Raw genomic sequence first — 57671 nt, 5'->3', positions numbered from 1 at the left:
AGTAGCCAATAGTTACACTGACAATTTTCCAGAATTGACTAAATGGTCCTGCTTCAGATAGTGCTTGACCGTGGTTGCTAAATTTGGCCAAGTCTGAAAACACATACCCGAGCCCTTCATGTTGTACAAGGTCTTGTAGCGCGAATATCCCAGCAATAGTACCTAAACCATCTCCTTCATTTGCCAAGGACATTTCTGCTGAAAAGATTGCATCAGAGTACTTAAAGACACTAAAGATAAAGAGAAATGGTATTACTAAGAGCCAGGTTTTATTCCAATTATTTTTGCTTGAGGACAATATAGTCGTCATGCCATCTCCATATTAGGCAGTGTTTATATTCGTGAGTCTTAATTTATAAGTTTCACCTAAATACGCTCTGCTTCTAATGTTTGCGGTATCCAGGAGTTTCCTTCAAAATTAGGCTGCTCAAAGTTAATAACATTAAATACTAATGCCCTATCAACCCAGTCATGACATTCTGAAACGTGATTCTCACCTTCGTGAACCGCTATAGATAGGCTGTATGAACCTGGGCCTAGATTTGCGTCAAACTCAAAAATATATCTTAATTTTTCACCATGTTTAACAGACTCGCCTTTGCATCCATTCAAGAAGTACGTGTTGGTACCAAATACAACCTGCCCTAGTCGGTCTTTGATTGAATAGCCAACAACAAAGTCATCTAAATCATAGTCAATTATAGTATCAACCTGGAGTTTAACTTTCTGTCCACAACCCACTACATCAAGTGAACTACCTTCGTTATCTATGATTTTGCATCCACTTAACTTTGCTTTACCCGTTCCAGTAATAAGACGTTCTTCATTGACATTACTGATTATTTTTGTGTTCTTTTTTTGTGAATCGGCAAGTAATGCATTATAGTAATTCATCACAAACTCAGGGCTTCCTTCGAGCTCAAGCTTTCCTCCATTTATCAGTATTGCTGTATCGCAAATGCTCTGGATTACTTGCTTTTCATGAGAAACTATTAGTAATGTTGTCCCCTGCTCTCTAAACTCTCTAATCTTTGAAAAACTTTTATGTTGAAAATAGGTATCTCCGACAGATAGTGCCTCATCAACGATAAGAACATCAGGGCGAACTGCAGTAGCCACACTGAAGGCCAGCCTCATTTGCATTCCTGAAGAATAGACTCGAAGTGGTTGGTCTATGTACTCTCCAATTTCCGCAAACTCGATGATAGAAGGCATTAACTTTTCAATATCCTTCTTCGTCATACCAAGAAGCTGGCTTGCCATTACAGCATTTTGCCGGCCTGTAAACTCCGGATGAAAACCCATACCAAGTTCAAGCAATGCAGAGACTGAACCTTCAATTTTTACCGAGCCAGCTGTTGGCTTGCTGATTCCCGTTATAAGTTTTAATAATGTGCTCTTTCCCGCTCCATTGATTCCAACTATTCCAACAGCTTTTCCAGCTTCAACACTAAAGCTAATATCATTTAATACGTTTTTGTCAGTATGATAGCTTTTAAATGGAACAAGCCACTCCTTTAGTCGTTGAAAACGCGATTGATAACACTTATATGTTTTTGTGAGACCTTCAACTGTTATCTTACCCATTATATTTCATCCGCAATTTCATTGGCATTCTTTTTATAAACGTAAAGTGAAAATATAAATAGGATTAGAGACAATATACTAACCCAGAGTAATTCTGAAAAGTTAACACTCTCGTTCATTACAAATATTTTCTGAAGTGAGCCTACAATGATAGTCATAGGGTTTAATTGGATAAGGCTTTGTATTGGCGCTGGTAATATATCTAATGGATAAATAATTGGTGTGGCCCAAAACCAGAATTGAAGAACTACACCAAGTAGTTGACCTACGTCTCGGAAAAACACATTGACCACCCCCAAAGTAAAGCCAAGACTCAACCCAAATATAGATAGCAAAACTATAATTGGTATAATCTGTATCACTGATGAAAATGGGAAATTACCAGTAATGAGGAGAAACATTGCGAATAGCGAAAATATTATTGAAAAGTTAACGAGCGCTGTAAGGAGTACAGTGACTGGCAAACACTCTCTAGGAAATTTCAATTTTTTTAGCAAACTGGCGTTATCCAAATAAACATTTGCCCCCTTTGAAACCAACTCAGAAAAGAAACCCCAAAATATAATCCCTGAACATATGTATATACTGTAACCAAAATGTCCTTCTATACCAGGCAGCTTCGCTTTCATAATATTTGTGAATATCAATGTGTAGACCAAAATCATTGATAGCGGATTAATAACACTCCAAGTCGCTCCTAGTAGAGAATTCTGATATTTCAATTGAAACTCTCGTACTACATTGCTTGTAATAAACTCACGATAGTTCCACAAATTTTTAACGGTTTTAGAAAACATCTATTTTCTCTTACAAACAAACTTAATGTGTTTCAGCATCCATTTCTGGCTGCCTACCAAAGGGGATTTTACCGTATAGTCTCCTACACAACCCCATGATCACACTAATTGTATAATTGACACGCTACCGCCCTTGGGTTTCGTTCCCAAAGTACGCTGTAACATTTGATTGGACATAGCTGGGTAGTCAGCTAGTTACTTCTTACGGAGAGCAGAATTCTCCGTAGACACTTCAACCTGGCGGCTTATTAGATTGATCAACAAAATAGAACGTAATTCACCATCTGGTTCCTTATAGATCGCCTCTGCACCTTCAAACTGACCCGTCATGATTTCAATTTCATCACCCGGTTTAAAAATCTCTGCGAGCACTACACGTTGCTCATCGCTATCCTCGAGCGACATTAAATGAGTAATCAGCTCAATTGGAACCGTCGCTGGCAACCGTCCCTGTCGAACAAAGTCAACCACCCCACGCGTTGAACGAACGGTAGTGTAGGAGATTTTTTCTGGATCAAAGGAAGCGAATACATAGTTAGGAAATAGCGGCTCCAATTCACTGGAACGCTTACCACGGCGGATTTTTTCAACAGTTACCTGGGGATAGTAACAATCGACGCCTTGTCTTTTAAGGTGCTGCTCAGCGCGTTGTTGCTCGCTGCGTTTACAATAGAGCAGATACCATGGATTCATTTTTTGTTCTCGTCGATTTCTTTGCTAGCCAGTTTTTGCATCGTCTTTGCGAAGCAACTCAAGAGTATATTAGGCTGGCCTTTGTGCAGCAAGCATACAGCCTTTAACTGCACAAATTGTCTGCACTGGTTCATAGTTTGGAATGCAGGGATTGAATTTTTTTCAAAGGGCAAAGAAAAACCGCCTGATTCGGCGGTTTTTTTGAGAGAGATTTTGATGATTTAAGCGCTAAGTCTTTGGATGTCCAAGCTAAAGCTAGTAAGTCCGATCTCACTGAGCGACACGCGTACACTGCCTCCTGAAAGGTCAATAGTTTGAAAGCGAGTATTCGATGCATCTATGCCTAGTAGATTTTCGTTCTTCACAATCAACGCCTTGCCTGAGCCATCCACTACAGCATTGAGCCCAGCAGATAAAACATCAAGTTGGTTGTCAGCTGCGTTTAGGATACCAAACATAGCGCGGATTGGACTCGCGTAGGTTGAGCGCTTGATGGCGTGTTCGATTTGATGGACAAGATGAACAAAGCCTCTTTCGTCCGCATCTTGTGACCGGAGATATTCGTTGAAGAACGCTCGGATCATCAAGGTTGTCGCTGTTCCGTTCTCTCCAGCGGATGCGCTATCAACCATGTAGAACGCCATCTGACCATCCATCATCCAGGTGTAATCGAGTACGACCGGGTTGGTATCAGCAGACTGCAATGAGTGATAAGACAATCGCCAGTCACCCTGTTGCGAGTCCTGTTCTGGCATCAATCCCATCAATAGGTCTCTAGCGCTACCTGGATTATCCAAGAGATCCTCCAAATGCCACTTCAGTTCTTCTGTCAGTGGCTGATCGCCGTTTTGAGAGACTTTAAACCATTGCTGAGAGAAATCTGCGTCACTGCTGACTCCACCATCGGCGTCTTCCAATACCGAGATAATGGCGGACTTCACCACCATGATGTCTTCGATAGGTTTGATCAGAAAATCTTTAACGCCAAAGCGCAGCGCCTGAGCAACATCAGACATGCCGCCCGTGCCTGAGATAACTATCACTGGCAACATTGGATATTCCATGCTGACTTCTTCGACGAACTCTAACCCGGTCATTACCGGCATAGAGAGGTCGCTGAGTAACAAGTCAGGAATGCCTTCTCTTAGCGCTTTTAAACCATCTAATCCGTTTTCAGCTTCTCTTACAACGCACCCTTCTTTGCGAAGAAAGCTACCGATGATCCGGCTAAACACGGGATCATCTTCAACAATGAGAACTTCTTTTCCTTCCAACACAATATGTTCTCCTGTTTCCTCTTGCCTTGCTGGTGTCTAATATGGGCAATTTGCTACTACTAGGATAGTTTGAAAATCAGTGCGAGGTTGTCACTAGCCTGTATTAGACGACTCGAAAGTGGTTAACTTTCTGTATCCTGAAAAGAAAATAATTTGGATATTTTCTATCTTTCCTTACCTTCAGACCACCTTTAGAGCCCTGCTTATTGATATGAGACAACGAAAAACACGCCATGTTAATTTGAAATAGCCAAAATAACGCTTTTTGTTGAAGACAATCGCAACACAGTGAAATCCTATGAAATTAGATGACCTCAATCTTTTCCGACTGATCGTCGAAAATGGAAGCTATACGCTAGCTTCAAAAAAGACGGGAATTCCTGTTGCTACACTCACCCGAAGAATCCAAGCACTAGAAGAAGATATCAGGATTAAGCTGCTGCACCGTGATGCCAGAAAACTGTCTTTGACAGAGGCCGGGCAAAGTTTTTACGACCGTTGCTCTCCTTTGTTGGAACAACTGGTAGAAGCTACAGAAAATCTGTCCGAATGTTGTCAGGGTACTTCCGGCACCCTCCGTCTGGCAGCGCCTTCGAACATTGCGATGAAGCTTTTGCAACCCATGTTGAGCGCTTTCCTAGTGGCTTACCCTGACATCAAAATTGACTTGTCACTCTACAGTGATGCATCCCCTACTCACTTGGATGACAAACATGCTTTCATCAAAATCGGACCACAGCGTGATTCATCGATGATCGCTCGAAAACTACACACTGTGAGAGACATTCTTGTTGCTAGCTCAACTTATCTGTCGACAAATGCGCCTTTGACAGACGCTGGCGATCTCGAAAAGCATCATCTGCTGAAAGGATGGCCGCTGATGAGATGGCGACTTTCCAATGATAGAGGTCAGCACATAAGTATTTCTCAACAGGGTCGCTTTGAAGCCTCTGAGCTGCGTGTGGTAAGGGCGGCTGCAAAAGATGGATTGGGTATCGCACTGATACCGGATGTTTTGGTGCAGAGAGATATAGATGAGGGTGAACTGACCCAGATTTTGCCGAATTGGACTACCGAACCTCGTGATATCTTTCTGATGTATCATGATAAAACACATCACCCAGCAAAACTTCGTGCATTTATCGACTTTTCACTCTCATATTTTCACTCAGAAAACACTGAAGAGTGAGGTTGATCACCAAGTGTCCCAGATTCGATAAGTGATTAAAAAACCACCACACTTTTGGTGGTTAAAACTTGCTAACGTCGCCCCTCAACACCTAATGTTATTAATATGTAACGAAGCGATCGATCAAGCATCGCTGTTGCGTATTACAAACTACTGGTTACCGCACAGGAAGGAGCGACCTATGATTCTGGGACATTTGCTCGGCCTTTATACTCACCCTAAAGAAGAATGGAAAAACATCGACGATCGCCATGAAGGCACTGTGAACAGTCTTGGGCATGCTGCGATCATGGCGCTTATTCCACCTATCTGCGCCTATTACTCCAGCGTTCATATCGGCTGGCAGATCGGCGTAGGTGATCCAATTTTCCTTACGCAACAAAGCGCAATTATTATCGCCTGCGCCATGTACTTTGCGCTAATTACCGGCGTAATGGCACTCGCGTATCTCACCCTTTGGATGAGCCGTACGTTTGGGTCAACACCAACTTACACACAAGCACTGGAATTGGCCGCTTACACAGCCACGCCCATTTTCATGGTCGGACTCGCAGCACTATATCCAGTGGTCTGGTTTGTGATGCTGGTTGGCTTAGCAGGTATCGCCTACTCTGTGTACCTTCTGTACACGGGCGTTCCCATCATCATGCACATTCCTGAAGAGCGGGGCTTTATTTACGCAAGCTCGGTCGTCACCTGCGGACTGGTTTTGCTGGTCGCCATTCTTGCCAGCTCAGTCATCATGTGGAATGTCGGTTTCGGCCCAATGTTTGTTCAGTAAATAGATTTGTCCAATCATTGAACGGAATAAGAATTGAAAAACGCGGCTTAATGCCGCGTTTTTATTAGACGCTTTTCTGTAAAAGACGCTTAATACCAATCACAGTAAGTAGGTGATCAGAGATAGCGCAGGAAAAATGCTCGAGAACAAGGCGGAAAATTTCGATAAGTAGTTATTCTACAATCAAATTTTTCAACGCAGTGTTCGAGCATTTTAACAAGCTAGGATGAGCAGATATTTACTACGATTGGTATAAGTTAACTCTCGTTGTAAATTTCAAGATTCGCCAATTCTTGCTGCTGTTCACGAAGCGCTTTGGATTCGTCATTACGCAAACTTTCCAGATAATCCAAATATTCCTGGTTGATGTCGCTGGTCACGTATTCACCACTGAACACCGAGCTTTCAAATCGTTTGATATCAGGGTTGCCTTCGCGCACTGCTTCTTCCAAATCGGTCAGGTCTTGGAAAACTAGCCCATCAGCACCGATGATTTGGCAAATTTCATCGACCTCGCGGCCATGTGCAATCAGCTCATTTGCACTCGGCATGTCGATACCATAAACGTTCGGGAATCGAATCTCTGGTGCAGCTGATGCCATGTAAACACGCTTCGCGCCTGCTTCACGTGCCATTTCAATGATTTGCTCAGACGTGGTACCACGAACAATCGAGTCATCTACCAGCAGGACTGATTTATCTTTAAACTCGGAGCGGATTGCGTTGAGCTTACGGCGCACAGATTTACGACGTTGCTGCTGACCCGGCATGATAAAGGTACGGCCGACATAACGGTTCTTCACAAAACCCTGGCGATAAGGCTTTTCCAGCACCTGTGCGATTTCCAGTGCGATGTCACAAGAGGTTTCCGGGATTGGGATGACGACGTCGATATCAAGATCATCCCACTCGCGGCGGATTTTTGCGCCGAGCTTTTGGCCCATGTTAACGCGCGCACCATACACAGAAATCTTGTCGATGAACGAGTCTGGACGTGCAAAGTAAACAAACTCGAAGATACATGGGGACAACGCAGGGTTGTCAGCACATTGGCGGGTAAACAGTCGGCCATCAAAGGTTGCGTAAACGGCTTCACCCGGAGCAATATCGCGTACGAAATCAAAGCCGACAGCATCCAGCGCCACAGACTCTGAAGCCACCATGTACTCTTCTCGGCCATTCACAGTGCGCTTGCCCAAGCAAAGTGGACGAATACCATGTGGGTCGCGGAAAGCAATCAGACCGTGGCCAATAATCATCGCTACCACAGCGTAGCCACCGGTCACTTGTGCGTGCAATTCACGAACCGCTTTGAACACATCTTCTTCGGTGAGTTTTTTAGACGCTACATTGTCAATTTGGTGAGCAAGAACATTGAGGAGAACTTCGGAATCTGAGGTGGTGTTGAGGTGACGGCGGTCTTGTTCAAACAGAGATTCGCGGAGTTGGTTGGCATTGGTCAGGTTACCGTTGTGCGCCAACGTGATGCCATAAGGCGAGTTCACGTAAAATGGCTGCGCTTCGGAAGCACTGGAGCTACCTGCCGTTGGGTAACGGGCATGGCCAATTCCCACAGTTCCCTGCAGTCTTTGCATGTGCTTCAGTTGGAAAACATCTTTGACCAGTCCGTTCGCTTTTCTCAGGCGGAAACGGTTATCGTCAATGGTGACAATCCCTGCCGCATCCTGACCACGGTGCTGAAGTACTGTCAACGCATCGTAAATTGACTGATTAACCGGGGTCTCGCCCACGATCCCAACAATCCCACACATGTATGCTGTTCCTTGTAACGCGAAATTGAGCCCAGGGAACTTGTGGATTTACCCGCGAACTTTGCCGCGGGAAAACCTTAGATCACCTTAGGCAGAAAGCTGGAGCTTTGCTCCAAATAAGTGAAAAACCACTCAATCACTACCCCAAATTTAGGGATTAACTGTGATTGTTTCCACTCTGGAGAGCTGGCAAGGCTGGTGAAAGCATCAAGGAAAAATAACAGCGCAGCGACTATCAATACGCCACGAATTCCCCCAAAAACAATCCCTAACACGCGATCTGTACCTGAAAGGCCAGTTTTTTGTACTAACTGTCCAATCACGTAGTTAACAACCGCACCAACAATCAGGGTGGCAATAAACAGCGCCGCTATCGCCGCACCATTTCGAATCATTTCGTCATGAATATTTGTAAAGTAAGCTGCCAATTGCGGGTAGAAATTGCTCGCAACAAAGAAGGCACCAAACCAAATCACCAGCGATAAGGCTTCTTTAACAAAACCGCGGACCAAGCTAATCAGAGCAGAAAAGCTGATCACGCCAATAATGATGTAATCTATCCAATTCATCTTTTAATCATCTGAGCGATTCGCGCGCATTTTAACAGAAAAAATGACGACGCAAACGTTTTCTTATGGGTTGAGTGGGTTAAATCTAAGCAGTTGACCTTTCAAACCAGTCAAAGACTCTAAATCTGCAGTCATCGATTCAAGCTTTTCCTTAGACACATCAGGGCCTACCTCGACGCGTGCTAAATCACCCTCTTTTATATCGCGCGGCATCAACTGAGCGGGATAGCCTTTACTGCGGAGCGTTGATACCAGGTTTTTGGCATTGTCGATATTGCGGAAGGTGCCGAGACGGATCACCCAAGCAGAATCGACATAGCCATCTTTTGGTTCGGTGGCCTCAACAGACGCCGTCGAAGTCTCTGGTTCGTCGATGGTCACCATGACTGGCGATTCCGGCGGCATAAAACTTTCGACCTCTTCCGGTGCTTGAACAGGCTCTGCCAGCATGGACTCGTCAACTTCTTCACGCAATGGAATAGCTTGATAACTTTCTTCGTAATGTGCTTTCTCGCCATCAAATACATCGGGGAGGAAAATCACGCCCAGAGAAACCAGAATGAGCGTCCCGACCAAGCGATTTTGAAACTGGGTTGCCACGTTTACTCCTGTTTTTGGAGGTGGTCGGCGATTTCACCGACAGTATGGAATGAACCGAACACGATGAGGATGTCACCATGAAAGTCCAACGCCGTTTTTGCTTTCTCAAAAGCCAGCGTTGGTGATGCAAAGCCTTCAACACCATCAGGTAGGTGAGAAGTAATTTCTTCCCAAGAAGCTGCGCGCGGACCAGTCAGCGAAGCGGGATACCAGTGATCCACAACAGGCTTCATTTCCTCGACAGTAGCGGCGATGTCTTTGTCATGCAGCATGGCGACCACTGCATGCACGCTACCATTAGCCGCGTCTTTCAGTTCTTGAATCTGTTTAGCTAGGTAAGCCGCAGAATGTGGGTTGTGCGCCACGTCCATCAAAATCAATGGAGATTCAGAAACGCGTTCCATTCGGCCTGCCAGTTTGACTGACTTCAAACCATCAACGATGTGTTCATCAGTCACTTCCAACTCAGACAAGCCCAACGCCATCAGCGCCGTTGCAGCATTTGGCAGCGGCAAGTTAGGTACGGGTAAATCGCGCAAATCAAATGCGCCACATTGCCAATGCCACACATCGCCTTCCTTTTCATAGGTGAACTGGTAACCCACCTGATGGAGATTCGCGCCGATATCATCGGCATGGGCAGCAACGCTTGCCGGTGGCTCTGGCTGACCACACACTGCAGGTTTACCCGCGCGGAAGATCCCGGCTTTCTCGAAACCAATGACTTCGATGTCATCACCCAACCAATCTACATGGTCCACTGCCAAACTGGTGATCACCGATACATCGTGGTCAACGACATTGGTAGCGTCCAAGCGGCCACCTAAGCCGACTTCCAGTACCACCACATCAACTTGGTTATCCTGGAACAGCCAAAGTGCTGCCAACGTCCCGAACTCAAAGAAGCTAAGACTCGTATCACCTCGCAGCGCTTCTATCGCTGCGAAAGCTTCTGAGTGTCTCTCATCATCCAGCTCTTTGCCGTTAATGCGCACACGCTCGTTATAACGCACCAAATGAGGAGAGCTGTAAACGCCAACCTTATAACCCGCCTTGAGAAGAATGGTTTCGATAATGGCACAAGTCGAACCTTTGCCATTGGTGCCGGCTACCGTAATGACCGTTGGCGCGGGTTTGGTCAACTTGCCTTTGTTCGCAACCAGAGAAACACGGTCTAGGCCTAAGTCAATCGCGCTGGTATGAAGAGATTCAAGGTACTGCAACCATGCAGACAGTGGTGAATTTGCACCCGGAGAAATGAGTTCTGACATTTGTAATCTATTCTATTGTCCAATGCTTCAATCATATCAGTTAAAAGACAAAGAGCGCCATAAGGCGCTCTTTTGATGTTTATTTGTGGGACACTTATTCGTTATCGTCCACTGGCTCAGCTTCAACCACTTCGCCTTCCAATGGTTTATCGACAGATACCACCAATGGAGACTCTTGATTGGTCATCTTCGCTAGAAGACCACCGATTCGCTGACGCATTTCACGACGGTCGACAATCATGTCAATGGCACCGTGTTCCAGCAGGAACTCACTGCGCTGGAAACCTTCTGGCAGTTTCTCACGCACGGTTTGCTCGATAACACGCTGGCCTGCGAAACCGATCAGTGCTTTTGGCTCACCGATGTTCACGTCGCCCAACATCGCGAAGCTTGCGGTGACGCCACCAAAGGTTGGGTCAGTCAGAACAGATACAAAAGGCAGGCCTTTTGCAGACAAACGCTCAAGCGCTGCACTGGTTTTCGCCATTTGCATCAGCGACATCAGCGCTTCTTGCATACGGGCACCGCCACTTGCAGAGAAACAAACCAAGCCACAGTTATTTTCAATGGCTGCGTCCACCGCTTTTACGAAACGCGCACCGACAACAGCGCCCATTGAACCACCCATAAAGGCAAATTCAAAAGAAGCAGCAACCACTGGCATGCCCAGCAGCTCACCTTTCATAACGATCAGAGCGTCTTTTTCGCCACTTGATTTCTGCGCCGCTGAGATGCGGTCTTTGTATTTCTTTGAGTCACGGAATTTGAGCAGGTCTTTCGGCTCCAGCTCATCACCAATTTCTACGCGGTTACCTTCATCAAGGAAGGTTTCCAGACGCTTGCGTGCGCTCATGCGCATGTGGTGGTCACACTTTGGACACACATGCAGGTTACGCTCAAGTTCTGCGTGGTACAGCACCTGTTCGCAAGACGAACACTTGGTCCAGACGCCTTCAGGAATCGAAGCCTTACGTGAAGAACCGATATTGCTTTTTGTCAGAATTTTTTCAAGCCAGCTCATGAACGACCTTTTGTATTGGAGCACTCGCCGCTTACATCATTACCATGCACTGTTTCGCTCACCATGAGCGCGGTCTGTGCAGAGATGGGCAAGTGGCCTTGATATCTACGAATTCAACGAAGAATTAAAACACAACTTGTTAAGACTTTGGACAAAAAACTGGTACTACCTATTGTTAGTCCCACTTCTGTCTACTTTGCTTTGTAACGAAGAGGCGATTTTCCTCGACGCTTTGCTGGTTACAGTTGTTCGTCCGGCAGAAACAGCGGACCTACCGGTGAAGATGGCAATTCATATTCCGCCGGATAGTCGACCTCTACCAGATACAATCCTTCTGCTTTTGCTGTCGCTGCCGCTAAGTTGCGATCTTTGATTTCCAGTAGCCATTTCAGCCACTCAGGTTTTTGCTCCTTGCGGCCAACGGCAATCAGGCTGCCTGTAATGTTTCGCACCATATGGTGAACGAATGCATTGGCCTTGATATCAATGATCACGTAACAACCCTGACGAGTCACATTTATATGGTGAACATTTCGCCATGGACTGTTTGATTGACAGTGAGCAGCACGGAAAGAAGTGAAATCATTCTCGCCCAATAAATACTGTGCCGCTTCATGCATCAGTTTTTCATCCAGCTCACCATGATAGTGGCTGACACCATGACGCAGGATGCCCGGACGCAACGCGTGGTTGTAGATAACGTAGCGATAACGACGGGCAGTTGCGGTAAAGCGAGCGTGGAACTCGTCTGGTACTTCTTTGGCCCAACGCACTGCAATGGCATCTGGCAAATGCGTATTGACGCCCATTGTCCACGCACGAAGCGGTCTTGAGCCTTCAACATCGAAGTGAACAACCTGACCTGTGCCGTGCACGCCAGCATCGGTGCGGCCAGCGCACTGCACTTCTATAGGCTGATTGGCGATTTTGGACAGGGCTTTTTCAAGGTGTTCCTGAACGCTCGGTACTTCACGCTGGCGTTGCCAACCATAAAATTTCGCACCGTCGTATTCCACACCCAGGGCAATTCTCATCGTGTTTTCTCTGTATTGCTGGTTATCTAAGGCGGCGCATTATATACCCAAACGACCCGAAAATGCAGGATTCAGCGAGATTGACTGGCGTTGTGATCGCAGCGTTCCTTTGTAGGTGTAGTCACCTCCATCAAAAAGGAACAACAAAGAGCACGGCGTCAGTCAACTCGCCCGAAGGGAGGCCCTCAATACGCCCACTTCTTCGTTAAATTCCACGGAAATAGAATGACTATTCCTCGTAAAATTTGCCTCGAATTGAACGCATTGATGACCTCTGAATGCGAGCATCTTCAGGTTGTTTGGGTATATACCCAAAGTGTCAGGCATAAAAATGGCGGGATAACCCGCCATTTTAGTTTTCATTTGTTTAGTTGAGCTTCTCTATCATCAATCTAGCTTCATCCTTGAGGTTGGCATCGCCACTTTGCATCACCTTTTCAAGGAGCTGAATGGCACCGTCAACGTCGTTCATCTCAAGGTAGGCTTTCGCTAAATCCATGTTGGTAGCAGCTTCGCCACTACTATCAACATCGGCAGGTTGAATATCACTAAGCACATCCGGGAAATCTGCCAGTCCAACATCCAAGTCCATCTTCAGCGAATCAGGATCTTCTTGAAGCGCGCCGTCGTCTTTCATCAGATCATCGATGCTGATGTAATCCTCACTCGGAGACGACTCTTCAACCAGTTCGCTTTCCACATCGTCCAGCAAACCGTCCAAGTCACCTTCCAGATCCATAGACTTGATATCATCACCCAAAACTTCCGGCTGCTGAGACCAATCTTCGCTTTCAAGCTCCGGCTCTGGTGCCTGCTCAGCACTCCAAACATCCGTTTCTTCTTCCGGAATATCGAGCTCTTCAGTACTGAAATCACCGAGCCCTGAGTGCTCATCATCCAACTCTTCTGAAAGCAACGCTTCCATATTGAGGCCAGCAACCTGATGATCGTCATCATCTAGCTGTGCCAGATCATCCAACTCTGCCGCGCGATATGGCGCTTGGGAAACCGGTGCTGAAGATTGTGTGAAGCCTTCATCTTGGGACTGCGGCAGGAACTCTTCAAGTTCCCGCTGTTCATCTAACGCTGCTGATAGAGCATCGTCTTCGTCAAACTCACCCAACTCGTCAAGCCCAATAGGGTCCACTTTCGGGAACGCAAGGGTATTTGGCTCAGTGGCCGTGAAGGCTTGTGCGTCTGAATCTGCCTCTGTTTCTTGCTGAACTTCTTCTTGCTCTTCCTGACTCAGTTCATCTTGAAGTGCTTGAATGTCCTCAAGGTCGCTTTCTGCGTCTTCTGGCAGAGTTTCCTGAGAAGCTGGCAGTTCAACATCATATTCCTGCGCAGCATCCTCTTCGGTGTATTCAGGCAGATTCTCTAAATCCAGCGGCGTATCGTCTTCTTCAGGGAGCGAATCGCTGCTTGTCTCTGGCTCACCTTCACTGTCCGCTAACGCCGCCTCTTCGTCATATTCCGGCAAAGAAGACAAATCCAACGGCGCTTCTGCTTCTGCTTCTGCTTCTGCTTCTGCTTCTGCTTCTGCTTCTGCTTCTGCTTCTGCTTCAAAAGCGTCTTGTGGCTCTTCCTCTATTGCAAGGTCTTCAGGCTCTTGATCCGGTGATTCAGGCGCTTCAAGTTCAATCTCTGGTTCAGTATTTTCCGTTTCTCGCTCAGCGCTCTCCAAATCCAGAGTTTCATCTGCCATGAGGTCTTCAGCATCTGTCGCCTCTTCAGAATCAGCAATGTCTTCTGACTCCGCTGACATTTGTTCTGGCTGTTCCAGATCGGCAGGTTCTGCGTCAGCTTGCTCAGATTCTTCAGAAGCCGTTTCTTCATCCAACAGGCTGTCGAGAAGCTCTAAATCATCAGCAGTGGCCTCTGGCTCTTCAATCGCCGTATCTTCTGCTAACGGCTCGTCATCTTGAGGGGCTTCTTCGTCTGTTTGCTCTTCCTGTTCAAGAACATCGTCAAGTAAATCCAACTCAGATTCAGACGCTTCCGGTTCTATCTCAACGTCATCAGGAGTTTCTTCAACGAGAGCGTTCAGCTCATCAAGCGCTTCTGTGTCGTCACCGACTAAAGACTCCTCTGATTCAGCATGCTCTTCGTCCGAAGCCGTTGGCATCTCTTCAGCCATGACTGGATCTGGAATATCCAGTTCGTCTGAGGCTTCAAGGACATCATCCAATGCATCCACTGGACTTTCATTGGTTGCTTCATCGAGAAGATCGCCATCAATATCGAGTTCATTGTCGATATCCAGCTCGTTATCGATATCAAGCTCACTGTCAACATCGAGGTCATTACCAAGCAAGTCATCGTCAGGGACTTCATCCAGCAACGCACTTTCGTCTTCAAGTGTGTCACCATCATCAATCAGTTCGTCGAGCAGTACATCGGTTTCGCCAAGATCAACGTCTTCCTGCTCTTCCGAGTCACCCAGTACATCACTCAATAGGTCATCTTCATCGATAGACTCGTCAAGTAGTGCGCTTTCATCCAGCGGATCGATGTCGTCATCTTCACTGACCAGTTCATCAAGCAAAGCATCCGTCTCAGACAGATCAGCTTCTGGCTCAGTGTCCAATGACAAATCATCGATGTCGTCTTTTACTTCTGCCTCAACCGTATTGCCATCTTCATCAATCAGATCATCGCCTAACATTTCATCTAGGAGCGCATCTGGGTCAGCGATATCTTCATCACCAGCAATATCATTGCTAATAAGGTCTAAGTCACCATCTTCGTCGAGAAGCTCATCCAGCATGGCGGAATTGTCATCTGCGCTTTGTTCTGGCTCTGCGGCATCGCCGATAAGGTCATCGATGTCGTCATCAGACAAATCGATATCCTGAGACAAATCCACTTCTGGCTCATCATCAAGTACCTTATCGAACAGGGCTTCATTGGTTTCAAGATCACCTTCTGAAGCCTCTTCTTCCTGTATTTCCGGAGCGGGCTCAACATCTTCAGAATCCTTTTCTTCCGCTGTGGCTTCTTCGCTGCCACCCGACTGCTCTGCATTCAACAGAGCGTCAATGTCATCGACTTCTTCATCGTCACCGCCACCCAGAGATTGCTCCCACATTGCAGCCAGTGCTTCATCAGGGCTCAGCTCGGACTCTTCTGGTTGGGAAGACATTTCATCAAGCGCGCGCTCCATGTCTTCAAGGCCGATTGCACCGTCAGTGTTGGCTTCGATATCTAAATCAGTGCTGGTATCGAAGTCATCATCCAAGCCAACATCCAGATTCGATGTCAGGTCAGTATCTGCATCAATGTCGAGGCCACCTTCTTCGGGCTCCTCTGAAAGCTCAAGGGTGTCTGACAGGTTAATGTCATCAAGATCATCTCCCATGTCGTCGCCAAAGAGCTGATCGGCATCGATATCATCGGTAACTTCGAGTTCGTCATCTTCCAGAACCAGTTCGTCGGTGTCATCGTCCGCCACCATCACAGCGTCAAGTTCCGGATCTTCGCCGTCTAAACCTTCCGGCTCTTCCACATCAACATCTTCGTCTTTACGACGACGCATGATGAAGAAGGCAGCAGCACCAATCACTAGCAGTGCGGGAATAATCGCCATGGTCGCCAGCATCAGCGGGCTAGCCATCAAGGATTCAAAGAACGAAGGTTCTTTCATTTCCATCTGCGCCTGACGTAGACGCTGGATTTCGAGGAACTCGCGAATTTCTTCTGTCAGTTCTTCATCCGCGGACATTTGGTCTTTGAGAACAGCCAGTTCGTTTTGAACCTCAGCCAGACGGATTTTGAGAATGTGGTTACTTTCTACCAGCTTGCCCATTTGCAGGTCAGATTCATTAATCTGATTCTGAACGGTAGACATGTTTGGCTTAGCCGGTGCACCGGATGTGTCGCCTTCTGGCTCCATCATCTCCTTCTCTTGCATTGGCTTGTTCTCAGCCATGGTTTCCGTTTCAACGGCTTCCATTTCAGGCTTCGCAGTTTCTGCCATTGCAGGTTCAGGTTTTGGCGCTGGCTTAGGCGCAGGTTTTGGTGTGGCAGCCGGTGCTGTAACTTGCTGACTCAACGGCTGGTTAGCAACGCGTTGGCCGTCTTTGCGCGCTTGGTCTATTTGCAGACGGCTTGCGACGTCATCCGTACTCTCTCGGCGAATCTCCGTGAGTGTTGGCATTTGCAATCGACTACCCGGGATGAGGCCATGAATGTTGGCATCTTCAAACGCACCAGGATTGAGGCGGAAAATGGCACCAATGGTCTGATAAACAGTAACGGAGTTATTTGGCTGATAACGCGATGCAATCGACCACAATGTGTCGGAATCACGGGTTGGACCAACCGTTTGGCGTCGGTTCACCGAAGATAGTGGCGCCTGATTTTGTTGAGCCAGAGGTGCAGTAGCACTCGGCGGAGGAGATTCTTCCACCGGGCCAAGAATACGAATAGCAGAGTGCGCAGAGAACGGAACACCGAGGCTCAGCAATAAAGACGAGACGACAAGCGTTTTGCCGAGACGACCACCTGATAAGTATGAAAAAAGAGTTCGCTTCATCGCGTTATAAAAATCTGGGTCAGACACTGCCCGCATTCCCCTATGGCAGAATAAAAGGCTTTTCACAATCGCGGCGCGTTTCCCTACTGAAGTCGTTGGGAGGTAAGGCGTTAAACACCTGCTGCGATTGATATTACTGGTTATTTCCCTAACTATATCGGAAGCCCAGCTGAAAACTGTAGTGTGAAGAGATAAAACTGTGTTTTGTGATCAAACAACCGGCACCAGATCACTGCTGCCGGCTGTTAGGTTGAATCAGTCAGGAATGATTACAGGTAATCGCGGATCAGAAGTTCAGCGATTTGCACTGAGTTTGTCGCGGCCCCTTTGCGGACGTTGTCAGCAACAACCCACATGTTCAGGCCGTTCGGGTGGCTGATATCATTACGTACACGGCCAACCATCACATGGTCTTTACCTGTCGCTTCTTTTACCTGCGTTGGGTAATCTTCGCCGTAGTACACTTCAACGCCTTCAGCGCGGGATAGCAGATCCATCGCTTCGGTGGCATCCAACGGCTGCTGACATTCAATGTGTACGGCTTCAGCGTGGCCATAGAACACAGGCACGCGCACACAAGTCGGGTTTACCGCCACGGAATCATCACCCAGAATCTTCTGGGTTTCCCACACCATTTTCATTTCTTCTTTGGTGTAGCCGTTGTCCATGAACTCATCAATATGTGGCAGACAGTTAAACGCGATCTGCTTTTTGTAAGTGCTTGGCTCGGCTTCCTGGCTGTTCAACAGCTTGACCGTCTGGCCTGCCAGTTCATCAACGCCTTTCTTACCTGAGCCTGATACTGACTGGTAGGTTGCGACGTTGATACGCTCAATACCTGCAGCATCGTAAATTGGCTTCAGTGCTACCAGCATTTGAATCGTCGAACAATTAGGGTTCGCGATGATGTTGCGGTTACGGAAATCTGCAATCGCTTCCGGGTTCACTTCAGGCACCACCAGCGGAACATCGTATTCGTAACGGAAACGTGAGGTGTTATCGATAACCACCACGCCCTCGTCTGCAGCAATAGGAGCCCAACGGTCAGAAGATTCAGCACCCGCTGAGAACAGGGCGATTTGAACCTGGCTCCAATCAAAGTCTTCCACGTTTTTCACGCGGACGCTTTTACCGTTAAAACGGATGGTTTCACCGGCACTGCGCTCACTTGCCAGCAAGTGAAGGTTGCGCACAGGGAATTTACGCTCTTCCAACACCTCGATAATGGTGCGCCCTACTGCGCCTGTAGCACCTAAAACAGCGACGTCATAAGCCACATCGAATTCTTGTGTCATGATTATTCCTCTACGGTAAAACCTAAATTAGCGAGCGACTCTAACCCAAACGCTGCCTCGCCCGCTACTGTAATTGCACTGTACTCGCGTCTGTCCCAGTAATTCTTGCGCAAGCGGTCAAAGCTTGTGCGTTGCTGCTCAACGTCGGCCATCGCTCGGCGAAACTCGGCATCATCACGGCGAATGTCATAAATGAGCTGGCACAGTGCCATCAGATCGCTTTCTTCCCAAGGTTTGCTCAGAGATACCTTTGGAATTGGCGCGACCGGCAGCAAAGACGCCGCTTCGACTTTTTCTTCCTGATTACCCAGAAACTCGCAGTAACTGTTGTAGATCATGGTGGTGCCGCGTGCTTTGCCTTCCAGTCCGTAACCCGCAACGTGCGGGGTGGCGAAAGCCAGCATAGGAAGAAGTTCCATGTCCACTTCCGGCTCAAACTCGAAAACATCCAGAACGGCAGTTAACTGTTGTGTTTTCAGCGCAGCTTTCAATGCGTCATTACTGACCACAGGACCGCGAGCCGCGTTGATAAGGATTGAACCAGGCTTCAGTGAAGCGATCTCCGCTTCACCCATCAAATGATGCGTTGGGTGTTCACCGTTTTTGGTTAGCGGCGTATGGAAGGTCAGAACATCACACTCTTCAATCAACGTCTGTAGAGGATGAAACTCGCGTGTGTCGCCTTCCGCTTGTTTGAGCGGGTCGCACAAAAGGTGTGGAATGCTTAGCGCTGACAGACACTTCGACAGGTAGCTTCCCACCTGACCTGCGCCCACAATGCCGACCTTACGGTCAGCAATAGAAAAGCCCTGTTGTTGACTCAGTACCAGCAGCGCGCTTATCACGTATTCAGCCACACCCACTTTGTTACAGCCTGGCGCAGCAGTAAAGAAGATGCCTTTGCTGGCAAGCAGCTCTGCATCAACATGGTCGGTGCCTGCGGTTGCCGTACCGACAAATTTCAGTTTGTTAGCTTTTTCCAGCAGCGCTTCGTCAACCTTGGTGACGGAGCGAATCATCAGCGCATCAACGTCAATCAAGTCTTCTGCCGTCAGGGTGCGCCCTGCTTTAGCGGTGACCGTACCAAGCTTGCTGAACAGCTCAGCGGCATACGGCATATTTTCATCAATCAGAATGTTCAAGTGCGTTTACTCTTACATTTATTCCATTGGCGCTATTGTGACGCTTTTCTGCGCCAGATAAAACGAAAAAACCCGGCCAATTGGCCGGGCAAAATCCAGGATCTGAAAGGTAGAGATCGGCTCTCAACGATCTAAACCTGCGTCTGTTGTAGGCATAAAGCCAACGTCCCGGAAAACTGAAGAGCCTTTTGACTTTGATAGTCGGTGACTCTAGGGGACAAGTAAGACGCTTATCCCTCGTATTTTTTGATAACCAGCGTGGCGTTGGTACCACCAAAGCCGAAGCTGTTAGACATGACTGTCTTCAGCTCTACTTCACGGGTTTCCGACACGATATCCAGACCTTCAGCAGCTGGATCCAAGTTTTCAATGTTTATGCTTGGCGCAACGAAGTTGTTTTCCAGCATGATGGTGGAGTAAATCGCTTCGTGAACACCTGCCGCACCCAGTGCGTGACCGGTCATGGCTTTGGTTGCAGAAATTGCAGGGCTGTTGTTGCCGAACACTTCCTGAATCGCGCCCAGCTCTTTCACATCGCCCACTGGCGTAGAGGTGCCGTGAGTGTTGATGTAGTCGATTTGATCAACGTCCTGCATCGCCATCTTCATACAGCGGATCGCGCCTTCGCCTGATGGCGCTACCATGTCGTAGCCATCTGACGTTGCACCGTAGCCCACTATTTCACCGTAGATTTTCGCACCACGCGCCAGCGCATGCTCAAGCTCTTCGATAACCATCATGCCGCCACCACCAGAGATAACGAAGCCATCGCGGTCTGCGTCGTAGGTACGTGATGCTTTTTCTGGGTTGTCGTTGTATTTGGTCGACAGCGCGCCCATAGCGTCAAACATCATGGTCAGTGACCAGTCAAGCTCTTCACCACCACCTGCAAAAACAACGTCTTGCTTGCCCAGTTGAATCAGTTCAACAGCGTGGCCAATACAGTGTGCTGATGTCGCACACGCAGAGCTCATGGTGTAGTTCACACCACGGATTTTGAATGGTGTTGCCAGACAAGCTGAAACCGTTGAAGACATGGTACGTGGCACCATGTAAGGACCAACACGCTTTACGCCTTTCTCACGTAATGTGTCTGTGGCTGCAACCTGGTTAATTGATGATGCGCCACCAGAACCGGCAACCAGACCGGTGCGGTCATTAGACACCATATCTTCTGTCAAACCGGCATCTTCGATAGCCTGTTCCATTGACAGATAAGCGAAGCCAGCAGCATCACCCATAAAACGAAACTTTTTGCGATCAATGTGATCAGCAGGATTGAGCTTTAAATCACCCCAGACATTACTGCGAAGCTTCATGTCTGCGAACTGTTGGGAAAAGCTAATCCCTGATTTACCCGTCTTTAATGACTCCAGCACTTCTTTAACGTTGTTACCGATGCTGGAAACAATTCCCATACCTGTAATTACGGCTCGTTTCATCTTTTGTTCCTACAATTCGAGTTCGCACCGATGATAGCGGTTTTGATACGCCTAAGTGGTCAGCTTTCCTAGAGTACAGGTGTAAGCTGAAATTTTTCACATACTGACACAGACCCGTTGTCGGTTCTGTATATTCCGTCGAATTGGCGATAGAATCCGCGCTCGACGTGCAAACCCCGTTTTTATTAAGGTAAGGCTTGTGACCCAAACCCGTATTGAACACGCCCAAATCCATTGGAATGACGCAGGAACACCGGTCTCTGACAACTTTGACGATGTTTACTTTTCCAATGCCAATGGCCTAGAAGAAACGCGCTACGTGTTCCTGCAGCAAAACCAGCTACCAAACCGCTGGGATACCTTTTCACATGACCGATTCGTGATTGCGGAAACCGGGTTTGGTACAGGCCTTAACTTCCTGGCTGTGTGGCAGTGGTTTGCCCAATTCCGAAAGGAAAACCCTGAGGCTCAAGTCAACCAGCTTCATTTCATCAGCTTTGAGAAGTTCCCGGTCTCCGTCACTGACTTAGAAAAAGCCCACGCAGCCTGGCCAGAGTTGGCGGATTTCGCCGAAGCACTACGCAAACACTACCCAGCAGCAGTTTCTGGCTGCCACCGTTTGGTACTGGCAGATGGCATGATCACGCTGGATTTGTGGTTCGGCGACATCAAAGACTGTATGCCGCAAGTATGGACGTCTGATGACGGTATTGTGGATTGCTGGTTTTTGGACGGCTTTGCTCCCAGCAAGAACCCTGAAATGTGGAGTCAGACGCTGTTCGACGGCATGGCAAGACTGGCTAAACAGGAATGTACCGTGGCCACTTTTACCGCGGCAGGCTTTGTGCGTCGCGGCTTAATTGAAGCGGGCTTTGAAATGAAGAAAGCCAAGGGCTATGGCACCAAGCGCGACATGATTGTCGGCTCCATGGTCGAACGCAACCAGCCTCGCCAACAGGCTCCTTGGTATAAACGTACCGCACCACAAAATAGCAATGACATTGCGATTATTGGTGGCGGTGTGGCGAGCGCCACCTTGGCACTGTCACTGGTACGTCGTGGAAAATCAGTTACCCTTTATTGCGAACATGACAAGCCTGGACTTGCCGCATCTGGCAACCGACAAGGCGCGGTGTATCCACTTTTAAATGGCAGTGACGATGCCCTTTCACGCTTCTTTGCGCCGGCATTTCTGTTCTCCCGTCAGTTTATTGAACAGGCAGGAGAAACGGTTTCGTTTGATCACGATTTGTGTGGCGTTACCCAATTAGGGTGGGATGAAAAAAGCGCAGACAAACTGGCGAAGATGCTGACAGGCGGTTTTCCTGAATCTCTCATTCATGGCATCACCAAAGAAGACGCCGAGTCACTGACTGGCATTGAAACCGGGCACGGCGGTGTCACCTATCCTCTCGGCGGTTGGTTGTGTCCTCAGCAATTGACCCAGGGCTTGATAGCCAATGCGGAAAAAACTGGCCTGTTGACCTGTCATTACAATACCGAAGTAACGAAAGCCAGTCATCAGAACGGGGCGTGGACACTGACTTCAAACCAGGGCGAACAGACTCACGATACCGTGGTGATCGCTAACGGTCACAAGTTTACCCAGTTTGAGCAAACCGCGCCCATCCCGGCTTATGCGGTTCGTGGTCAGGTCTCCCACATCAATACCACGCCAGCGTTGAAGCAGCTTAAAACCGTGTTGTGTTATGACGGCTACCTGACGCCGGCCAACCCAAAAAATGACACTCACTGCATCGGCGCCAGCTACAGCAGAAATGATACTTCCATGGACTTCCGCATGGACGATCAGGCTGACAACAAGCAGCGCCTGGTCGATTGCATTCCTGCTGAGTGGCCAAAAGAGATTGATACTGACCATGGTGGTGGTCGTGTGGGTATTCGCTGTGCCAGCCGCGATCATTTGCCGTATGTCGGTGATGTCTGCGACTTTGAAGCCCTGAAAACCGTATACAGTGATTTGCGTGACAAGAAAGACAGTGCCGAAGACGTACCGGTTTACCCGAACCTCTATAGCCTTTTGGCACTCGGTTCCCGCGGTTTAACCTCAGCGCCAATCCTCGGTGAACTTCTGGCTTCACAGCTTTGTGGCGATCCACTACCCATGCCGGTTGATGTGCTTAATGCCTTGCATCCAGGGCGTATGTGGGTAAGAAAACTGCTCAAGGGTAAAGCTCTTTAGAAGGGAAAAATAATTCAAACAAAGAAGGCGCCGATTGGCGCCTTTTTCTTATCTGTTTGTTGCAGTGTTTAACCCGCCTGTTCTTGTAACGATGCCCAGAGGTTGCCCACCAGCACTTGATCAGAAGGGTTCAGCTCGTTTGAATTTTCTTTCAGGCTTTCGTCAACACGTACTTTCAGTGCAGACACATCTTCGATACCGTCCTGCTCACAATCTGCGGCCGCCAGCGAGACGTGACCACGCAGATAACCGCTGGCAAACAACTCATCATCAGATGCGGTTTCTACCATGGCATCAATCAGGTCGAGGATTTTCTCTTCGTATTCTTGGATCATTTTTAGCTCTCAGGAAAAGTCTGCTGGCGTTAAAGGAGGACGATTATAAAACGTTCGAAGGGCATCTGAATAGGTTTTGGCGCGCGCTGGCATGCCGTCTTTCAGATATTTCATCACTTGCTCGCGCACTTTTGCGGTAAATACCGGGCGGTCAGGTTCAAAAGAACCGTTTAGATTGTCGCAGCTTACCTGGAAGCGAAAGCCACAACTGGCCGACAGAATCCACTCTACCGCCTGAGGTTTGATTTCTACCTTTTCAAACTCGGCTTGCGTCTGCTCATCGCGTCCATCCGGTAGATACCAGTAGCCAAAGTCTTCCAACAGACGGCGTTCAGGCCCGGCAATGCACCAGTGTGACACTTCATGAAGCGCAGAGGCATAAAAACCACGGGCGAAGATGATTCGGTGGTGTGGGTTGTCATCATCCGCAGGCAGATAAATCGGTTCATCGCCGCCCAGCAGCAATTCTGTGTTGAAAGAATCAATAAAAGTCTGATTAAAGACAGAAATAAGATCGTTGTAATCGTGTTGCATGGCGCGAATTGTAATAATGAAGTTACAGCAAATTCAGTTAAGCGGGCATTTTACCTGCCAAAGCCCCCATTGTCGCAGCAAAAAGCGCCGTTTTAGGCCAATTCCACCACCAAAAGCATGAATTCAATTCATGCGTGACCTCACAACCTTTCATTGGATTGAGAGGTTAATCACAACTATGATTGCGCGAAATTATCCCATTCAAATGCAAGTTACTGAATATCATGTTGTTGTCCACGTTATACATCGTTGGAATTACCGCTGAAGCCATGACAGGCGCACTGGCGGCTGGACGCAGGAATATGGACTGGTTTGGCGTCATGCTGGTCGCTGCCTGCACAGCCATTGGCGGCGGTACCGTGCGTGATATTTTGCTCGGTCATTACCCCCTTGGTTGGGTCGCTAACCCGCACTATCTGGTGATTGTATGCGTTGCCGGTATCGTGACGACTTGGATGGCATCTTGGGTTGCCCGCAATCACAAGCTTTTTGTCTGGCTGGACTCACTCGGTCTGATTGCTTTCAGCATTATCGGTTGTCGCGTGGGCATGGATATGGGGTTGTCGCCGCTGATTTGTGTGGTGTCTGCGCTGGTCACAGGCATCTTTGGTGGCCTTTTGCGCGACTTGCTGTGTCGCCGTCAGCCAATGGTGCTGCATAAAGAGCTTTATGCCTCTGTCGCTTTCTTAGCTGGTGCCATGTATTGGGCGTTAATGACTTACGGTAACCAATTAGGCATTGATGAAAACATCGCGACCATTTCTACGCTGGTGACTGGCTTTGTCTTCCGTATGTCTGCGGTGAAGTTTGGTTGGAGTCTGCCGGTGTTTAGTTTTGAAGCTGAAGAACAAACCATTCTGGGAAAAGAAGGACCTAGGTCCTAGGAAGAGCAAAGAACAAAAAGAAGGGCTGATGGTGCGAAACCGTCAGCCCTTTTCTCTTGTATTGGCTTTTGCTAATTCTAGGACCTTCTTTTCCTAGGCCCTAGGATCTTTCATTCAAATCTTCGGCGTATTGGTATGCACACCAGCATTCTGCGCGCGGTGACGCAGCAGGTGGTCCATCAATACAATCGCAACCATGGCCTCTGCAATTGGCACAGCGCGGATACCGACACATGGGTCATGACGACCTTTGGTAATCACATCGACGGTTTCACCATCTACGTTGATGGTTTCACCCGGTACCGTGATGCTTGAAGTTGGCTTCAATGCAAGGTGCGCAACGATATCCTGACCAGATGAAATACCGCCTAGGATGCCACCAGCGTGGTTGGATTTAAAACCTTCCGGTGTCAGTTCATCACGGTGCTCGCTGCCGCGCTGGTTGACGACGTCAAAGCCATCGCCCACTTCCACGCCTTTCACGGCATTGATTCCCATCAGCGCGTAAGCAATGTCTGCGTCTAAACGATCAAACACTGGCTCGCCAAGACCAACAGGTACGTTGTTCGCGACCACGGTCAATTTGGCACCAATAGAATCGCCTTCTTTTTTCAGCGCACGGATCAGTTCGTCCAGCGCTTCCAACTTTGTTTCATCCGGGCAGAAGAATGGGTTTTGCTCAACTTGATCCCAGTCGACCTTGTCGATGGTCACATCACCCATTTGAGAAAGGTAACAACGGACTTCAATACCAAACTCTTGCTTGAGGTATTTCTTAGCAATCGCACCCGCAGCAACACGCATCGCCGTTTCACGTGCTGAAGAGCGGCCACCACCACGGTAATCACGATGTCCGTATTTTTGGTGGTAGGTATAGTCGGCATGGCCAGGACGGAAGCGATCTGCAATTTTGGAGTAATCCTGCGAGCGCTGGTCGGTATTTTCAATAACCAGGCCAATCGAAGTACCTGTCGTTTTACCTTCGAAAACGCCAGAAAGGAACTTCACTTCATCCGGTTCGCGACGTTGAGTCGTGTATTTTGAGGTACCCGGACGACGACGGTCCAGATCGACCTGTAAATCTGCTTCTGAAATTTCAAGTCCCGGTGGGCAACCGTCAACAATGCAGCCCAACGCCAATCCATGACTTTCACCAAAAGTGGTGACCCGAAAAACCTGACCTATTGAATTGCCTGCCATTACTTCCTCTGTTTCTCTCCGGTCGACGTATCACAACCGCATTAGCATGCACCTAATGAAACATAACCGCGATTGAGAAGCAAAAGCTTTTTTTATGTACAGGTGGAAACTCCCTGTAATACTGGGCTGGTTTCAAGAAATGAGGCAAAACCGGAAAGAGAGATACAAAAAAGGCCGAAATCTATAATTTCGGCCTTTTTCTTAGGGGCAAAGACAACAATTAGTCTTTATAGATAGAAAATTCGTCGGCAACACTGACCAGATCCTGATAGGTCATCAGGAAGACACCGTGGCCGCCATTTTCAAATTCCAGCCAAGTCAGTGGCAGGTGCGGATACTGCTCCTGAACGTGAACCATAGAGTTACCCACTTCACAGATCAAAATGCCCTGCTCGGTGAGGTAATCCGGTGCATTGGCGATGATGCGGCGCATCAGTTTCAGGCCATCGGTCCCTGCAGCCAGACCCAACTCTGGCTCGTGACGGAACTCATCCGGCAGCGAGTTCATGTCTTCCTCATCCACGTATGGTGGGTTGGAGACAATCAGGTCGTATTTGTCTTTTGGCAGATCGCGGAATAAATCTGAGCGGATTGGGAAAACCTGCTGTTCCAGACCATGCTCCTGAATGTTCAGCTCTGCCACTTCCAGCGCATCGGTAGAAATGTCCACCAGATCTACTTCAGCGTCAGGGAACGCGTAGGCACACGCAATACCAATGCAGCCACTGCCAGTGCACAGATCCATGATACGGTTTGGCTCGACTTCCAGCATTGGGCTGAACTGATTCTGGATCAGTTCACCGATTGGCGAACGTGGCACAAGCACACGCTCATCAACATAGAACTCCAAATCACAGAAGTACGCTTTGTTTGTCAGGTAAGCCACTGGCGTGCGCTCGTTGATACGACGGATTACGCGTTCAACAATACGGTGACGTTCACTGGTGGTCAGACGCGCAGTTTGCGTTTCTGCAGGCACATCGATTGGCAGATAAAGTGTCGGCAGTACCAGTTGTACCGCTTCGTCCCATGCGTTGTCCGTTCCGTGACCGTAATAAATTCCTGCTGCATTAAAGCAACTTACCGTCCAACGTAGCATGTCTTGCAGCGTACGCAGCTCGTTGACGACTTCATCAACAATAATTCTATCCAAAATGGCCTCCAGTAGCCTCAACACATCACCGTCAGGGCGATTCCAACAGGAAAGCAGACATTGTTCTTATTTTAAGTAAAATGCAGCTAACAGAATTTGGAAATGACTTATGAGTAAGAAATCCCCGATCCCAGAAGATGACGACATGTCATTGTTCCGCGATGCGGTGAAAGGCGTTAAAAAACTGCAGCAGGATACCATAAACCCGCCAAGACGCCAGACAACTGAGCAAGCACGCAAGAAGCAGACAGAGTCCGCGGCACGCGACCACACCTTTTATTTCTCAGACGAGTTTGAACCGCTGCTGAAAGAAGATGGGCCAACTCAATATGCGCGCACAGGTGTCTCCAAATACGAAGTAAAAAGACTTCGCCGCGGTGTTTACGTGCCGGATATGTTCCTGGACCTACACGGCATGACGCAACTGGAAGCTAAGCGAGAGTTAGGCGCACTGATTGCAGCATGTATAAAAGAAGGGATCAGTTGTGCCTGCGTCATGCACGGTATTGGCAAACACATACTGAAACAGAAGACGCCACTTTGGTTGGCGCAGCACCCTGACGTATTGGCATTCCATCAGGCTCCACTGGAGTTTGGTGGTGATGGCGCTTTACTGGTGCTGATTGAAATCCCGGAAAAATAGCCGGAAGCCGAGGGGCTGTTGACCTTTGGTGGTGATTTTTGCAGCGGTTTGTGGGGATTTTATGCAAGGCAGAGGCTTCGATGTGTAGCTAGCCTACATGAGAAGCCGATAACGCCGCAGAAATTCCCCACAAACGCTGCCCGAAGGGTTCTGCTCTAAGCGTTTTATGCTTTGTTGTGGTGTATTTGCTTAGACCACTAGGCGGCACACACCTCGCCGCGCCTAAAACGCTTATAGCGAGAACAAAATTTAACCACCAAAGGTCAACAGCCCCTAGACACAAAAAACGCCCTGTGTTGGGCGTTTTTTTATGTCTGCTTAAAGCTGCTTTCGACCTGGCCGTCAGGATGCGTAACCCATCACTTGCGATGGACTTTTCATCCACAGCACTTCGCTCTGTTCTGTTTGCGGGTTGTATTCAATGCAGGAAATCGAAGATGTCGGGAACATCGGCGGCTGCAAATCAGCCTCAAACTCCGCCGTGAGATAACCCACCAGCGGTAGGTGCGACACCAAAAGAATCGACGCCGGATTATCAACGGAAACTAACGCGCGCAGATAAGAAGCGACGTGCTCGCTGTCGCCATACGGCGTGATACCGTCTTCAGTCAAAACACTTTTCGCTTCAGGCAAAACGGCAGCACATGCCGACCAAGTCTGCTGTGCGCGTAAATAAGGGCTCACCAAAACCAAGTCCAGTTTTCCCTCTGGCAGCTCTTGTGCCAGCCAGCGTGCCATTTCAACCGATTGTTGCTCACCGCGATCGGTCAGCGGACGTTCTTCATCACTGGCGGCGAAGGTGTGTGCCTCACCGTGGCGCATAATATAAATTCGCATATCACAACAGCTGATTTTGAGTATTCTTCGATATGCTACCAGTCAATTCTTTAATCTGGAACGACTGATCGCACAGATGTTTGCCTCAATTTACTTACGTGGTCATAATTAAGACCTTGCCACTACCAGTGAAGGTGCTTTGTGCAAATCAGTCCCAACGATCATCGTAGCTACCGCCTTATTACTCTCGCCAACAATTTGAGGGTGCTTCTGGTAGAAGATGTGCAAGCACCGCGCAGTGCTGCTGCGTTAACCGTGAATGTTGGACACTTCTGTGATCCCGCTGATCGTGAAGGTTTAGCGCACTTCTTAGAACACATGCTGTTTCTCGGTACAGAGAAATATCCTGATGTCGGTGAGTTCCAATCTTTTATCAGTCGCCATGGCGGTAATAACAACGCCTGGACCGGAACTGAAAACACCACCTTTTTCTTCGATATCCGACACGACCATTTCGAAGAAGCGCTGGATCGATTCGGCCAATTCTTCTCTGCGCCGTTGTTCAATGCAGACGCGGTCGACAAGGAGCGCAACGCGGTTGACTCAGAATATCGCCTGAAACTTCAGGACGATGTGCGCCGGATTTACCAGGTGCAGAAAGAGACCATCAACCCGGCTCACCCTTTCTCCAAGTTCTCAGTCGGTAGCCTCGACACACTTGCCGATCGCGAGGGCAGTTCGGTGCGTGATGAGCTGATTGATTTTTACAAAACCCATTACAGTGCCAATCTGATGGCAGCTTCTATCACTGGTCCATTCAGGTTGGACGATTTGGAAACGCTGGCAAACCAAACATTCAGTGATATTCCAAACCTTGACCTGTCACCGTTTGTGCCAGACGTCCCGTTTGTCGATAAAGCCCAGTTGCAGCAGTTTGTCTGTATCGAGCCGCTTAAAGATGTTCGTAAGCTGACACTGGCATTTTCGATGCCAGCGACCGATGAGCATTACAAAATTAAGCCACTTTCCTACATTGCCCATCTTCTCGGTTATGAAGGTACTGGTAGTGTGATGTCTTTGCTCAAAGCCAAAGGGCTCATCAATAATCTGTCTGCTGGTGGCGGTATCAGCGGTTCGAATTTCCGCGAGTTTTCAGTCAGTGTCAGCCTGACCGAAGCGGGACTGACCAAGATTGACGATATCGTGACTTACATTTTTCAGGCAATCAGTCTTATCCGCGAGCAGGGTCTCGATGATTGGCGTTATGCAGAAAAGCGTGCGGTACAGGAAATGGCGTTTCGTTACCAAGAGCCTTCGCGCCCCATCGATACCGTGAGTCATATGGTGCTCAACATGCAGCATTATCAGGATGCGGATGTTCTGTATGGCGATTACATCATGCAGGAATATGACGAAGCCTTGATACGCCAGATGCTTGGCTATCTGACACCCGATCATCTTCGCCTGACGTTGATTGCCAAAGGTGGCAATTATGATCGCACGGCAAATTGGTACGACACCCCTTACAGCGTGAAACCATTCACCGAAGCTCAGCTCGAAAAATGGCGTGCGGCACATATCTCTCCTGCACTGGCTTTGCCAGAGCCAAACCCCTTTATCAGCTATGAACTCGACCCTGCAGGTCTAGAAGCGCCAGAACAGCAACTACCCGAGATGATTCAGGAGTTACCGGGCTTTCGTTTGTGGCACTTGCAAGATACCGATTTCCGCGTCCCGAAAGGCGTGGTTTACGTTGCGATAGACAGCCCGCATGCGGTGCAATCGGTCGAGAACATCGTAAAGACCCGTGTCAGCGTTGAAATGCTGATGGAGTCGATCAATGAAACAGCCTACCCTGCCGAAGTCGCTGGCCTGAATTACAATCTCTATGCCCATCAAGGTGGCGTGACTTTGAAGCTCAGCGGCTTCAATGAAAAGCTGACACTCCTGATGGATTTGGTATTGGATAAATTTGCCAAGCGCGATTTCAACCCAGAGCGCTTTGAAATCATCAAAACTCAATTGCTAAGAAGTTGGAACAACGCGACTCAGAACAAAGCCATTAACCGCTTGTACAATTCGATGACCGGCATCTTGCAACCAAACAATCCAACGTATGAAGAGCTCATCGAAGCGCTGGAACCTCTGCAGGTGACAGAGCTACCGGACTTTGTGCATCGCGTGATGTCCGAACTGCATGTTGAGATGTTTGTTTACGGTAACTGGCAGAAACAGCAAACACTGGATTTGGCTGAGCCTGTAAAAGATGCCCTTCGTGTGCACAATCAACGCTATCAGGAGTCCACCCGACCACTGGTTCTTTTGAAGGGTGCTGGCAGTGCGTCCTATCATCTGGGATGTGACAGTCAAGATTCAGCCGTGTTGGTTTACTACCAGAGCCACGGCACTGAACCTCAGGATGTCGCCTTATTTACTTTCGCTCAGCATTTGATGTCTGCCATCTTCTTCAACGAGCTGCGTACCAAGCAGCAACTTGGCTATATGGTTGGCTCAGGCAATATGCCAATGAACCGTCACCCAGGTTTGATTTTCTATGTGCAGTCGCCTCAGGCTGGCCCGGCGAAATTGATGGAAGCAATAGACGACTTCCTCAACGCCTTCTTCCTGGTACTGCTTGAGCTTAACGAAGCGCAATGGCAAGCCAGTAAGCAAGGGTTACTCGGACAGATAGAAGAACCGGATGCCAACCTGCGCGCCCGCGGACAGCGTTTGTGGATCAGTATTGGCAATAAGGATGCTGAATTTACCCAGCGCCAGAACGTTGCTGCTGCTATCCGCGATATGGATCGCGCAGATATGGTGAAGTTTGTGGTCGAGCAATTGAAACCGCGTACATCAGATCGTCTGATCATGCACAGTTGCGGTGGCGCTCACCCTGATGAATGTAGCCTTGAAGGCACAAAGGAAATCGAATCTGTCACAGCGTTTCGTCGCAATCGCACAGAGCGAATTAACTAAGGTCTATCGACCTTCGCTGATGCCTTTTTCCATGTTTCAGATATAAAAAATCCCCGGACAGCCGGGGATTTTTTGTTTAAGGCTTTATGAGTGGAATGTCTTACCTTCCGCAGCCATGGCTTTAAGCAGCTCACACGGTGCAAAACGCTCACCATATTTGGCTTCATGGTGCTCAAGCATTTCCACCAAGCGCTTAATGCCAATATGATCCATATAGCGGAAGGGACCGCCAAGGAATGGTGGGAATCCGATACCGAACACGGCACCAATGTCACCGTCACGCGCTGATTTCACCACACCTTCATCCAGACACTGGGCAGCTTCATTCAGCATCATCAGCACACAGCGGATGGCCAGCTCATGTGCTGAAAGCTGACTTTTCAGCTCAACACCCAGCAAGGTGTAGACACGTTTATCGACTTCTTTTTTCTTACCGTTATAAACGAAGAAGCCTTTGCCGCTCTTACGACCTTTACGACCGTCATTCAGCATCACGTCGAACACATCCGGTGCGCGGAAACGCTCACCCAGTTCATTCAACAAGATTGGGCTGATCTTTGCGCCAATGTCGATACCCACTTCGTCTAGTAGTGTCACTGGACCAACTGGGAAACCGAAGTCCAACAGCGCATTGTCAATGTGCTCAACCGACTCACCGGACAGCAAAGTCCTCGCCGCTTCATTCATGTAAGGCGCAAGAATACGGTTCACGTAGAACCCGGCCTTGTCAGCCACCACAATCGGCGTTTTACCTTGCTTCTTCGCAAGCTTCACGACAGTCGCCACCGCTTCTTCGGACGTGCCCGCATGTGGAATGACTTCTACCAGTGGCATTTTATCGACCGGCGAGAAGTAGTGCAGACCCACAATATTTTCAGGACGCTTCGCACCCTCGGCGATTTGATGGATTGGCAGTGATGAGGTGTTAGTAGCGAAGATGGTGTCTTCAGCCAGATTCTCCTCTACTTCCGCAACCATTTGGTGCTTCAGTTTCAGATCTTCAAACACCGCTTCTATGACCACGTTATTTCGGCTCATACCCGAATAGTCAGTCGTGCCGCTAATGCGATCCATCTCTTTTTGCATTTCGGCTTTGGAAATGATGCGGCGCTTGCGCTTTTTATCCATCAGTTTGTAGCTGTAAGCCATGGCATTCAGAATGCCATCGTTGCTGACATCTTTGACGCGCACTGGCGTGTTCGCTTTGGTCGCAGAAACATTGGCGATACCAGCGCCCATCAAACCACCGCCCAGCACAGTCACGCCTGTCACAGTGCGAGGCTCAGCATCAGCGCCGGTTTCTTTTTTCATTGCTGTTGTCGCAAAGAAAATGCTGCGCAGTGCGGCAGATTCTGATGACATCACCAGCTCACCAAAGCGTTTCGCTTCCAGCGCCAGACCTTTCTCTACACATTTATCCAAGCCTTGTTTGATGACCTCAAGGATCGCTTCAGTGGCAGGGTAATTACCGCGGGTTTTCTCACGGGTTTTCTTCGCAGCCTGATCGAACACAACAGAACGGCCAAGTGCATTACCGCCCATCGCCCAATCCTGCCAGCTACCTTTGCGTTTGGGTTTACCCTTCAGCGCCAACTCTTCAGCAACACGAAGCAACACAGACTGAGGAACCACATCATCGACTACGCCCATTTTCTTCGCTTTCTTGGCGCGAAGCTGTTTGCCCGTCAGAATCATATCCAACGCGCCCGGTACACCGATGAGTCTTGGAAGACGTTGCGTACCGCCGGAGCCCGGCAACAGGCCAAGCTGCACTTCCGGAAGACCCAGACGGGTTTTATCATCATCACTCGCGACTCGGCTATGGCAAGCCAGAGCGAGTTCCAAACCACCGCCCAATGCAGGGCCATGAATGGCAGCAACGACATGAAATGGCAGTTTCTCAATGCGGGAGAAAAGCTTCTGGCCATGCTCTGCGATGACTTGTGCATCTTCTGCGGTATTACAAGCATCCAGCATGCGAACATCTGCACCGGCAACAAAGTTATCCGGTTTTGCAGAGTGCAGCACCAGACCTTTGATATCGCTTTTGCTTTCAAGCTCGCTCAGAATCGCACTGATTTCATCAACAAAGGTGGCTTGCAAGGTATTCATGCTTTCGCCAGGGACATCAATGCTCAGCCACGCCACACCGTTGTCACCGTAGCGCAGCGAGAACGCACCGTTTGTTGGGGTTGTTTGTTCCGTCATTATTCTGCCTCCAAGATCATCGCTGCACCCAGACCACCTGCTGCACAAGCAGTATTCAATGCCAAACCACCACCACGGCGGCGAAGTTCATTCAAGGTTTGGGTGATCATGCGCGCACCGGTTGCGGCAAATGGGTGACCGTAAGCAATCGAGCCACCCAGCACATTGAACTTGTCCATGTCGATTTCGCCAATTGCTTGGCTACGACCGAGCTTCTGTTCTGCAAAGCTTTTGGACGCAAACATTTTTACGTTAGCCAACGTCTGCGCGGCAAACGCTTCATGCATATCTATTAGAGTGAGATCAGACAGCGTAATACCAGCACGATCCAACGCGATTGGCGTGGAGTAAGACGGCCCCATCAACATGTCATGCTCAACCTGAATCGCAGAAAACGCGTATGAGCGGATGTAACCCAGTGGGGTTAGGCCAAGTTCTTTGGCGCGGCCTTCACGCATCAGCATCACTGCTGCAGCACCATCGGTCAGTGGCGTACTGTTTGCCGCAGTCACAGAACCGTGCTTACGGTCAAAAGCTGGTCGCAGTTTCGCGTAGCCTTCAACCGTGGAGTCTTCGCGAACATTGTTGTCTTTATCAATCCACTGGCGATAAGGTTCTGGGAAGGCAGTCATCACCTCATCACGAACCAATCCGTCCGCCCAAGCTTTCGCTGCCAATGAGTGAGAGCGGTGCGCCAACGCATCTTGTTCCTCACGGGTGATGCCATGACTCTTTGCCATTTGCTCAGCGGTTTGTCCCATGCTGAGGCCGGTCGAATATTCCGCTACAGCTGGTGGAACAGGCGCTAAGTCTTTGAGGGAGAGTGAGCTTAGGAGTTTTAAGCGCTTGCTCATCGTCTTAGCTTTGCTAAGCGCCAGCAGTGTCGCTGCCATGTGCTTAGAGACACCAATTGGCAGCACGGAAGAAGAATCTGCGCCACCTGCGATACCGATATCAACAGCACCGGCCATGATGCTTTCGGTGACGTTGACGACAGATTGGAAGCTGGTCGCGCAAGCGCGGCTGACACTGTAAGCATCAGTGTGAACATTCATACCTGTGCCAAGCACTATTTCACGTGCGATGTTCGGCGCTTCCGGCATTTGAACAACCTGTCCAAAAACCAGCTGGTCGATTAGCTTAGGATCAATGTCGGTACGGTTTAGCATTTCGCTAACAACCATCTTTCCGAGATCAACAGCAGGCACATCCGCATACGCGGTGGATTGTCGTGCAAACGGGGTACGTAAACCCGAGACGACAGCTATACGTTCACCCTGACGCGTAGTCAGATTCTGGGGAGAGTTCATTGCCGCTCCTTGCAATTATTAGAGGTCAGACCAGAAGAGTGTAACCAATTTGTTATCAGATTAAAACGTGCGTTTTAATTAAATCTGCCAAGCAAACATAGACCGTTACGACATTTTTGAAAATAAAAACTGATCGAGAAGCAAAGTTGGAGAGTGACTAGAAACGAAAAGCAAAAAAAAACCACACCTATCAGGTGTGGCAACGTATGTGGAAAGCAATCACGTATTAAATCAATTAACGTAAAGCCAATTGCAAATCAGGTCATAGACCTGAGGAGAAAGTAAAGTCAGCCTTCAAAAAGGAAGTTTGTCATCTTGCTCAACACGGTTTCATGCGACAGATTCGGTAAACCAACGAAGTCTGTAACACGTCACCAGATGACAGTGCCTACTATACCCACGCGTCAGGAAGCGATTTTGAAGCAGATCAATTTTTTGTTTGATTACTTATCAATCGAAGGAAAGAGAGGCTAAAGCGAAGGGAAGATTGCGAGTTAGGTTGGATAAATATGCACTTAGTTGAATTATTTTAATTCTTAGAAAGCTGTCTAAAACACTACAACCACTGCCTAATTGGTTAAATTCAAACCAAATTACCTTCAGAAGGCAGGCTCCTTACATTTAACATGGTTATTTATTAGCCCAATCAACACTACAATTACAGCAAAGCGGCTAACCGTCTTAAAGCCAGATTGCTCACTTAGGGGCTGTTGACCTTTGGTGATGATCTTTTCAGCAATTTGGCATTTAAAATCCTAAATAATCAGGATGATAGAATGGTTTTGAAATTATTTGGAAATAAAAAGTCAGAAACCAAGGTCTCTAGTGATATGGAAAAGCAGAGACGATACGAAGCGCTCGTGAGAGCCTGGCACAGAGACCTCTACCGTTATGCATACTGGTTGACGAAAGACCAGCACGTAGCGGAAGATTTGGTGCAGGAAACCTGCCTACGTGCATGGCGCTCGCTTGATAGCCTTCAAGATGACAACGCCGCCAAAGCTTGGCTGATCACCATCCTTAGGCGCGAAAATGCACGCCGTTTCGAGCGTAAACAACTCGAATTGGTAGATATTGATGACCACCAGGTTGCAGACGATGCACGCCCCAGTGAAGAAGCCTCGGTCGAACAGCAATGGCTTCACAAGCAAATCATGCGTCTGTCACCAGAATATCGAGAACCGTTGGTGTTGCAGGTCGTTGCCGGATTTAGCGGTGAAGAGATCGCTGAGATCTTAGACCTAAACAAAAACACTGTTATGACGCGTTTGTTCAGAGCGAGAAATCAATTGAAAGAGTTCATGGACAATCAAACTTCAGGCCAGCGAGGTGCGCTAAATGGATGAGCTCGAATTTCGTCGACGCCTTCTGGCAGACCCTCAGGACAAAGATCCTGAGATTCTGGCAGCAAAATCAGACTCTCCAGCTAATCAAAAACTGGCTGCCGAATTAGAGCAACTGGATACACTACTTGATCAAACACTGCGCGTGGATGTGCCAGATGATTTGGTCGACAAAGTCCTGTTTAAACAAACCAGTGACGTAGTGCGGGAAGCAAGGAAGCCGCGCTTTCATCTGGCTATCGCCGCTTCTGTTGCATTTGCTTTCGGCATTATGCTGGGTCAATTCAATTGGCAGGCGCTACCGGTATTACCGGGACAAGCAAGCCTTGGGCAAATAGCGCTAGAGCACTATTACCATGAAGAAGACTTCACCAATAACGTGTTCGAGGGTGCAACCCTGACTCAAGTAAATGCCAAGCTTTCACCATTAGGTAAAACCTTTAATGGTCAGTTGCCTGGCGAGGTGTCGTACATCAACCATTGCAGCTTTGCCGATAAGCACGCTGTTCATATGGTGCTAAAAGGCAACAATGGCGAAGATTTCACTGTGTTTGTTGTGCCGCAGCAATCCAAAGCTATGGAAAACTATAGCGATGGCAATATGGAAGCTATTTCATTGCCAGCAGCCAATAACAGCAGTGTGATTGTAGTAGGCAAAGAAGGCGCAGATATCATGCCTGTCGCTGAACAGTTGAAGCAACATCTCAATCAGAAGGCTTGATACAATCCATTACAAAATCTAGGGGAGCAGATGCTCCCCTTTTTCTTTTCCCGCAATTACAACCACCTAGCGCCATCCCAAGCATTTACAAAACAGCATTTTATAACTGGTCAGATTTCCAATAAAGCACCTACACAATAGAATTTGCGCAGCTCATTCTGAGCATAAATATCAAAAAAATTATAATTTTATTCGGAATATTCACATTATGAATAAGAAGCGTCTGTTTATCCGCTCAGCAGTGGCAATGGCTGTTGCGGCGAGCTCCACGTCAGCACTGGCTGCTGGCTTCCAACTTAATGCACAATCAGCAACAGGTATCGGCCGTGCTTTTGCTGGTGATGCTGTGATCGCAGATAACGCAGCTGTTATGGCGCGAAACTCTGCGGCAATGGCGCTGTTTGATGAGAAAGCATTCTCAATTGGCTTTGAGACAATCACGACTGACATCACCGTCAGTGATGCAACTTACAGCAGTCTTGCTACGGGTAATCAGCCAGTACCAGTTGCTGATACTGATGATGTGGGCGGCACTTCTGTTGCTCCAAACGTACATTTCATCATGCCTCTCAACGAAAAGTTTGCTGTTGGTATCAATGCCTATTCGAACTTTGGCACCAAAACTGAGTTCTCTGATGACTATGTGGCGACTGAATACGGCGGTTTGACCGACGTGAAAAGCTTTAACCTGGGTCTTGCTGGCTCATACCGCTTGAACGACCAATGGAGCTTTGGTGCAGGTCTCGACATCATCTATGGTCAAGGCACAATGAAGCGTACAGCCAATGAAAACCTACCATTTGTTGGGGGGAACGATTTACTGAATGTTGATGGTGCCGACGGTTTTGCTGTGGGTTTCAACGTTGGTACGGTGTACGAACTGGATGAAAACAACCGCTTCGGTTTTGCTTATCGTTACAGCCCAGAATTTGAAGCTAAAGATGACAAAGGCCAGAAGATCACCCTTCCACTGCCTGATATCGCTGAATTCTCTGGCTTCCATAAAATTGAAGACACCAAATTTGCCGTTCACTACAGCGTTCAATACATTGGTTGGGGATCTTTCGATAAAATCGAATTTGAAAACCTTCAAGGCACAGTACTGACTGGTTCATATAACAAGCCGTACGAATGGCAAGATGGCTGGCACTACAGTATCGGTGGTACCTACTACCTGAACAACGATTGGACACTGCGTGCCGGTTATATGTATGACACCAGTGCACAAGACAGCCTAACATCAATCTCTGTTCCAGACTCTGATCGTCAATGGTTCTCTGCTGGTTTGACATACAACCTTGACCAAAGCTCAACCATTGACTTCGGCTTTACCTACCTAATGGGTGAAGAAGTGTCCGTATCTGAAAGTACAGAATTTAATGGCATCACTTTGTCTTCTGTCAATGCTACAACCCAAGCAAATGCAATTCTGATGGGTCTGCAGTACAGTCGCAGCTTCTAATTTCATTAGAACACAGTGACTAAAGGGGAGCATATGCTCCCCTTTTTGTTCGCTCAAATAAAGCCTAAAGTGAACAAACTCAGTCATTCCAAGGCTTTTCAGCGTACACAAGTACGCTTAACTGGCATTTAGGATTAACACGTGTTCGCCGAAACTCAGCGTACACTTGTTTCAAACCACCCAATGAATAGTGCATTTTACTGAAATACATCAATCCATCGATATATTTATCTAAATATATCCTCTCTCTATCATCAAAATTGCATATTGATTGCCTGTCAGTACCCTGTACCGACCACAATAATCAAGTAAATACTCTAATGAACAAGAACAAACTTCTTCCGCTGGCAATTGCTGCAGCACTTGGCTCTCTTTCTTCAACGTCTGCAATCGCTGCAGGTTTTCAACTGGCGGAGTATTCTGCAACTGGTCTTGGCCGCGCATACGCCGGTGAAGCTGCAATGGCAGACAATGCATCTGCACAATTCCGCAATCCAGCCATGATGACTTATCTGGAAGGCACCCAAGTTTCTACTGGCCTTATCTACGTTGATCCAAATGTTGATGTAGAAGGGCGTCAATACTGGACACAGCAAGACCCGGGCACTCCAACTTCTTCCGAGGATTTTGCAGATTCAGCCTTTATTCCAAACTTCTACTTCTCTCATCAATTGAACGAGAAGGTTTATCTGGGTCTGGCACTGAGCTCAAACTTCGGCATGCACACTAAGCTGGATGACAACTTCAAAGGCACCCAGTTTGGTAATGAAGCGTCAGTGATGACCATGGAAATCAATCCAAACATCGCATACAAAATTAACGACCAGTTCTCTGTTGGTGCTGGTGTTAGATACGTATTAGGTGAAGGTAGCATTGGTGCGAAAAGCTCTGCAGATATCAAAAAACCACTCAATGGCAATGTCATCGTACCTACTGGTACTACTCTAAAATACATGGAAGGTGATGATACTGCTTGGGGTTGGCAAGCTGGTGCAGCTTGGCAGATCAATGAAGACAACCGTTTAGGCTTTAACTATCGCTCTGAAGTGAATCTGAATCTGGAAGGCCATGCCACTGGCCTAGCGTTTGGTACTACTACTGCGCAATTGCCTGGCAGTATGGAGCTGACGCTGCCAGCAACCGCAGAGATAGCAAGCTTCCACCAACTGACCGACACTGTTGCAGTACACGCTAGCATCAACTGGACTGACTGGAGTACCTTCGAAAAGCTGGAAGCAAACATTCCTTCCCTTTCTCAACCAAACCAATTGGTTAAACAAGAGAACTGGAAAGATAACTATCGCTTTGCTGTTGGTGCCACTTATCAGTTGAACACCAAAACCCAGCTTCGTTCTGGCGTTGCTTATGATACAGCAGCGGTCGATGACGCTAACCGCACCATTACAATTCCAGAAACCGATCGTCTTTGGTTAAGCCTGGGTGCAGGTTACCACTACTCTGATAACCTAACGCTTGACGCAGGTTTCACTTACATCTTTGCAAAAGACGCAGATGTCAAAGAGCCTCGTGACGGAATCAGTTCTGACCTAACTTCTGTACCTTTTGGAGGTACTTTCGAAGGTCAAACCTCTGGCAACGTATGGCTGGCAGGTGTTCAGGCCACTTACCGTTTCTAAGAGTTGAACAAATCCCAGAGACAAAAATGCCACTCAATCGAGTGGCATTTCTTTGTTAATTTCTTAGTAATCGTCGATTTCGTCTAGCAAATCGTCATCCAGATAACTGTCGTCAGGCTCTGGTAAATCTACCGCCTTTCCGCCTCGGGCTTTAAACTCTTTATTCTGGAGGTAAGCATCACGTGCAAAGGCGTATGGATCCGGTGAGTTAGTCAGCAAGCTTTCCTGTTGAACCAAGGCTGCTCTGTCTTCCATCCCTTCAAACATCCATTTGAGAATAGATTGCGGAAGCGTTAACAGAGACAGCGGCGGATAAAGGCCATCGACCATATCCCCTGCTCCCTCACGCAACGTGATGGGTCCGTAAACGGGGAACATAAAGTAAGGCCCTTGCCCTATGTCGTAGTAACCCATGGCGTCACCAAACTGACGGTCAGAGATTTTCGGAACATTGGCAGCCGAAGCGATATCGATTAAGCCACCAATACCAAAGACAGTGTTTAGCCAAAAGCGATTAAAGTGGGTAAGTGCCGCTTCGCCATCAAGCATAACAATGCTGTTCACCATGCTTGCTGGCTCTTCGAGGTTACTGAGGAAATTAGAGATACCCGTTCGTGTCCAGCTTGGCACATAGTCGACATAAGCCAGCGACACAGGTTTTGCGATATAAGGGTCTAGATAATCATAATTGACCGTCCACATCGCGCGGTTGAATCCTTCAAAAGGATCATTGGGATGCGAAATGTCGAATTCAGCATTGGTTTCAGCGTCAGCCTGAGATTCTTCCGGGGATTGGGCACAACCACTCAGTAAAACCAGCACGCCAACTGCCAGAATAAGTTGTTTCCACATTGTTATAACTTGTCCTTTAGGTAAAAAAGAGGTCGGTTAAATACCGACCTTTTGTCATTATTTTGGCAGTATAAAGCACTTACTGCTTTTGGTTAATCACTAACTGTGAACTTCCGCCGAGCTCAAACGGGTCGGTTTCCCCAAACCAGTCACCGTCACGTGTCATTACGTTGCCGTCGTTGTCAATGCGGGCTTTCACCATCACCTCTGGCAATGAAGACATCAAACGCTCTGGGATCATGCTGTCCGCATCTGTCAGTTCAACTTCTACCGGGAAGCGGCTCAGCGGCAAACGCTTCGCTGCAACCGGCATTGGCGCACCATCCGCAGAGTGAACCGATACAATCAATACACCTTCGCTTGGCAATTGGACTTGTTCATCCAGCGAAATTGTCACAGAGACGGACTGTCCTTCGCCAGCGCCCATTTGTGCTTCTGCACGTTGAATACTGCGGTCCAACATAGAGATACGTGGATCGTCCGCTGGCAGTAGTTGTTTCATGGTAGACCAAGCAGCAACCGCCTCTTCGTAAGCACCGCGCTCAAAAGCATCAAATGCAAGCAATGAAAACGCTTGAAGGTTGCCATGATCGACTCTAATCACTTCGCGCAATAGATTGCGCGCTGTATTGCTGTTTTGCTCATCACCCGACAGCATAAGAGATTGCGCATAACCTAGCTTCACGTCGCTGTCGTCTGGCATCAGGTTGTAGGCTTTCGCCATTGCACCTTCGGCGGTTTGCACATCACGGTTTGCCAAACCAATGCGACCAAGCAGTAACCATCCCATCGCATCATCAGGCGTCTGTTGAAGCTTAGTACGAAGAGACAGCGTCAACTCCGCCATTTCCTGATCTGTCATCGGCTCATTGGTGTCAGACATCAAACGACGAGACAGATCCGGCAAGCGTGATGCCGTCTCTTGCCAAGAAACCACTTCACGATAGTTGCCCATGGTGTCGTACAAGCCATAGCTCATCAACACCATGATAAGGATGCCTGGCACCAATACGACAAAAGGGACCTTACTTTGTGTCGCTGACTTCTCGTTGGCCGGAATGTCATCCAGCAATGATTGCTTAAGCTCAACTGCCAATTCATTCTGGTTTTCCACCAGACCTTCCTCGGCTTCTTCGTTAAGCTCTTCCATACGATCACGGAAGAAGGCTTTGTTCAGTTCATCGCGGCTCGCCGCTTCGTCTTGTTCCTTACCGCGGTAAATCGGCAAAACAAATAAGCCAACAGAGACCACCATCATTAAGGCTGTGATCAGCCAGAACCACATTTCAGTCATCCATTGTTATCCTTATTTTTATTGTCAGCCGAGCCTTCATTGAGCAACGCATCCAGACGTGCCTGCTCTTCGCTATCAAGTTCAGCTTTAACGGTTTTCGCTTTAGGTTTACGGCTGCGCATCACCAAGACAGTGAATCCAACAACCACAAACAATGCCGGGCCAGCCCAAAGAATCAATGTCGACGCCGTCAGTGGCGGGTTGTAAGTCACGAAGTTACCGTATCGATCAACCATGTAATCGACAATCTCGTCTTCGTTCTTACCTTGCTTGAGCATCTCATAAACCTTCAAACGAAGATCCTGAGCCAAGCCAGCATTGGAATCGGCAATATTATTGTTCTGACACTTAGGGCAGCGCAGTTCTTTGCCGAGCTTTTTGAAGGCTTCTTCTTGTTCAGGTGTGTCAAACTCATACACTTCGATCGCTGCAGAGACTGTGAACGCAGCACTTGCAGCCAGCATGATTGCTAACAGAAAACGTTTCATTAGCCTTTTGCCTCCGCCAGCATTTGCTCGTACATCGGGCCTAATTTTTCGTTCCAGTTTCTATCATTCACATCACCGACATGTCGGTAACGAATCACACCGTTAGCATCGATAAGGAACGTCTCTGGCGCACCGTAAACACCAAGATCCAGACCTAGCATGCCATCACCATCAAACAGGCTGACCAGATAAGGGTTACCTAATTGGTTGAGCCAGCCGATCGCTTTCACGCGATCGTCTTTGTAGTTAAGGCCAATGATTTTAACGCCGTTGGCCGCTAACTCATTCAGGTAAGTGTGCTCTGCGTAACAAGTAGGGCACCAAGTTGCCCACACGTTCAAAAGCAGAGGTTCGCCTTTGAAAATGTCCTGATCGTAAAGCTTGCCAGCTTGCGCCAAATCTTCCAGACGGAACGAAGGAACTGGTTTACCTACCAGCACTGACTCTAACTTCGTTGGGTCATCACCTTCGGCGTTCTTGCCCAATTGCACAAAGAAGACACCAACCAACACCATAAACAGTGCAAACGGAATAAAGAGTAAAGGTTTGTTCACCCTTAAGCCTCCTTCACTGGCTCAGCAGATACTTCTGATTGAGCCTTCTTACGAAAACGGTAACGCTTGTCCGAAATAGCCAGCAAACCACCCAGTGACATCACCAGTGAGCCGAACCAAATCCAACGAACAAATGGTTTGTAGTAGATACGCACTGCCCAAGAGCCATCATTCAAACGTTCACCCATTGCCACATAGAGGTCACGGGTGATACCACGGTCAATCGCCGCTTCGGTCATCATCGAGCGCTGAACCGTGTAGAAACGTTTCTCAGCATGCAGTGTGTTTACGCGCTTATCGCCACGGTAAATATCGAAGTCAGCGATGTAACCGTCGTAGTTCGGACCATCTTTATCGCGAAGACCTGCGAAATGGAAATCGTAGCCTTGCAGTTCAATGCGATCGCCAGGTGCCATTTTCACGTCGCGTTCGATGTCGTAGTTCTGAACCATTGCAATACCGAGCACTGTGATTGCCAGACCGATATGACCAAGCACCATCGCCCAGTGGCTCCGACCCAGCTTACCGAGACCGGTGACGAAATCATGACGGTGAGTCGCACGCTGATACACCTCGATGCATGACAAAGTGATGACCCAAAGGCCCATCACCGCACCCAGCGCAGCCAGCGGCATAAAGACATCAGCAAAGATCCACACCAGTGCAACGCCAAGAACAACAGAAACTACGCCACTAAACAGCAGTTCTTTTTTCACGTTCTTGAGGTTGTCACGTTTCCAGCGGATCAGCGGACCAATACCGAGAAGGAAGGCAAACGGTACTGACAGCCAGGTGAACAGCAGGTTGAAGAATGGTTCACCAATAGAAACCGACCCCAGGCCAAGCTGTTTGTGAACCAATGGCAACAATGTACCCAATAGAACAACAACCAGTGCAGCAACAAGCAGAATGTTGTTTGCCAGCAGGACATTCTCACGGGAGACCAGCTCGAAGTTACCGCGCACACGGACTTCTGACGCACGCAATGCATAAAGCAGCAGCGAGCCGCCGATAACCACCACAAGGAAGCCAAGAATAAACAGGCCCCGGCTTGGATCAGATGCGAATGCATGCACTGAAACCAGTACGCCAGAACGTACCAGGAAGGTGCCCAACAAACTGAGTGAAAATGCAGACAATGCTAACAGCACAGTCCAAGCTTTGAATGTGCCGCGCTTTTCCGTTACTGCCAATGAGTGCATCAACGCGGTACCAGCCAGCCAAGGCATAAACGAGGCGTTTTCTACTGGATCCCAGAACCACCAGCCGCCCCAGCCAAGTTCGTAGTAAGCCCACCAAGAGCCCAGTGCGATACCCAATGTCAGGAATACCCAAGCTGCCGTTGTCCAAGGACGGGACCAACGTGCCCACGCCGTATCAAGACGACCCGCCATCAAGGATGCAATCGCAAAAGCAAACGCCACAGAGAAACCCACATAACCCATGTAAAGCATCGGCGGGTGAACAATCAGCCCCGGATCCTGAAGAAGCGGGTTGAGGTCACGGCCATCAACCGGGAAATAAGGAAGTGTTCGCTCAAACGGGTTCGACGTCAGAATGATAAACAGCAGGAAGCCGACACCAATCATGCCCATCACTGCCAATACGCGGGAGACAGACTCCAGTGGCATGCCACGGCTGAAAATGGCAACGGCCAGTGTCCAACCTGCTTGGATAAGCACCCAAAGAAGCAACGAGCCTTCGTGTGCGCCCCAGACTGCCGTCAGACGGTAGTACCAAGGCAAGGCACTGTTTGAGTTACTCGCTACATACGTGACCGTAAAGTCGTTAACGTAGAATGCCCAGCTCAATGCGATAAAAGACATCAATAGCATCAGGAACATGCCGATAGCCAGTGGACGCGCGGAACGCATCATGGCCTGGTTTCCGACGTGAGCACCCCACAGAGGGTAGATACTCAACAGGACGGAAAAACCAAGGGAGATAATAAGGGCGAAATGCCCTAATTCAGCAATCATTAGTAGCTACCCTGTTTTTGCTGCTCGGTGTATTCAAGCGGTTTATGCCCTTTGTTCATCGCTTCTGCGATTTCAGGCGGCATATATTCTTCATCGTGTTTCGCCAATACTTCGCTTGCGAACACGGTACGTTCATCAACCAGCACACCCTGTGCAACAATTCCCTGACCTTCACGGAAAAGGTCAGGCAGAATGCCTTCAAATTCCACGGTGACTTCAGGGCCAACATCCGCAACACGGAAACTCACTTTCAGAGATTCTGGGTCACGCTCCACTGAATCTGTCACCACCATGCCACCAATACGCAGACGTTGACCGACTTCAGGTTTGGTGCCATCAGGCTTACCATTCACCAATTCAGTTGGCGTGTAGAACAAGTCCATGTTTTGGTTCAATGCGTAAAGCACCAATCCAATCGTCGCGCCTACACCAAACACCAGGGCGAGAGCCAGCCCCAGTCGTTTCTTGCGTCTCGGGTTCATAGCGTGTTCTCCATTTTTTGGGCATTCTTAATACGTTGCTCTCGGGCAACTTTATTTTTGATTTCTTTAAACAGTTTGCGTCGGGTGAAACGGGTCGCCAGTGCTACCCAAGCCATCGCCACGAATGTAATGCCGAAGGCGCCCCAAACGTAGCCAGCGTAACCACCCATCGCCAGAAATTCAGAGAAAGAATCGAAGTGCATGGTTATCCCCTCTCAACCAGTTCACGAACCCAAGGACGGTGTGCTTCACGTTGTAGAATTTTGTTTTTTAGTCCCATCAGCGACACGGCACCAAAGAACATAGCAAAGCCCAGAATATTCAAAAGCAAAGGCCACAACATATCTGAAGCAATGGAAGGTTTCGCAAATTTAGTGATCGTCGCGCCTTGGTGCAGCGTGTTCCACCACTCCACTGAAAAGTGAATGATAGGCAGGTTAATCACCCCCACAATCGCCAGAATACCCGCAGCACGACCAGCAGTGCGGTCATCATCAAAGGCGTTGTAAAGCGCGATCACACCAAGATATAGGAACAGGAGAATAAGCTCAGAAGTCAGGCGCGCATCCCATACCCACCAAGCGCCCCACATTGGCTTACCCCAGATAGCCCCAGTCACCAGTGCAATAAAGGTAAATACCGCACCTACAGGCGCCATCGCCGCCGCTGCCCAATCAGACGTCTTGATTTGCCACACTAAGCCAATAAATGCTGCAATGGCCATCGACATGTAAGCGCCCATAGACCAAATCGCTGCAGGAACGTGAATGTAGATGATTCGGAAACTGTCACCTTGCTGGTAGTCCGAAGGCGCGAATGCCAGTCCCCAGATGGTGCCGGTGACCAAAGACAGGGCTGCCAAAACCACAAACCATGGCAACAATGTGTTACAGAGTTGGTAGGTTGCCTCGGGCTTGGCATAGGGGTGAAGCCATTTCCACATTGCAGATATCACTCTCAGTTAATATGTTGTAATAATTAGTATTATTGGATACTCACCCGGAGAGCAGCAGACACTGCAAACGGGGAAAGCGTGGCCGAACCTGCCAGCATCGCACCCAAAATGGCTAGCTGACCATTTATCGGAAATCCACCAGCAGCCATATCAATCGCCGATGTCGCGAAGATAAGGACCGGAATAAACAACGGTAAGACCAGAAGGCTTAGCAATGCGCCGCCCTTTCTCAGTCCTACCGTCAATGCCACACCAATCGCGCCAAGGAAGCTCAGCGTCGGCGTGCCTAACAACAGTGTTAGCACAACGGCTTTGTAAGCTTCCCAGTCTAAAGACAGTAATACCGCCAGAAGCGGACTTATGATCAATAGTGGCAGACCGGTTAGTAGCCAATGTGCAACAATTTTTGCGAAAACCAGAACGGACAACGGTTCTGGCATCAATAGCATCTGCTCTAACGAGCCATCCATAAAGTCATCACGGAACAAGCGATCCAATGACAGTACCGCCGCCAACAATGCAGCTACCCAGATAATACCTGGCGCGATTTCAGCCAGTAAGTTGGGACCCGGTCCGACACCCAATGGAAACAAGGTGATGACAATGATGAAAAACCACAGAGGGTTCAGCATGTCAGATTGGCGACGAAACGCCACGAGCAGCTCGCGACGGATCATGTGAAACATAGCTGATCCCATTACGCCCCCAACCTGATCCGGCGCAAACCCGGGTTGCCTTCGAACATATCTTGGTGGGTGGTAAACAACACCATGCCGCCATTATTTACATGCTGTTGAAAAAGGCTCTCAAGCACCTTTACACCCTGTTTGTCGATGGCGGTTAACGGCTCATCCAAAATCCAAAGTTTAGATTGGCTAATCCAAAGCCTTGCCAATGCAACCCTACGGTTCTGACCAGCAGAAAGCTGCGCGGCAGGCACATCTTCCCTGCCAGCTAGCCCGACACGCGCCAATGCGTCCCAAAGGCGCGATTCATCCGCTTCACCATGCATACGCTGGTAAAATGCCAGATTTTCAAACGCAGTCATCTCACGTTTTACGCCAGTGCTGTGGCCAAGAAACAGTAAATTGCCATAAAACTCTTCTCGGGCTTTATTCACCAATTCTCCGTCCCAGAAGACTTCGCCAGATTCCGCCAGCCCCAACCCGGCAATGATCCGTAACAATGTTGTTTTACCCGCGCCGTTTGGCCCTTCAATTTGGACAAGATCACCGGATGACACCGTAAAACTGAGATCTTCAAACAGCACCCTTTCATCACGGATACAGCTGAGCTCGCGCACTTCCAACATGAGAAATTGGCTTTCCCGATAAAGTTATGAAAAATTTGCCCGATAATACCATAGAGGCGTTTAAAGTCGTTAGCCGCGAGGTCTCGCTAATGTCACTCAAGCAATCAAATCCTACTGATTGATGAGGGCTGGGTATATGCGCTAAGCGTTAATAATTGTGAGTAAATATGAAAATCGACAATATCAATCACATCAATGCATTAGCGCAGGAAACATTGAAGAATGTTCCGGTTAAAAGCCTGCTTGATTTAGGGAAACCATTACAGCAACCCGGTCAGCAGCCCAATCTGAGCGATGGTCAGCGCTCCCAGCTCTCTCAACTCTTGGCACTTTTACCACTCTATTCACTGTTGAAAGGCACACACAGCGAAAACGGATCTTTGCCGCCTGTGATGTTAACTCTGCTGAAGCAGCTCACCATGCCCGCTGATACAAAACTGGCCGCTAAATGGCTTGCCGAGCAGAAAGCGGATAAAGGGTTGCTGGAAGCATTGCGCCAGGCAACCGCACCAGCCAATGAGCAAGAAGGTTCGGGAAAGTTGAAATCTTTGCTGATGCTAATGGCTGAGCAGCGCATCAACGAGCAGACCAAACCCGGTGACTACCATTGGCTGTTTCCTTTCAGGGACAACAACCTCTCCCCGGTACACATTAACGTCGAGAAAAAGACCGGAAGAAAAAAGAAAAAGTTGCGCTGGTGCATCACGCTCAACTTGACTCTGGCTAAGAACCGTCATCTCACTGCGACAGCAGAACTTGAGGACAATTCACTTTCACTCAGTTTTTCTACCGATGCTGATGGCTTGAAAAAGCAGATTGAAACCGCCATGCCCAAACTGGAAGAAAAACTCGCCCAACATCAAATCGCGCTGCAGCAATGTGAAATCAATACGTTAGAAAGCGCACAGACGGGAACCATCTCGTCAGGAGTGAATATTCAGGTATGAAGAAAGCTAAAAGCGCAGTGGCGCTCAAATACGATGGTGTTAATGCGCCCAAGGTCTCTGCCAAAGGCTATGATGCGTTGGCTGAAAAGCTCATCGAGGAAATGGAGAAGAATGGCGGACTCATACATAGTGACGAAGCCCTGATGAATTGGTTGGCGGCATTGGAAGTGGGTGACGAAATCCCTGAACAGCTCTACTTAGTGATCGCAGAATTGATTGCTTTTGCCTGGTACTTAGATGGAAAAACCCCGCCCGGATGGGAAGGGTCCATGGTCAACAAAACGGTTTGACGCCTTGGAATATCCGATTAACGCGTCATGCGCTGCTTTCTGATATTCAATAGAAGTTCTGCTTCTGCTTTCGGCAGATCACACTCTTCCATCAGCTCACGCAGATCGGCACCTAGCTCCACCATTTTACTGGCTCGGCTATAGAGGCGACCATCTGGGTCCTGCATTTCCATCTCGTTCTGTTTGTCGAGCAACTCATCAAAGCGCTGCGAGAGCTCAGCAAGTTTCTGGCTCATGCCAATAGAGCCTGCACGCAGTTCATTAAACTGCTTGGACAGGCCCTCATGCTGTTGACGGGCATTTTTATAAAGTAGCTCCATGGCCTGGAATTTCGCTTCCAGATTCTGGCGCGCTTTTTTTTCCCGTCTCAACATCAACAAGGCAACCACCGCGACACTCAGAGAGATACCCAGTGGTAGCCATTGCAACACCAAGTCGAGCATTACAGCATTGCCATCTCAGACCACTCTTCATCAGAGAGCAGTTTGTTCAGGTCAACCAAAATGAGCAGATGACCGTTACGGTTGCTCACACCTTGAATGAACTTAGCACTTTCATCGGTACCTACGCTTGGCGTGGTGTCGATTTCAGACGTTTTGAGATAAACCACCTCAGCCACACTGTCGACCATGATGCCAATCACTTGAGATTCTGCTTCAATCACGATCACGCGTGTGTTGTCAGACACTTCACCTTGGGCAAGACCAAAACGTGAACGGGTGTCGATAACCGTCACGACATTACCACGCAGGTTAATGATGCCAAGAACGTAATCTGGCGCACCTGGTACCGGCGCAATTTCGGTATAGCGCAATACTTCCCGAACCTGCATAACGTTAATGCCGTAGGTTTCGTCTTCCAGCTGGAAAGTCACCCACTGCAAGACTTCGTCATTCACGTTTTCTTTTTGAACTTCAGCTACCTGAGACATTTATTTTCCTCTTTTCGTGCTGTGCTGCGTCACTTACGCCAACGCATTGGCATCAATACCCTGATTCAGCATGGCAATCAGCGCTTCGACGTGGATCAAGGCGCACATTTTTTCTTTGACTAATCCGGCCAACCAAGGCCGTTTGCCAGCTTGTTCGCGCCATCGCACTTGTTCTCCGTTGAGTGACTCTGTCCCCAGGAGGGCATTGCAAGCCAAGCCCCATTTGCTGTCACCCAAGATCACAATATAACTATAGTCATCGCGATGGTTGTTATCCGCTATTTTTTCCGGCATCACCCATTTGGCGGTATCGACGACATCCAACTGCTGATCCCGCTCTGTTTGCAGACCCAAATACCAATCGGGTCTGCCAATCAGGTGATTGCAGTCTTCGAGTCGGTGAATTCCCCCTAGTTCGGCAAGAGGAACGGCGTATGTCACGCCAAACGATTCGAAGAACAACACCTGAAACGCATATTCAGAAGCGATGTTTTGCCAAGGTGGTGCAACATCTTCCTCGGCCTGAGTTTCCGGCTCGTATGCGGTATCAGTCTCTATATCGACAGTTTCTGCCACTTCTTCAGCAACAGTTTCTTCAATTGCGACTTCAACCTCAGGCTCGGTGATAACCTCAGTGTCGAACGCTTCTTCGACCACAGTATCCACTTCCGTTTCAACCATGGTTTCAAGCTCTTGCTCAACAGCGGTTTCCGCTTCAACCGCCACTTCAGTATCAACGACAGTTTCTACTTCAACAGCAACGTCTGTTTCAACGTCCGTCGCGACTTCGGTCTCCACTTCCGTCTCTACGGTCGTGTCAACAAGCGCTTCCGTGAGAGTCTCGGTGTCCGTTTCTGTCAGAGTCAGCGCTTCAGTGTAGGTTTCGACTGCCAGTTCGCTGTCGACAAGCACGTCCGTTTCCGTCAATTCCTCGACTTCCACTTCCATGTCTTCGTCCAATTTAAGCTGGCTCAGCAGTTTTTCTACCGAAGACATATCGCGTTTGTCTTTCGTCAGCGTCGCACCGCTGAATTTTTCAATCGGTTCCATCACCACAGGTTGCGGCTTCAGCTCAACGCTGGTCTCGCTGTCCTGCGGTGCTACATCCGTGTCATGCTGCTGGGAAAAGTAGTCTTCTTCCAGCAGAGCATCAAAATAGTCATCCAGCGCCTGAACACTGGATAAGGCACGGCTATCTTTCATCCTGTTCAAGTCGCTCCAGATAAGAGAGCAGCGTTTTATAGGCAAACACGCCGCGACAGTTTTTTGCGTAATACGATGGCGGCATGTGTTTTAAACTGGCATCGCGGAATTTGGTATCAATCGGTACCGCGGATGTCCAAACCTGATCCGGATAACGCACTTTAAGCTCTTGCAGTGTTTCCAAAGAAGCGCGGGTACGCTTGTCGTACATGGTCGGGATTATGCAAACCTTGAACGCTGACGCGCGGGACTTTTGCATGATTTGCAACGTCCGCACCATGCGTTCCAAACCTTTCATGGCAAGAAACTCAGTTTGCACGGGGATCAGTATACGGTTGCTTGCTGCCAGTGCATTCACCATCATCACGCCGAGAATAGGCGGACAATCAATCAACGCATAGTCATATTCATCTTCGAGACATGCCAGGGTTTTCTTCAGCATCAAACCCATACCACCGCGGTTGCCCATGGCGCGATCAAGCGTTGCCAGAGACATGTGCGATGGCAAAATATCGAGGTTTTTGTACTCGGTATTAAGGATCAGCGGCTTGACGGTATCACGATTGATAGTTTGCAATTGGAACAGGTCGAACAAGGTGCGTGGCAACTGCTCCGAATCGTAATTCAGATACGTTGTTAGCGATGCATGCGGATCGGTATCGATCAACAATACACGCTTGTTCTTTTCACTGAGAAGCCCAGCGAGGGTAATGGTGGTGGTGGTTTTCCCCACGCCCCCTTTCTGGTTTGCAATGCTCCAGACTATCACAGCCGCTCCTTAAACGAGGTTGAGCTCAACGAGAATACGCTCGGTGATACGATCCAACGGCAAGTCTTCAGTTGAAATTTCCGCTTTAGCAACTGCTTGCGGCATACCGTAAACAACACAGCTTTCTTCGTCCTGTGCCCATACCGTTGAACCTTGTTGTTTCAACAATCTTGCACCGTCTCGGCCATCTGCGCCCATTCCCGTCAACACCATCGACAATACTTTGTCGTTGTAGACTTTGGCTGCAGAGCCGAAGGTTACATCTACGCACGGCTTATAGTTCATACGATCGCCGCCGTCGATAATTTTCACACGAGCCGCCCCTGGGCGTCCATCGATCATCATCTGCATGCCACCCGGTGCCAGATAGGCAGTTCCCGGTTGCAATGGGTCGCCATCTTGCGCTTCTTTCACTGTAATCTTGCAAAGGCCATTGAGGCGCTGGGCAAAAGCAGCCGTAAAGGTGGAAGGCATGTGTTGAATAAGCACGATAGGCATCGGGAAATTCGCAGGAAGTCCCGTCAGCACTTTTTGCAGTGCGACTGGCCCACCTGTTGACGTACCAATCGCCACCAACTGATAACGCTTACCACTGGCTTTGAAGCGTGCCGCAGCAGAAGCGGGCCTAGTCGCTGGTGCAGTAGGCGCAGGTGCCGCTGTGCTTCCCCCGGTTACCGGGCGCACTGGCGCTCGCGCAGTAGGAGCCGCCGTTGGCGCAGCCGTGGCAGGTTTTGCAGATGGAGCAGGTCTTCGCATAAACGCGCGCTTGCGGGCAATTTCGCTCACGCGCTGTTGTAGCAAAGAGACCGCCTCATCACGGTTACGAGCAATGTCTTCGAATTTCTTAGGCAGGAAGTCGAGCGCGCCCGCATCCAAGGCATCAAGTGTGGCTTTGGCCCCATCGTGCGTTAGCGAAGAAAACATCAGTATCGGCGTTGGATTGCTCTGCATGATCTCTCGAACCGCAGTAATACCATCCATCACAGGCATTTCGATGTCCATCGTGATGACATCAGGTTTCAGCTGTGCTGCCTTTTCAACTGCCTCTTTCCCGTTAACCGCACAATCAATGACTTGAAGGCGAGGATCCCCGTTAATAATTTCACTAACACGGCGGCGGAAAAAACTTGAATCGTCCACCACCAAAACTTTCACTGCCATGTCATTCCTTATGATTTTATCGGCCAGCGTATCGCTTGAGAAGATTCGGCACATCAAGAATCAATGCGATGTGGCCATCACTGGTGATGGTTGCACCCGCCATACCCGGCGTACCTTGCAACAATTCATCCAGCGGTTTGATAACCACTTCTTCTTGCCCAATCAGCGAATCGACCACGAAGGCTACTGGCTGGTGTCCCATTTGAATGATGACAACATGCCCGACCTCGCGATTAACCGAACCACGACGAGGACACAGCCAATCTTGCAGATAGAAAAGCGGTATCGCTTTCTCTCTTACAATCAGGGTCAGTTGACCATCAACCGTATTGGTTTTAGACAGGTCCAAACTGATGATTTCATTCACATTCGACAATGGGAACGCGTAGGGGTTATCACCGATACCGACCATCAGAGTCGGCAGGATTGCCAGCGTCAGAGGCACTTTGATTGAGATAATGGTGCCGCGGCCCAGCTCTGAGTCGATAGAAATGGTACCGTTCAGTTGGGTAATCGCCGTTTTCACCACATCCATGCCTACACCACGACCAGAGATATCTGAGATCTCGGTTTTGGTTGAGAAACCTGCTGCAAAAATCAGGTTGTAGGCTTCGGTATCGCTTAGGCGTGCAGCTGCATCTGCATCCATCACACCACGTTCAACGGCGATGGAGCGAAGTTTCTCTGCATCCATACCGCCACCATCATCTTCGATGGTCAACAGAATGTGGTCACCTTCCTGCGAAGCCGCAAGGGTAATCGTACCTGTACGTGGTTTGCCTTTTTCCTCTCGGACATCCGGCATTTCAATACCGTGGTCAACCGAGTTACGCACCAAGTGGACCATTGGGTCTGCCAGAGCCTCAACCAGGTTTTTATCCAAGTCGGTTTCTTCACCGCGCATTTCGAGCACGATGTCTTTTTTCAGGCTTCGCGCCAAGTCACGAACAACGCGAGGGAAACGGCCAAACACCTTCTTAATTGGCTGCATGCGCGTTTGCATCACAGCACCTTGCAGGTCAGCGGTCACCACGTCGAGGTTGGTCACGGCTTTCGCCATGTTTTCGTCGTCGCTGCTTGCACCAAGGCTGACCAGACGGTTACGCACCAGTACCAGCTCACCCACCATGTTCATGATGGTGTCGAGTGTTGAGGTGTTAACACGTACAGTCTGTTCGACTTGAGGTGCAGGCGGCTTTTTGTCGTCAGTTTTTGCTGGCGGCTTAGCAGCCGGCGCAGGCGGTTTCGCTGCAGCAGGCTCTGCTTTTGGTGCTGGAGCTGGTGCAGGTTTTGGCTCTGCTTTCGGCGGCGGAGGTGGTGCCGAAGCCGCAGGGGCTGCACCACTGGCAATAGGGCTTTTACCCTTGCCGTGCAAATCATCCAACAGCTTTTCAAATTCATCGTCGGTGATTTCATCACTGGCAGGGCTTTCTACTGACGCGTTTTGTGGCGGTGGTGTCGCTGCTTCTGCCGCGCCGCCAGCCAGTGGGCCTTTACCCGTGCCATGCAAGTCATCAAGCAGTTTTTCGAATTCATCGTCAGTGATGTCATCGCCACCACCCGCCGCGTCGGCTGCTGGTGCAGGTGCGCTGCCACCGGCTTGCGGGCCTTTGCCTGCGCCGTGAAGTTCATCCAGAAGTCGATCAAATTCGTCATCTGTAATTTCGTCGACAGAGTCACCAGCAATCGCTTCACCGCCTTCAGCAGGGGCTTCAGCCACCACTTCTGGTTCAGGTTCTGGCTCTGGTTCCGGCTCGGGTTCTGGTGCAGGGGCAGCCGCTTCTACCGCTTCATCTTCTGACGCAGGACGGCTGTATCTGTGTAGTGCCTCAATCAATGCCGGGTCTGCCGCAGGGACTGGCTCGCGCTCCTGAACACAAGCGAACTGCTCGTTAACCGTGTCCAACGACTGGAGGATAGTATCCATGACATCCGCAGTGAGTTCGCGGCCACCGTTACGCAGGTTATCGAAGATATTCTCTGCACCGTGACAGGTTTCTACCAGTTCGGTGAGTGAAAGGAAACCTGCACCACCTTTAACGGTATGGAAACCACGGAAGATTGCATTGAGCAGGTCTCTGTCATCCGGTGTTTTTTCCAGATCGACGAGTTGCTCCGACAGCAACTCCAAAATCTCACCGGCTTCAATTAAGAAGTCCTGGAGGATTTCTTCATCCATTTCAAAACTCATAACGCACCCCTAAAAGCCCAGGCTGGAAAGCAGGTCATCGACGTCATCCTGACTTTGCATCACTTGTTTCTCTTGACGCTCTTTCTCGGAGACCACTGGACCTTCAGCCACAATGCCAGATTGCTGTTGTTCTGCTTCTGTTTCTGGTTCTTTCTGCTCTTCGTCAAGACCAAAGGCAGTGAGGATTTCAACCAGTTGTTTTTCTACTTCTTGCACCAATTCGATGACGCGGCGAATAACTTGTCCAGTCAGATCCTGGAAGTCTTGAGCCATCAGAATTTCGGTCAGTTGACCGTGGAGTTTGGTGGTATCTCCTTCGACTTGTGTCAGTAAACCATCGATTTGGTGACACAAATCTTTGAAACTTGTTATGTCAATCCGCCCCCCCATAAGGTTGTTCCACTGAGGTCGAACCTGGGCAAGGCATTCTTGTAGGTTGTCGGCGATAGGAAGGGTTGCTTCCACTGCATCCATAGTTCGGTTCGCAGCAAGTTCCGTTTTTTCCATCACGAAGTTCAGGCGATCTTTCGCATCTGGGATCTCGCTGGTAGCCAGATCACTGACGCGAGGATCTAAACGGAAGTTGGACAACGAGTCATGCAGTTGCCGGGTCAGTTTTCCTACCTCATTGAAGAGCGGATTGCGCACATCACTGGCCAGCTTAGCCAGTAATTCATTCGCGCCGTCCTGATTCCCTTCTTCGAGCAAACTGACCAATTCTTTAGCTTGGTCGAGAGTTATCATCTAAATAATCCTTCACTGCGCGAAGAGGAAAATCACATGCGCTCGAAAATCTTGTCCAGCTTTTCTTTGAGCGTAGCGGCAGTAAACGGCTTGACGATGTAACCATTCACACCAGCCTGAGCAGCTTCAACAATTTGCTCACGCTTAGCTTCTGCGGTGATCATCAGCACTGGAAGATGCTTGAGCTCATCATCAGCACGGATGTTCTTCAGAAGGTCAATACCCTGCATGCCAGGCATGTTCCAGTCAGTAACGACGAAATCAATACCGCCTTTCTTGAGGATTGGCAGTGCTGTTAAGCCGTCATCTGCTTCAACGGTGTTGTTGAAACCCAGATCTCGAAGGAGGTTTTTTACGATACGGCGCATTGTTGAAAAGTCATCAACAACGAGGATTTTCATATTTGTGTTCAAAGTGGCCTCCAGTGAGGTTCCTTATTATTGTAGAAACTTACTTCGACCAAGCGGAAAGCTTGGTCCGTAACCGCTGCATTGCCTGATTTTGTATCTGGCAAACCCGGGATTCACTCACCCCGATAATGGCCCCTATCTCCTTGAGGTTAAGTTCCTCGTCGTAATAGAGAGAGAGTACCAAAGCTTCTCTTTCAGGAAGTCCGCGGATGGCATTCGCTAAGTGCGATTTGAAGCTATCCCCGGCAACCTCCTCAAAGGGAAGGTTTTCGTCGCGATGACTTTCTGTTACGAAAGCATCTTCTGAGACGCCCAGATCATCGATACCAATGAGTCTGCCTGCATTGATGTCGTTTTGAGCCTGATAGTATTGATCCAGACTCATCCCCAGGCGTTTCGCTATTTCTTTATCGTTAGGGTCTCGCCCTAACTCGCCTTCCAGCTGTGAAATCACTTCGCTGATCTGACGGTTATTCTTATGTACCGAGCGCGGTACCCAGTCACCTTTGCGGATATCGTCCAACATCGCGCCGCGAATGCGGATACCGGCATAGGTTTCGAAACTCGCCCCTTTTGAAGGGTCGTAGTTTTGTTGCGCTTCGAGCAGACCAATCATGCCCGCCTGAATGAGATCTTCAACCTGCACATTCGGGGGCAAACGGGCGATCAGGTGGTGGGCAATTCGCTTCACTAATGTGGAGTATTGCTCAAACACC

The 57671-nt window shown here is 48.8% G+C and carries 53 protein-coding genes (2 of these 53 only partly in view); 12 read left to right on the top strand and 41 right to left on the bottom strand.

The window, feature by feature from the left end; genetic code table 11:
* From QL223_RS04990 to QL223_RS04970, 5 genes are all read right to left on the bottom strand, one after another.
* On the bottom strand, positions 1-310 hold the 5' portion of the coding sequence (locus tag QL223_RS04990; protein ID WP_281544071.1) for a hypothetical protein. 1520 nt of this gene lie to the left of the window's left edge; the window shows 310 of its 1830 coding nt (coding positions 1-310); it begins with the start codon at positions 308-310; its stop codon lies beyond the left edge, outside the window.
* 56 nt (positions 311-366) lie between these two features.
* Positions 367-1587 carry an ABC transporter ATP-binding protein gene (locus QL223_RS04985; protein ID WP_002537774.1) on the bottom strand — a complete coding sequence of 407 codons (1221 nt, stop codon included), beginning with the start codon at positions 1585-1587 and terminating at the stop codon, positions 367-369.
* Positions 1587-2384 (bottom strand): ABC transporter permease, encoded by a 798-nt coding sequence (locus tag QL223_RS04980; RefSeq protein WP_002537776.1) that lies wholly within the window; start codon positions 2382-2384, stop codon positions 1587-1589. The genes QL223_RS04985 and QL223_RS04980 overlap by 1 nt, the downstream gene beginning before the upstream one ends.
* 195 nt (positions 2385-2579) lie before the next feature.
* A complete protein-coding gene (gene rfaH, locus QL223_RS04975) occupies positions 2580-3077 on the bottom strand; it encodes a transcription/translation regulatory transformer protein RfaH (RefSeq protein ID WP_002537777.1) in 498 nt (165 codons plus the stop codon).
* Between the two features lie 221 nt (positions 3078-3298).
* The gene (locus tag QL223_RS04970; protein ID WP_002537780.1) at positions 3299-4354 is read right to left on the bottom strand and encodes a response regulator; all 1056 of its coding nucleotides are present in this window, start codon (positions 4352-4354) and stop codon (positions 3299-3301) included.
* Between the two features lie 298 nt (positions 4355-4652).
* Between QL223_RS04970 and QL223_RS04965 the strand changes: the two genes are divergently transcribed.
* Together QL223_RS04965 and QL223_RS04960 are read left to right on the top strand one after the other, a co-directional pair.
* Positions 4653-5543: a LysR family transcriptional regulator gene (locus tag QL223_RS04965; RefSeq protein ID WP_002537781.1), complete on the top strand. Its 891-nt coding sequence runs from the start codon at positions 4653-4655 to the stop codon at positions 5541-5543.
* A 181-nt stretch (positions 5544-5724) separates the two neighbouring features.
* Positions 5725-6324 carry a Yip1 family protein gene (locus QL223_RS04960; RefSeq protein WP_002537783.1) on the top strand — a complete coding sequence of 200 codons (600 nt, stop codon included), beginning with the start codon at positions 5725-5727 and terminating at the stop codon, positions 6322-6324.
* A 257-nt stretch (positions 6325-6581) separates the two neighbouring features.
* On the opposite strand, the gene purF is transcribed toward QL223_RS04960, so the two are convergent.
* The 10 genes from purF to fabB form a co-directional block, all read right to left on the bottom strand.
* On the bottom strand, positions 6582-8096 hold the full coding sequence (purF, locus tag QL223_RS04955; RefSeq protein WP_002537785.1) for an amidophosphoribosyltransferase: 1515 nt from the start codon (positions 8094-8096) through the stop codon (positions 6582-6584).
* A gap of 77 nt (positions 8097-8173) precedes the next feature.
* The gene (cvpA, locus tag QL223_RS04950) at positions 8174-8665 is read right to left on the bottom strand and encodes a colicin V production protein (RefSeq protein WP_002537786.1); all 492 of its coding nucleotides are present in this window, start codon (positions 8663-8665) and stop codon (positions 8174-8176) included.
* A gap of 63 nt (positions 8666-8728) precedes the next feature.
* Complete coding sequence (locus QL223_RS04945) at positions 8729-9265, bottom strand: SPOR domain-containing protein (RefSeq protein WP_281544070.1); 537 nt, start codon at positions 9263-9265, stop codon at positions 8729-8731.
* 2 nt (positions 9266-9267) lie between these two features.
* Entirely contained in the window at positions 9268-10536 is a 1269-nt protein-coding gene (folC, locus tag QL223_RS04940; RefSeq protein WP_046306161.1) for a bifunctional tetrahydrofolate synthase/dihydrofolate synthase, read from the bottom strand.
* A gap of 94 nt (positions 10537-10630) precedes the next feature.
* Positions 10631-11557, bottom strand: a complete 927-nt coding sequence (gene accD, locus QL223_RS04935) for an acetyl-CoA carboxylase, carboxyltransferase subunit beta (protein WP_046306163.1) — start codon at positions 11555-11557, stop codon at positions 10631-10633.
* A 239-nt stretch (positions 11558-11796) separates the two neighbouring features.
* Positions 11797-12591: a tRNA pseudouridine(38-40) synthase TruA gene (gene truA / locus QL223_RS04930; RefSeq protein ID WP_002537793.1), complete on the bottom strand. Its 795-nt coding sequence runs from the start codon at positions 12589-12591 to the stop codon at positions 11797-11799.
* A 367-nt stretch (positions 12592-12958) separates the two neighbouring features.
* Positions 12959-17161 (bottom strand): FimV/HubP family polar landmark protein, encoded by a 4203-nt coding sequence (locus QL223_RS04925; RefSeq protein ID WP_281544268.1) that lies wholly within the window; start codon positions 17159-17161, stop codon positions 12959-12961.
* A gap of 233 nt (positions 17162-17394) precedes the next feature.
* Positions 17395-18420, bottom strand: a complete 1026-nt coding sequence (locus tag QL223_RS04920; protein WP_002537796.1) for an aspartate-semialdehyde dehydrogenase — start codon at positions 18418-18420, stop codon at positions 17395-17397.
* Positions 18421-18422: 2 nt separating this feature from the next.
* Positions 18423-19562 (bottom strand): 4-phosphoerythronate dehydrogenase, encoded by a 1140-nt coding sequence (locus tag QL223_RS04915; RefSeq protein ID WP_281544069.1) that lies wholly within the window; start codon positions 19560-19562, stop codon positions 18423-18425.
* 230 nt (positions 19563-19792) lie between these two features.
* A complete protein-coding gene (fabB, locus tag QL223_RS04910) occupies positions 19793-21004 on the bottom strand; it encodes a beta-ketoacyl-ACP synthase I (protein WP_046302947.1) in 1212 nt (403 codons plus the stop codon).
* Between the two features lie 199 nt (positions 21005-21203).
* Here fabB and mnmC point away from each other — a divergent pair, with 199 nt between their 5' ends.
* A complete protein-coding gene (gene mnmC, locus QL223_RS04905) occupies positions 21204-23207 on the top strand; it encodes a bifunctional tRNA (5-methylaminomethyl-2-thiouridine)(34)-methyltransferase MnmD/FAD-dependent 5-carboxymethylaminomethyl-2-thiouridine(34) oxidoreductase MnmC (RefSeq protein WP_281544068.1) in 2004 nt (667 codons plus the stop codon).
* Positions 23208-23275: 68 nt separating this feature from the next.
* On the opposite strand, the gene QL223_RS04900 is transcribed toward mnmC, so the two are convergent.
* A complete protein-coding gene (locus QL223_RS04900; protein ID WP_046302945.1) occupies positions 23276-23542 on the bottom strand; it encodes a YfcL family protein in 267 nt (88 codons plus the stop codon).
* Between the two features lie 9 nt (positions 23543-23551).
* Complete coding sequence (locus QL223_RS04895; RefSeq protein WP_281544067.1) at positions 23552-24076, bottom strand: elongation factor P hydroxylase; 525 nt, start codon at positions 24074-24076, stop codon at positions 23552-23554.
* Positions 24077-24300: 224 nt separating this feature from the next.
* Between QL223_RS04895 and QL223_RS04890 the strand changes: the two genes are divergently transcribed.
* Positions 24301-24960: a trimeric intracellular cation channel family protein gene (locus QL223_RS04890; protein WP_281544066.1), complete on the top strand. Its 660-nt coding sequence runs from the start codon at positions 24301-24303 to the stop codon at positions 24958-24960.
* Positions 24961-25074: 114 nt separating this feature from the next.
* On the opposite strand, the gene aroC is transcribed toward QL223_RS04890, so the two are convergent.
* Together aroC and prmB are read right to left on the bottom strand one after the other, a co-directional pair.
* Positions 25075-26160: a chorismate synthase gene (gene aroC, locus QL223_RS04885; protein ID WP_002537805.1), complete on the bottom strand. Its 1086-nt coding sequence runs from the start codon at positions 26158-26160 to the stop codon at positions 25075-25077.
* A gap of 220 nt (positions 26161-26380) precedes the next feature.
* Complete coding sequence (gene prmB, locus QL223_RS04880) at positions 26381-27313, bottom strand: 50S ribosomal protein L3 N(5)-glutamine methyltransferase (protein WP_281544065.1); 933 nt, start codon at positions 27311-27313, stop codon at positions 26381-26383.
* A gap of 109 nt (positions 27314-27422) precedes the next feature.
* On the opposite strand from prmB, the gene smrB reads away from it, so the two are divergent.
* The gene (smrB, locus tag QL223_RS04875; protein ID WP_002537807.1) at positions 27423-27956 is read left to right on the top strand and encodes an endonuclease SmrB; all 534 of its coding nucleotides are present in this window, start codon (positions 27423-27425) and stop codon (positions 27954-27956) included.
* 342 nt (positions 27957-28298) lie between these two features.
* Here the strand turns inward: smrB and sixA are convergent, their stop codons facing one another.
* Positions 28299-28793, bottom strand: a complete 495-nt coding sequence (gene sixA / locus QL223_RS04870) for a phosphohistidine phosphatase SixA (RefSeq protein ID WP_039849815.1) — start codon at positions 28791-28793, stop codon at positions 28299-28301.
* 141 nt (positions 28794-28934) lie between these two features.
* On the opposite strand from sixA, the gene QL223_RS04865 reads away from it, so the two are divergent.
* A complete protein-coding gene (locus tag QL223_RS04865; protein WP_281544064.1) occupies positions 28935-31712 on the top strand; it encodes an insulinase family protein in 2778 nt (925 codons plus the stop codon).
* 84 nt (positions 31713-31796) lie between these two features.
* Here the strand turns inward: QL223_RS04865 and fadJ are convergent, their stop codons facing one another.
* On the bottom strand, positions 31797-33920 hold the full coding sequence (gene fadJ, locus QL223_RS04860; RefSeq protein ID WP_281544063.1) for a fatty acid oxidation complex subunit alpha FadJ: 2124 nt from the start codon (positions 33918-33920) through the stop codon (positions 31797-31799).
* Complete coding sequence (fadI, locus tag QL223_RS04855; protein ID WP_039849816.1) at positions 33920-35230, bottom strand: acetyl-CoA C-acyltransferase FadI; 1311 nt, start codon at positions 35228-35230, stop codon at positions 33920-33922. Before fadI ends, fadJ begins: the two co-directional genes overlap by 1 nt.
* A gap of 776 nt (positions 35231-36006) precedes the next feature.
* On the opposite strand from fadI, the gene QL223_RS04850 reads away from it, so the two are divergent.
* The 4 genes from QL223_RS04850 (at position 36007) to QL223_RS04835 (ending at position 40393) form a co-directional block, all read left to right on the top strand.
* Positions 36007-36576: a sigma-70 family RNA polymerase sigma factor gene (locus QL223_RS04850; RefSeq protein WP_002537816.1), complete on the top strand. Its 570-nt coding sequence runs from the start codon at positions 36007-36009 to the stop codon at positions 36574-36576.
* A complete protein-coding gene (locus QL223_RS04845; protein ID WP_281544062.1) occupies positions 36569-37294 on the top strand; it encodes a DUF3379 family protein in 726 nt (241 codons plus the stop codon). Before QL223_RS04850 ends, QL223_RS04845 begins: the two co-directional genes overlap by 8 nt.
* Positions 37295-37502: 208 nt before the next feature.
* Positions 37503-38756 (top strand): outer membrane protein transport protein, encoded by a 1254-nt coding sequence (locus QL223_RS04840; RefSeq protein WP_281544061.1) that lies wholly within the window; start codon positions 37503-37505, stop codon positions 38754-38756.
* Positions 38757-39076: 320 nt separating this feature from the next.
* Complete coding sequence (locus tag QL223_RS04835) at positions 39077-40393, top strand: outer membrane protein transport protein (RefSeq protein WP_281544060.1); 1317 nt, start codon at positions 39077-39079, stop codon at positions 40391-40393.
* A gap of 63 nt (positions 40394-40456) precedes the next feature.
* Here QL223_RS04835 and QL223_RS04830 read toward each other — a convergent pair whose 3' ends face one another.
* From QL223_RS04830 to ccmA, 10 genes are all read right to left on the bottom strand, one after another.
* On the bottom strand, positions 40457-41245 hold the full coding sequence (locus tag QL223_RS04830) for an MlaA family lipoprotein (protein ID WP_281544059.1): 789 nt from the start codon (positions 41243-41245) through the stop codon (positions 40457-40459).
* 79 nt (positions 41246-41324) lie between these two features.
* On the bottom strand, positions 41325-42539 hold the full coding sequence (gene ccmI / locus QL223_RS04825; protein ID WP_002537824.1) for a c-type cytochrome biogenesis protein CcmI: 1215 nt from the start codon (positions 42537-42539) through the stop codon (positions 41325-41327).
* Entirely contained in the window at positions 42536-43027 is a 492-nt protein-coding gene (locus tag QL223_RS04820) for a cytochrome c-type biogenesis protein (protein ID WP_002537826.1), read from the bottom strand. Before QL223_RS04820 ends, ccmI begins: the two co-directional genes overlap by 4 nt.
* On the bottom strand, positions 43027-43581 hold the full coding sequence (locus QL223_RS04815; protein WP_002537828.1) for a DsbE family thiol:disulfide interchange protein: 555 nt from the start codon (positions 43579-43581) through the stop codon (positions 43027-43029). Before QL223_RS04815 ends, QL223_RS04820 begins: the two co-directional genes overlap by 1 nt.
* 2 nt (positions 43582-43583) lie before the next feature.
* On the bottom strand, positions 43584-45560 hold the full coding sequence (locus QL223_RS04810) for a heme lyase CcmF/NrfE family subunit (protein WP_002537830.1): 1977 nt from the start codon (positions 45558-45560) through the stop codon (positions 43584-43586).
* Positions 45560-46042, bottom strand: coding sequence for a cytochrome c maturation protein CcmE (gene ccmE, locus QL223_RS04805; RefSeq protein ID WP_002537831.1), 483 nt, complete (start codon positions 46040-46042; stop codon positions 45560-45562). Before ccmE ends, QL223_RS04810 begins: the two co-directional genes overlap by 1 nt.
* Entirely contained in the window at positions 46039-46245 is a 207-nt protein-coding gene (gene ccmD, locus QL223_RS04800) for a heme exporter protein CcmD (RefSeq protein ID WP_002537832.1), read from the bottom strand. The genes ccmE and ccmD overlap by 4 nt, the downstream gene beginning before the upstream one ends.
* 2 nt (positions 46246-46247) lie before the next feature.
* Complete coding sequence (locus QL223_RS04795) at positions 46248-46985, bottom strand: heme ABC transporter permease (RefSeq protein WP_046302933.1); 738 nt, start codon at positions 46983-46985, stop codon at positions 46248-46250.
* A 41-nt stretch (positions 46986-47026) separates the two neighbouring features.
* Positions 47027-47695, bottom strand: a complete 669-nt coding sequence (gene ccmB / locus QL223_RS04790) for a heme exporter protein CcmB (protein ID WP_281544058.1) — start codon at positions 47693-47695, stop codon at positions 47027-47029.
* Entirely contained in the window at positions 47695-48309 is a 615-nt protein-coding gene (gene ccmA, locus QL223_RS04785; protein WP_281544057.1) for a cytochrome c biogenesis heme-transporting ATPase CcmA, read from the bottom strand. Before ccmA ends, ccmB begins: the two co-directional genes overlap by 1 nt.
* A 167-nt stretch (positions 48310-48476) precedes the next feature.
* On the opposite strand from ccmA, the gene QL223_RS04780 reads away from it, so the two are divergent.
* Together QL223_RS04780 and QL223_RS04775 are read left to right on the top strand one after the other, a co-directional pair.
* A complete protein-coding gene (locus QL223_RS04780; protein ID WP_281544056.1) occupies positions 48477-49256 on the top strand; it encodes a flagellar hook-length control protein FliK in 780 nt (259 codons plus the stop codon).
* A complete protein-coding gene (locus QL223_RS04775) occupies positions 49253-49546 on the top strand; it encodes an EscU/YscU/HrcU family type III secretion system export apparatus switch protein (protein ID WP_002537839.1) in 294 nt (97 codons plus the stop codon). Before QL223_RS04780 ends, QL223_RS04775 begins: the two co-directional genes overlap by 4 nt.
* 17 nt (positions 49547-49563) lie before the next feature.
* Here QL223_RS04775 and QL223_RS04770 read toward each other — a convergent pair whose 3' ends face one another.
* The 9 genes in view from QL223_RS04770 to QL223_RS04730 are tightly spaced (at most 49 nt apart) and all read right to left on the bottom strand, a layout consistent with a single transcriptional unit that may run on beyond the window.
* Positions 49564-49989 carry a DUF2802 domain-containing protein gene (locus tag QL223_RS04770; RefSeq protein ID WP_002537840.1) on the bottom strand — a complete coding sequence of 142 codons (426 nt, stop codon included), beginning with the start codon at positions 49987-49989 and terminating at the stop codon, positions 49564-49566.
* Positions 49989-50477: a chemotaxis protein CheW gene (locus tag QL223_RS04765; RefSeq protein WP_002537841.1), complete on the bottom strand. Its 489-nt coding sequence runs from the start codon at positions 50475-50477 to the stop codon at positions 49989-49991. The genes QL223_RS04770 and QL223_RS04765 overlap by 1 nt, the downstream gene beginning before the upstream one ends.
* Before the next feature lie 33 nt (positions 50478-50510).
* Complete coding sequence (locus tag QL223_RS04760) at positions 50511-51680, bottom strand: chemotaxis protein CheW (protein WP_281544055.1); 1170 nt, start codon at positions 51678-51680, stop codon at positions 50511-50513.
* Complete coding sequence (locus QL223_RS04755; RefSeq protein ID WP_002537843.1) at positions 51670-52449, bottom strand: ParA family protein; 780 nt, start codon at positions 52447-52449, stop codon at positions 51670-51672. The genes QL223_RS04760 and QL223_RS04755 overlap by 11 nt, the downstream gene beginning before the upstream one ends.
* A gap of 9 nt (positions 52450-52458) precedes the next feature.
* Positions 52459-53610, bottom strand: a complete 1152-nt coding sequence (locus QL223_RS04750; protein WP_281544054.1) for a chemotaxis response regulator protein-glutamate methylesterase — start codon at positions 53608-53610, stop codon at positions 52459-52461.
* Positions 53611-53626: 16 nt separating this feature from the next.
* Positions 53627-55801, bottom strand: coding sequence for a chemotaxis protein CheA (locus QL223_RS04745; protein ID WP_002537847.1), 2175 nt, complete (start codon positions 55799-55801; stop codon positions 53627-53629).
* A 9-nt stretch (positions 55802-55810) separates the two neighbouring features.
* Positions 55811-56545 carry a protein phosphatase CheZ gene (locus QL223_RS04740; RefSeq protein ID WP_002537848.1) on the bottom strand — a complete coding sequence of 245 codons (735 nt, stop codon included), beginning with the start codon at positions 56543-56545 and terminating at the stop codon, positions 55811-55813.
* A 32-nt stretch (positions 56546-56577) separates the two neighbouring features.
* Positions 56578-56946, bottom strand: a complete 369-nt coding sequence (cheY, locus tag QL223_RS04735; protein WP_002537850.1) for a chemotaxis response regulator CheY — start codon at positions 56944-56946, stop codon at positions 56578-56580.
* 49 nt (positions 56947-56995) lie between these two features.
* Positions 56996-57671, bottom strand: partial view of an RNA polymerase sigma factor FliA gene (locus QL223_RS04730; RefSeq protein WP_039849820.1) — the 3' portion only. Its footprint extends 47 nt past the window's final position; 676 of the gene's 723 nt are visible here — the last part of the coding sequence; its start codon lies off the right edge, out of view; it ends in the stop codon at positions 56996-56998.

It is taken from the genome of Grimontia sp. SpTr1, from assembly GCF_947387585.1.
In the GTDB taxonomy this organism is placed as follows: Bacteria; Pseudomonadota; Gammaproteobacteria; order Enterobacterales; family Vibrionaceae; genus Enterovibrio; species Enterovibrio indicus.
Note: the sequence above shows the minus strand (reverse complement) of the source record. Positions and strands in the feature narration are given on the sequence as shown.

Coding starts and splice junctions, on each gene's coding strand:
- QL223_RS04985 (WP_002537774.1), bottom strand. CDS start 1,587: ATGGGTAAGATAACAGTTGAAGGTCTCACAAAAACATATAAGTGTTAT.
- QL223_RS04980 (WP_002537776.1), bottom strand. CDS start 2,384: ATGTTTTCTAAAACCGTTAAAAATTTGTGGAACTATCGTGAGTTTATT.
- rfaH (WP_002537777.1), bottom strand. CDS start 3,077: ATGAATCCATGGTATCTGCTCTATTGTAAACGCAGCGAGCAACAACGC.
- QL223_RS04965 (WP_002537781.1), top strand. CDS start 4,653: ATGAAATTAGATGACCTCAATCTTTTCCGACTGATCGTCGAAAATGGA.
- QL223_RS04960 (WP_002537783.1), top strand. CDS start 5,725: ATGATTCTGGGACATTTGCTCGGCCTTTATACTCACCCTAAAGAAGAA.
- purF (WP_002537785.1), bottom strand. CDS start 8,096: ATGTGTGGGATTGTTGGGATCGTGGGCGAGACCCCGGTTAATCAGTCA.
- cvpA (WP_002537786.1), bottom strand. CDS start 8,665: ATGAATTGGATAGATTACATCATTATTGGCGTGATCAGCTTTTCTGCT.
- folC (WP_046306161.1), bottom strand. CDS start 10,536: ATGTCAGAACTCATTTCTCCGGGTGCAAATTCACCACTGTCTGCATGG.
- accD (WP_046306163.1), bottom strand. CDS start 11,557: ATGAGCTGGCTTGAAAAAATTCTGACAAAAAGCAATATCGGTTCTTCA.
- truA (WP_002537793.1), bottom strand. CDS start 12,591: ATGAGAATTGCCCTGGGTGTGGAATACGACGGTGCGAAATTTTATGGT.
- QL223_RS04925 (WP_281544268.1), bottom strand. CDS start 17,161: ATGCGGGCAGTGTCTGACCCAGATTTTTATAACGCGATGAAGCGAACT.
- QL223_RS04920 (WP_002537796.1), bottom strand. CDS start 18,420: ATGACACAAGAATTCGATGTGGCTTATGACGTCGCTGTTTTAGGTGCT.
- fabB (WP_046302947.1), bottom strand. CDS start 21,004: ATGAAACGAGCCGTAATTACAGGTATGGGAATTGTTTCCAGCATCGGT.
- QL223_RS04900 (WP_046302945.1), bottom strand. CDS start 23,542: ATGATCCAAGAATACGAAGAGAAAATCCTCGACCTGATTGATGCCATG.
- QL223_RS04895 (WP_281544067.1), bottom strand. CDS start 24,076: ATGCAACACGATTACAACGATCTTATTTCTGTCTTTAATCAGACTTTT.
- QL223_RS04890 (WP_281544066.1), top strand. CDS start 24,301: ATGTTGTTGTCCACGTTATACATCGTTGGAATTACCGCTGAAGCCATG.
- aroC (WP_002537805.1), bottom strand. CDS start 26,160: ATGGCAGGCAATTCAATAGGTCAGGTTTTTCGGGTCACCACTTTTGGT.
- smrB (WP_002537807.1), top strand. CDS start 27,423: ATGAGTAAGAAATCCCCGATCCCAGAAGATGACGACATGTCATTGTTC.
- sixA (WP_039849815.1), bottom strand. CDS start 28,793: ATGCGAATTTATATTATGCGCCACGGTGAGGCACACACCTTCGCCGCC.
- fadJ (WP_281544063.1), bottom strand. CDS start 33,920: ATGACGGAACAAACAACCCCAACAAACGGTGCGTTCTCGCTGCGCTAC.
- fadI (WP_039849816.1), bottom strand. CDS start 35,230: ATGAACTCTCCCCAGAATCTGACTACGCGTCAGGGTGAACGTATAGCT.
- QL223_RS04850 (WP_002537816.1), top strand. CDS start 36,007: ATGGTTTTGAAATTATTTGGAAATAAAAAGTCAGAAACCAAGGTCTCT.
- QL223_RS04845 (WP_281544062.1), top strand. CDS start 36,569: ATGGATGAGCTCGAATTTCGTCGACGCCTTCTGGCAGACCCTCAGGAC.
- QL223_RS04840 (WP_281544061.1), top strand. CDS start 37,503: ATGAATAAGAAGCGTCTGTTTATCCGCTCAGCAGTGGCAATGGCTGTT.
- QL223_RS04835 (WP_281544060.1), top strand. CDS start 39,077: ATGAACAAGAACAAACTTCTTCCGCTGGCAATTGCTGCAGCACTTGGC.
- QL223_RS04830 (WP_281544059.1), bottom strand. CDS start 41,245: ATGTGGAAACAACTTATTCTGGCAGTTGGCGTGCTGGTTTTACTGAGT.
- ccmI (WP_002537824.1), bottom strand. CDS start 42,539: ATGACTGAAATGTGGTTCTGGCTGATCACAGCCTTAATGATGGTGGTC.
- QL223_RS04820 (WP_002537826.1), bottom strand. CDS start 43,027: ATGAAACGTTTTCTGTTAGCAATCATGCTGGCTGCAAGTGCTGCGTTC.
- QL223_RS04810 (WP_002537830.1), bottom strand. CDS start 45,560: ATGATTGCTGAATTAGGGCATTTCGCCCTTATTATCTCCCTTGGTTTT.
- ccmE (WP_002537831.1), bottom strand. CDS start 46,042: ATGAACCCGAGACGCAAGAAACGACTGGGGCTGGCTCTCGCCCTGGTG.
- ccmD (WP_002537832.1), bottom strand. CDS start 46,245: ATGCACTTCGATTCTTTCTCTGAATTTCTGGCGATGGGTGGTTACGCT.
- QL223_RS04795 (WP_046302933.1), bottom strand. CDS start 46,985: ATGTGGAAATGGCTTCACCCCTATGCCAAGCCCGAGGCAACCTACCAA.
- ccmB (WP_281544058.1), bottom strand. CDS start 47,695: ATGGGATCAGCTATGTTTCACATGATCCGTCGCGAGCTGCTCGTGGCG.
- ccmA (WP_281544057.1), bottom strand. CDS start 48,309: ATGTTGGAAGTGCGCGAGCTCAGCTGTATCCGTGATGAAAGGGTGCTG.
- QL223_RS04780 (WP_281544056.1), top strand. CDS start 48,477: ATGAAAATCGACAATATCAATCACATCAATGCATTAGCGCAGGAAACA.
- QL223_RS04775 (WP_002537839.1), top strand. CDS start 49,253: ATGAAGAAAGCTAAAAGCGCAGTGGCGCTCAAATACGATGGTGTTAAT.
- QL223_RS04770 (WP_002537840.1), bottom strand. CDS start 49,989: ATGCTCGACTTGGTGTTGCAATGGCTACCACTGGGTATCTCTCTGAGT.
- QL223_RS04765 (WP_002537841.1), bottom strand. CDS start 50,477: ATGTCTCAGGTAGCTGAAGTTCAAAAAGAAAACGTGAATGACGAAGTC.
- QL223_RS04760 (WP_281544055.1), bottom strand. CDS start 51,680: ATGAAAGATAGCCGTGCCTTATCCAGTGTTCAGGCGCTGGATGACTAT.
- QL223_RS04750 (WP_281544054.1), bottom strand. CDS start 53,610: ATGGCAGTGAAAGTTTTGGTGGTGGACGATTCAAGTTTTTTCCGCCGC.
- QL223_RS04745 (WP_002537847.1), bottom strand. CDS start 55,801: ATGAGTTTTGAAATGGATGAAGAAATCCTCCAGGACTTCTTAATTGAA.
- QL223_RS04740 (WP_002537848.1), bottom strand. CDS start 56,545: ATGATAACTCTCGACCAAGCTAAAGAATTGGTCAGTTTGCTCGAAGAA.
- cheY (WP_002537850.1), bottom strand. CDS start 56,946: ATGAAAATCCTCGTTGTTGATGACTTTTCAACAATGCGCCGTATCGTA.